This is a genomic window from Acidobacteriota bacterium (assembly GCA_016196035.1).
Taxonomy (GTDB): domain Bacteria; phylum Acidobacteriota; class Blastocatellia; order RBC074; family RBC074; genus JACPYM01.
The window spans coordinates 1-57,671 of record JACPYM010000007.1 but is presented as its reverse complement, the minus strand read 5'-3'; the positions used below and the strand labels follow the sequence as shown (position 1 = coordinate 57,671).

The 57,671-nt window shown below is 58.3% G+C and carries 40 protein-coding genes, 1 tRNA gene and 2 pseudogenes; 9 read left to right on the top strand and 34 right to left on the bottom strand.

The features are described 5' to 3' along the window. Nucleotides 1-52 precede the first annotated feature (52 nt). The 4 genes from HY011_02790 to HY011_02775 form a co-directional block, all read right to left on the bottom strand. Nucleotides 53-424, bottom strand: coding sequence for a hypothetical protein (locus HY011_02790; GenBank protein MBI3421842.1), 372 nt, complete (start codon nucleotides 422-424; stop codon nucleotides 53-55). A 123-nt stretch (nucleotides 425-547) separates the two neighbouring features. Continuing rightward, nucleotides 548-2,557 (bottom strand): transketolase, encoded by a 2,010-nt coding sequence (gene tkt / locus HY011_02785; GenBank protein ID MBI3421841.1) that lies wholly within the window; start codon nucleotides 2,555-2,557, stop codon nucleotides 548-550. Nucleotides 2,558-2,796: 239 nt separating this feature from the next. Continuing rightward, a complete protein-coding gene (locus HY011_02780) occupies nucleotides 2,797-4,080 on the bottom strand; it encodes a hypothetical protein (protein MBI3421840.1) in 1,284 nt (427 codons plus the stop codon). Further along, the gene (locus tag HY011_02775; GenBank protein MBI3421839.1) at nucleotides 4,059-5,963 is read right to left on the bottom strand and encodes a hypothetical protein; all 1,905 of its coding nucleotides are present in this window, start codon (nucleotides 5,961-5,963) and stop codon (nucleotides 4,059-4,061) included. Before HY011_02775 ends, HY011_02780 begins: the two co-directional genes overlap by 22 nt. Nucleotides 5,964-6,486: 523 nt before the next feature. Here HY011_02775 and HY011_02770 point away from each other — a divergent pair. Both HY011_02770 and yjjX read left to right on the top strand, forming a co-directional pair. Further along, nucleotides 6,487-7,563 (top strand): formylglycine-generating enzyme family protein, encoded by a 1,077-nt coding sequence (locus HY011_02770; protein MBI3421838.1) that lies wholly within the window; start codon nucleotides 6,487-6,489, stop codon nucleotides 7,561-7,563. A 102-nt stretch (nucleotides 7,564-7,665) separates the two neighbouring features. Next, complete coding sequence (yjjX, locus tag HY011_02765) at nucleotides 7,666-8,217, top strand: inosine/xanthosine triphosphatase (GenBank protein ID MBI3421837.1); 552 nt, start codon at nucleotides 7,666-7,668, stop codon at nucleotides 8,215-8,217. On the opposite strand, the gene HY011_02760 is transcribed toward yjjX, so the two are convergent. The 4 genes from HY011_02760 to ftcD all read right to left on the bottom strand — a co-directional run bounded on the left by HY011_02760 (nucleotide 8,206) and on the right by ftcD (nucleotide 13,474). Continuing rightward, nucleotides 8,206-8,616: a response regulator gene (locus HY011_02760; protein MBI3421836.1), complete on the bottom strand. Its 411-nt coding sequence runs from the start codon at nucleotides 8,614-8,616 to the stop codon at nucleotides 8,206-8,208. The genes yjjX and HY011_02760 overlap by 12 nt on opposite strands. A gap of 495 nt (nucleotides 8,617-9,111) precedes the next feature. After that, nucleotides 9,112-10,869 carry a gamma-glutamyltransferase gene (ggt, locus tag HY011_02755; protein ID MBI3421835.1) on the bottom strand — a complete coding sequence of 586 codons (1,758 nt, stop codon included), beginning with the start codon at nucleotides 10,867-10,869 and terminating at the stop codon, nucleotides 9,112-9,114. Nucleotides 10,870-11,007: 138 nt separating this feature from the next. Continuing rightward, a complete protein-coding gene (locus tag HY011_02750) occupies nucleotides 11,008-11,778 on the bottom strand; it encodes a hypothetical protein (protein MBI3421834.1) in 771 nt (256 codons plus the stop codon). Between the two features lie 49 nt (nucleotides 11,779-11,827). Further along, the gene (gene ftcD / locus HY011_02745; protein ID MBI3421833.1) at nucleotides 11,828-13,474 is read right to left on the bottom strand and encodes a glutamate formimidoyltransferase; all 1,647 of its coding nucleotides are present in this window, start codon (nucleotides 13,472-13,474) and stop codon (nucleotides 11,828-11,830) included. Between the two features lie 358 nt (nucleotides 13,475-13,832). Here ftcD and HY011_02740 point away from each other — a divergent pair, with 358 nt between their 5' ends. Further along, nucleotides 13,833-14,750 carry a TIM barrel protein gene (locus HY011_02740; GenBank protein ID MBI3421832.1) on the top strand — a complete coding sequence of 306 codons (918 nt, stop codon included), beginning with the start codon at nucleotides 13,833-13,835 and terminating at the stop codon, nucleotides 14,748-14,750. 35 nt (nucleotides 14,751-14,785) lie between these two features. Here HY011_02740 and HY011_02735 read toward each other — a convergent pair whose 3' ends face one another. The 13 genes and pseudogenes from HY011_02735 to HY011_02675 all read right to left on the bottom strand — a co-directional run bounded on the left by HY011_02735 (nucleotide 14,786) and on the right by HY011_02675 (nucleotide 31,572). Further along, nucleotides 14,786-15,361 carry a Uma2 family endonuclease gene (locus HY011_02735; GenBank protein ID MBI3421831.1) on the bottom strand — a complete coding sequence of 192 codons (576 nt, stop codon included), beginning with the start codon at nucleotides 15,359-15,361 and terminating at the stop codon, nucleotides 14,786-14,788. 25 nt (nucleotides 15,362-15,386) lie between these two features. After that, nucleotides 15,387-16,352 (bottom strand): hypothetical protein, encoded by a 966-nt coding sequence (locus HY011_02730; GenBank protein ID MBI3421830.1) that lies wholly within the window; start codon nucleotides 16,350-16,352, stop codon nucleotides 15,387-15,389. A 3-nt stretch (nucleotides 16,353-16,355) separates the two neighbouring features. Further along, entirely contained in the window at nucleotides 16,356-20,060 is a 3,705-nt protein-coding gene (metH, locus tag HY011_02725) for a methionine synthase (protein MBI3421829.1), read from the bottom strand. Between the two features lie 415 nt (nucleotides 20,061-20,475). Further along, a pseudogene (locus HY011_02720) lies at nucleotides 20,476-20,793 on the bottom strand (transposase). A gap of 230 nt (nucleotides 20,794-21,023) precedes the next feature. Beyond that, nucleotides 21,024-21,096, bottom strand: a tRNA-Ile gene (locus HY011_02715). 63 nt (nucleotides 21,097-21,159) lie between these two features. Next, a complete protein-coding gene (locus HY011_02710) occupies nucleotides 21,160-21,480 on the bottom strand; it encodes a DUF1992 domain-containing protein (GenBank protein MBI3421828.1) in 321 nt (106 codons plus the stop codon). A gap of 105 nt (nucleotides 21,481-21,585) precedes the next feature. After that, complete coding sequence (locus HY011_02705; protein MBI3421827.1) at nucleotides 21,586-23,007, bottom strand: amino acid permease; 1,422 nt, start codon at nucleotides 23,005-23,007, stop codon at nucleotides 21,586-21,588. A 278-nt stretch (nucleotides 23,008-23,285) separates the two neighbouring features. Beyond that, on the bottom strand, nucleotides 23,286-24,455 hold the full coding sequence (locus tag HY011_02700; protein ID MBI3421826.1) for a VWA domain-containing protein: 1,170 nt from the start codon (nucleotides 24,453-24,455) through the stop codon (nucleotides 23,286-23,288). A 203-nt stretch (nucleotides 24,456-24,658) separates the two neighbouring features. Continuing rightward, a complete protein-coding gene (locus tag HY011_02695) occupies nucleotides 24,659-26,962 on the bottom strand; it encodes a hypothetical protein (protein ID MBI3421825.1) in 2,304 nt (767 codons plus the stop codon). Between the two features lie 54 nt (nucleotides 26,963-27,016). Continuing rightward, the gene (locus HY011_02690) at nucleotides 27,017-27,415 is read right to left on the bottom strand and encodes a GxxExxY protein (protein MBI3421824.1); all 399 of its coding nucleotides are present in this window, start codon (nucleotides 27,413-27,415) and stop codon (nucleotides 27,017-27,019) included. Between the two features lie 74 nt (nucleotides 27,416-27,489). Next, nucleotides 27,490-28,569 carry an AAA family ATPase gene (locus tag HY011_02685; protein ID MBI3421823.1) on the bottom strand — a complete coding sequence of 360 codons (1,080 nt, stop codon included), beginning with the start codon at nucleotides 28,567-28,569 and terminating at the stop codon, nucleotides 27,490-27,492. Further along, nucleotides 28,566-30,059, bottom strand: coding sequence for a hypothetical protein (locus HY011_02680; GenBank protein MBI3421822.1), 1,494 nt, complete (start codon nucleotides 30,057-30,059; stop codon nucleotides 28,566-28,568). Before HY011_02680 ends, HY011_02685 begins: the two co-directional genes overlap by 4 nt. Before the next feature lie 169 nt (nucleotides 30,060-30,228). Continuing rightward, entirely contained in the window at nucleotides 30,229-31,572 is a 1,344-nt protein-coding gene (locus tag HY011_02675; GenBank protein MBI3421821.1) for an SWIM zinc finger family protein, read from the bottom strand. Between the two features lie 330 nt (nucleotides 31,573-31,902). Here HY011_02675 and ychF point away from each other — a divergent pair, with 330 nt between their 5' ends. Continuing rightward, nucleotides 31,903-33,003 (top strand): redox-regulated ATPase YchF, encoded by a 1,101-nt coding sequence (gene ychF, locus HY011_02670; GenBank protein ID MBI3421820.1) that lies wholly within the window; start codon nucleotides 31,903-31,905, stop codon nucleotides 33,001-33,003. 29 nt (nucleotides 33,004-33,032) lie between these two features. Here ychF and HY011_02665 read toward each other — a convergent pair whose 3' ends face one another. After that, nucleotides 33,033-34,760: a hypothetical protein gene (locus HY011_02665; protein MBI3421819.1), complete on the bottom strand. Its 1,728-nt coding sequence runs from the start codon at nucleotides 34,758-34,760 to the stop codon at nucleotides 33,033-33,035. 128 nt (nucleotides 34,761-34,888) lie between these two features. Further along, nucleotides 34,889-35,773: a pantoate--beta-alanine ligase gene (locus tag HY011_02660; GenBank protein ID MBI3421818.1), complete on the bottom strand. Its 885-nt coding sequence runs from the start codon at nucleotides 35,771-35,773 to the stop codon at nucleotides 34,889-34,891. A 277-nt stretch (nucleotides 35,774-36,050) separates the two neighbouring features. Here HY011_02660 and HY011_02655 point away from each other — a divergent pair, with 277 nt between their 5' ends. From HY011_02655 to HY011_02645, 3 genes are all read left to right on the top strand, one after another. After that, nucleotides 36,051-36,656 (top strand): hypothetical protein, encoded by a 606-nt coding sequence (locus tag HY011_02655; protein MBI3421817.1) that lies wholly within the window; start codon nucleotides 36,051-36,053, stop codon nucleotides 36,654-36,656. Nucleotides 36,657-36,723: 67 nt separating this feature from the next. Further along, complete coding sequence (locus HY011_02650; protein MBI3421816.1) at nucleotides 36,724-37,359, top strand: hypothetical protein; 636 nt, start codon at nucleotides 36,724-36,726, stop codon at nucleotides 37,357-37,359. Between the two features lie 18 nt (nucleotides 37,360-37,377). Then, on the top strand, nucleotides 37,378-38,316 hold the full coding sequence (locus HY011_02645) for a hypothetical protein (GenBank protein MBI3421815.1): 939 nt from the start codon (nucleotides 37,378-37,380) through the stop codon (nucleotides 38,314-38,316). A 127-nt stretch (nucleotides 38,317-38,443) separates the two neighbouring features. Here the strand turns inward: HY011_02645 and HY011_02640 are convergent, their stop codons facing one another. The 7 genes from HY011_02640 to HY011_02610 all read right to left on the bottom strand — a co-directional run bounded on the left by HY011_02640 (nucleotide 38,444) and on the right by HY011_02610 (nucleotide 50,704). After that, nucleotides 38,444-41,794: a caspase family protein gene (locus HY011_02640; protein ID MBI3421814.1), complete on the bottom strand. Its 3,351-nt coding sequence runs from the start codon at nucleotides 41,792-41,794 to the stop codon at nucleotides 38,444-38,446. A gap of 18 nt (nucleotides 41,795-41,812) precedes the next feature. After that, nucleotides 41,813-43,684, bottom strand: coding sequence for a caspase family protein (locus HY011_02635; protein ID MBI3421813.1), 1,872 nt, complete (start codon nucleotides 43,682-43,684; stop codon nucleotides 41,813-41,815). Nucleotides 43,685-43,862: 178 nt separating this feature from the next. Next, on the bottom strand, nucleotides 43,863-45,773 hold the full coding sequence (locus HY011_02630; protein MBI3421812.1) for a M48 family metalloprotease: 1,911 nt from the start codon (nucleotides 45,771-45,773) through the stop codon (nucleotides 43,863-43,865). Nucleotides 45,774-45,868: 95 nt separating this feature from the next. After that, nucleotides 45,869-47,512 carry a caspase family protein gene (locus HY011_02625; GenBank protein ID MBI3421811.1) on the bottom strand — a complete coding sequence of 548 codons (1,644 nt, stop codon included), beginning with the start codon at nucleotides 47,510-47,512 and terminating at the stop codon, nucleotides 45,869-45,871. A 125-nt stretch (nucleotides 47,513-47,637) separates the two neighbouring features. After that, the gene (locus tag HY011_02620) at nucleotides 47,638-48,321 is read right to left on the bottom strand and encodes a DUF4384 domain-containing protein (protein ID MBI3421810.1); all 684 of its coding nucleotides are present in this window, start codon (nucleotides 48,319-48,321) and stop codon (nucleotides 47,638-47,640) included. 130 nt (nucleotides 48,322-48,451) lie between these two features. Next, entirely contained in the window at nucleotides 48,452-50,104 is a 1,653-nt protein-coding gene (locus HY011_02615) for a serine/threonine protein kinase (GenBank protein MBI3421809.1), read from the bottom strand. Between the two features lie 30 nt (nucleotides 50,105-50,134). Continuing rightward, the gene (locus HY011_02610; protein MBI3421808.1) at nucleotides 50,135-50,704 is read right to left on the bottom strand and encodes a sigma-70 family RNA polymerase sigma factor; all 570 of its coding nucleotides are present in this window, start codon (nucleotides 50,702-50,704) and stop codon (nucleotides 50,135-50,137) included. A 476-nt stretch (nucleotides 50,705-51,180) separates the two neighbouring features. Between HY011_02610 and HY011_02605 the strand changes: the two genes are divergently transcribed. After that, a complete protein-coding gene (locus tag HY011_02605) occupies nucleotides 51,181-53,190 on the top strand; it encodes a SurA N-terminal domain-containing protein (protein MBI3421807.1) in 2,010 nt (669 codons plus the stop codon). Nucleotides 53,191-53,351: 161 nt separating this feature from the next. On the opposite strand, the pseudogene HY011_02600 reads toward HY011_02605, so the two are convergent. Then, nucleotides 53,352-53,423: pseudogene (locus tag HY011_02600) on the bottom strand (SEC-C domain-containing protein). 1,359 nt (nucleotides 53,424-54,782) lie between these two features. Here HY011_02600 and HY011_02595 point away from each other — a divergent pair. Then, nucleotides 54,783-56,204, top strand: a complete 1,422-nt coding sequence (locus HY011_02595) for a SpoVR family protein (GenBank protein ID MBI3421806.1) — start codon at nucleotides 54,783-54,785, stop codon at nucleotides 56,202-56,204. Nucleotides 56,205-56,300: 96 nt separating this feature from the next. On the opposite strand, the gene plsY is transcribed toward HY011_02595, so the two are convergent. The 3 genes from plsY to HY011_02580 are packed head-to-tail and all read right to left on the bottom strand — an operon-like array spanning nucleotide 56,301 to nucleotide 57,523. Beyond that, a complete protein-coding gene (gene plsY / locus HY011_02590; protein ID MBI3421805.1) occupies nucleotides 56,301-56,930 on the bottom strand; it encodes a glycerol-3-phosphate 1-O-acyltransferase PlsY in 630 nt (209 codons plus the stop codon). Nucleotides 56,931-56,947: 17 nt separating this feature from the next. Then, nucleotides 56,948-57,100, bottom strand: a complete 153-nt coding sequence (locus HY011_02585) for a hypothetical protein (protein MBI3421804.1) — start codon at nucleotides 57,098-57,100, stop codon at nucleotides 56,948-56,950. A gap of 30 nt (nucleotides 57,101-57,130) precedes the next feature. Further along, nucleotides 57,131-57,523 carry a HaeII family restriction endonuclease gene (locus HY011_02580; GenBank protein MBI3421803.1) on the bottom strand — a complete coding sequence of 131 codons (393 nt, stop codon included), beginning with the start codon at nucleotides 57,521-57,523 and terminating at the stop codon, nucleotides 57,131-57,133. Nucleotides 57,524-57,671: the final 148 nt, after the last annotated feature.

Below are 57,671 nucleotides of genomic sequence, written 5' to 3'. Positions count from 1 at the left end.
CACCGCCCGTTGCTTGGCAGGCTTCGTCTCGACCGCCGCGTCAGCCTGCCGCTCAAGCGGCGCGGCGTTCTAACATTTCAACCTTGGCGGTCAAAGTCACCACGTCTTTTTCGATCAGCGCGCGCTGTGTGTTCTGCCGCTGCAATTCTTCAAGCTGGTGCTGCACTGTTTCGAATCGTGCGAGCATTTCGTTGCGCAGGCCATCAATCTTCGCCACTAGCTTTTCGTCGCGCTCGCTCATGCGCTTCTCAAGCTGGCCGGCGTTCTCGTTCATCCGCTTCTCGAACTGCTCGATCAGCCGCGTGGTGTTGCGCTCTGTTTGGTCAATGAGCCGGTTCATATAGCCCGCCGTGATACCCCAAACGGCCACGATCAGGGTGACGATGACGCCAGCGGCGGTGAGCAAGACTTGTGTCTTGGTCATTGGTTGGTTCCCTTTGCCTGCGTTTGCTGCCCTTGGGCCTGTTGATTGAAACGCCCGCATCATAGCCCCAAACAGAAACGGTGCACAGTCCGGTAAAATTGCCGCACGGTGCATCGCTGAAAACTACTTTCCAAGCAGCCCTTTCACCTTCGCCACGACATTCCCCGCCGTAAACCCAAACTTCTCCATCAATACTTGAACTGGAGCAGACGCGCCAAACCGATCCATCCCAATCACCACGCCGCCAGAACCAACATAGCGCTCCCAGCCGAATGAAACGCCTGTTTCAATCGCCACACGCGCGGTCACGGTGGGCGGCAGCACTTCGTCGCGATAGGCCTGTGGCTGGGCATCAAACAATTCCCAACTGGGCAGGCTGACGACGCGCGCGCCGATACCTGCTTGGGCCAAAGCATCTTGGGCTTCAACCGCCACGGCGACTTCGGAGCCGGTGCCGATGAGGATGACGTCCAGCTTGCCGGTGGGCGAATCGCTCATCACATACGCGCCTTTGGTCAGTCCTTCTGCTGAAGCGTATTTCGTGCGGTCGAAGGTCGGCAGCTTTTGCCGCGTTAGGGCCAGCGCTGTCGGGCTGTGTCGTTGCGCAATTGCTACGCGCCAGGCGACAGCGGTTTCGTTGGCGTCGGCGGGACGGATCAGCGTCAGCCCGGGCACGGCGCGCATGCCAGCCAGTTGTTCGATGGGTTGATGTGTGGGGCCGTCTTCGCCCAGGCCGATACTGTCGTGGGTGTAAACGTAAATCGTGCCCAGGCCCATCATCGCGGCTAAGCGCACAGGGGGGCGCATGTAATCGTAAAAGATCATGAACGTGCCGCCGAAAGGAATCAGCGGATGCGTCCGCGCGATGCCATTCATCACCGAACCCATCGCGTGTTCGCGCACGCCGAAATGGAAGTTGCGGCCGTGCGGGCTGCTGGCTTGAAACGATTCCGAACCATCAATCCAGGTGTTATTGGAGGGACGCAAATCCGCCGAGCCGCCAATCAACATCGGCAGTTTCGCGGCGAAAGCGTTGAGTGCTTTGCCGGACGCCTCGCGCGTCGCCATCGGTTTGTCGGCGGGAAAGACGGGCAGGGCGTCCTGCCACCCGGCGGGCAATTCGCCGCTCAGCCAGGTATTTAACTCGGCGGCCAGTTCGGGGTGTGCTTGGGCGTAAGCATCGAATTTCGCTTGCCAGTCGTTCTCGAATTGCGCGCCGCGCGTGACGCATTGGCGGAAATTGTTGAGGGCTTCTTCCGGCACAAAGAACGGCTCTTCGGAAGGCCAACCGAGGTTCTGTTTGGTCAGCTTGATTTCGTCCGCGCCCAGCGGTTCGCCGTGGGCTTTGGAGGTGCCTGCTTTGTTGGGCGAGCCGAACCCAATCACCGATTTGACGCAGATGATCGAAGGGCGCGCGTCGGCTTGCGCAGCTTTGATGGCGGCTTCGAGCGCGGTCACGTCGTTGGCGTCGGTCACGGTTTGCACGTGCCAGCCGTAAGCTTCAAAGCGTTTGGCGCGGTCTTCGGTAAAGGCCAGATTCGTGCTGCCGTCAATCGAAATATGATTGTCGTCGTAAAGGTAAATCAGACGGCCCAGTTTCAAATGGCCAGCTAAAGACGCGGCTTCGGATGAGACACCTTCCATCAGATCGCCGTCCGAAACGATGGCGTAAATGTGATAGTCAAATAGCTCGTGCCCGTCGCGGTTGAAATATGCGGCCAGATAATTCGCGCCAATCGCCATGCCCACACCATTGGCAAAGCCCTGTCCCAGTGGGCCGGTCGTCGTTTCAATCGCGGTGGAAAGTTCGACTTCGGGATGGCCGGGCGTCAGGCTGCCCCATTGGCGAAACTGCTTCAACTGATCGAGCGGGTAATCTCCATAGCCGGTCAGATACAACAAGCTATAGAGCAGCATCGAGCCGTGCCCGGCCGAAAGCACGAAGCGGTCGCGGTTGGCCCAGCGCGGATTTTTCGGGTTGTGGCGCAACAGCCGCGTCCACACGACATAGGCCGCGGGCGCCATGCCCATCGGCATGCCGGGGTGGCCGGAGTTGGCTTTTTGGACGCCATCCATCGCCAGTGTGCGGATGGTATTGATCGAAAGTTGGTCGAGCGTGGTTTGTTCAGACATCTGGTAATCCTCTCCCCTTGCAAAGTTAAATTGTAGGTGTGGAATGAGCCATTACAGTACCGCACGAACGGCGTTGCGGTCATCTGATTTTTTGCGTGGCAGGAAAGGCGAAATCTTTGGAGTGCGTGTGGCACAGGCCGCCGCTTTGGTATTCCTTCGGTCAGCAAATGCTTGAAGGAATACCAAAGCGGCGGCCTGTGCCACACGCACTCCAAAGACGCTGCGCGTCAAGAGCGGCTTTATTTGAACGCCACCGTCACCGTGTTGATGGCGCGTCCATCCACCGTGCCGGTCAGGTTGAGCGTGCCGGCCCCGCGCAAACTGCGCGGCAAATCCATGTTGATTTGATCCAGCCCGACCAGATCGCCTTGCGCGCCCGCGAATTGCACGGGCACATCGGTGTTGCCGAGTTTGAATTGCACGGCGTTCAAACTCGCCCGCCCCCGAATGCCGGTGCCAAACAACACCAGCGTCAATCGGTCGGTGTCGTTCACAAAATCAAGCGGACGCGGCACAAAACGATTGGTCGCTGGATCGCGGTCGGCGATGACCTCGAAAACCTGCGAGTTGTCGGCGCGCGTGCGCAACAACACGGCTGCCGGTACACCCGCGCCATTGGCGTTCGCGGTGAAGAGGCCCGGCGCCGTCGTGGCGATGGTGATGCGGCTGTCGGCGTAAAGCAGCCCATCCACTTCAACCAGCACCAGCGCCGCGCCCGTCACTGTGCCTGGCGGAATCAGGAAATTGATCTGGCCCGACGAGACGAAAAAGAGCGGGGCGAGGCGTTGCGTGCCCGCCGCATCCTGCACGACCACGCGCGTGGTCGAGAGCGTGGTCGGCAAGTTCGTGGTTGCGGCAGAGAGCGTCTCACGCGCCAAGCCCGCGCCAAAGAGCGAAGCAATGCTTTGCGGCGCAAACGCAGCCGTAAAGCTCGCCGCTGAAATCGCCGCCGCGCGCCCCAGTTGGCGAATGCTCACCGTCTGGCCGCCCACGGTCACACGGGCCTCGCGCGCTGCCGTAGCGTTGTTCGGTTGCGGTTGAAGGGTGTAGGTGATGGCCGAACGTCCGGCACCGCTGGTCGGGCCATTGAACGTAATCCACGAGTCGCTGACCGTGGCCGTCCAGGCGCAAACGCTCGAATTGCCATTTAATGGTGTCGCGGCGTTGAGGATGAAGCCGCTGGCCACCGCGCCGCTGTTGGTCAACGTGCTGAACGAAGCGAAGGTTTGCGTGGCGACGCTCGTGGTGAAGGCACAGGTCGTCACGAAGAAGTTTTGCGCATTCGACGTGCCGCCGCCCGGCGCGGGATTCACCACCGTGATCGCCAATTGCCCCGCAGCGGCCAAATCGGCTTGCGTCAGCACGGTCGAGAGTTGCGTGCTGTTGATCAAATTGGTCGTGCGTTCATTGCCGCCGACACGAATACGCGATTGCGCGTTGAAACTCGTGCCGATGACATTGAGTGTCACATTGTTCGCGCCCACCGGGCTGCCCGGCGGGTCTAGTCGCGTAATCGCTGGCAAGGGCTGATTGGCCCCGACGACCAAATCCAGCGCCAGGCTTTGACCACCAGCGGGAAGCCGCCGCCCAGCGCCGTCAGCGTGAAAGCCGCGCTGCCCGGCGTTACCGCCGCCGGACTGATCGCCGCCAATGTCGGCGCGGGCGTGTTAAACGGCTCGCTCACATACGCCCGCAAGGCGAAATTGACGGGCGCGGAGACCGGCGCACTTTGCGTCGTCAACGCTTGAAAGCTGGTGCCGTTGTTGGTCGAGATGAACGAGCGCCCTTGCTGCCGTCCGTTCACATCCGCCGCAATCGGGATAATGGCGCTGGTGGTTTGCACGCCGACATACAGGTCGCCGCTGTTGATCGCCGGGCCGTTGGTCAAGACCAGATCGTAGATGCGATTGTTTGGCAAGGTCGGCAAATTGATCGTGCGATCCAACAGCAAAGATGGACTGGCGGGCGGCTGGCCCGTGCGATTGGGATCGGCGAACACGATGATGCGCAATGGCTGGCCCGTCTGCACGCCGCTGGGCGCGGCGGGGATCGGCACACGCACCGATTCCAGTTTGGCGGGGTAACGTTGCGGCGTGAAGCGGTTGACGACCAGCGCATTGCTGCGGTCTTGGCTCTCTTCAACGGAGAAATCAGAGACGGACATCTGTTCAAAGACCTGCAAGTTGCTGCTGAGTTGGTAGCCGAAATAGTTGATCGCGATCAAATCGGCAGCCGTCAGGTCGAGGCGTTCGCCGCGCGCGCCGGTCGGATCCATGATGCCGACATAATTGCCGGTCTGCTCAAAATCCTTCCAGTGACTGCCCTGGTTGCCGTCGCCGTTGGTGGCGTTTGGAGTACCTGTCGCCAGTGCGAACTCGTCTCCGCCCGCAAAGAATGTTTGTTCGCCGCCCGCCAGCATCACGCGTTGCCGCGCGCTCAGCGAATTGAGCACCAAGCCGCCCGGACGGAAACGGAAGAAATCCCAGGGCGTCGGCAACAGCGGCACGGGCGGATTCGCGGTCAGCACCAATTCTTTGGTGCCCATAAACGTGATGAAGCCCAGCGCGTGACCGATCTCGTGGACGGCGGTCGAATCGAAATCGAACTTATCGAAATCAATGCCGTCGCTCGGATCAAAATCGAAAGCAAAGTTTGAATTAAACCCGATGGAGGGCGGGTTGCCGGGTTCATTGGGCAAATCAGGCGTCGCATTCAAAATGCCCAGTGCCCGCAAATTGGCGGATGAACCGCTGCCGCCGGTCGCTGGCCCTAAATCCGTGGGCAAGGTCGTAGCGGGCAAGGCGTTGTAAACCGCTGTCTGTTGCCCGCTGGCCGAAACATCAAGCAAGGACTCGCGCAACCCAGCATAGGCGTCCGTGGAGGCGTTAGACAGGGTTTGCGTGCCTGTTTGGCCAAGAATCCGCGGGTCGGGATAAGGCGTACCGAAGAAGGTCGTGCCGAAATCCACATCCAGAATGATCGTGATCGGCGTGCGGATGATGGCTTCCCACTTGGCCGCCGCGCGTTGGAAGGCGGCTTTGGCTTGCGGAAAGCCGTCCAATTGCGTGGTTCCGCGCAGCGTGATTTTCAAACCGGTCTGCTGGGTGAGGCGCGGGCTGTTGTCGCCCAACTCCCGCAATTCGCCGCGTGGTTGGTTGAAGCCCATTTCCAGTTCTTCGCGCGCCGTCAGCGGACGGCACTCTTTGCCGTCGGGCGTGACCACGATCACGAAATTGCCCGTCGGGCTGTCGCCATTTTCTAAAGCAGAAGGTTGAGCGCGTTGTTGCAACCCTGCGCGCAACGCGCGTTTTTGGGTTTGGGCCTGCGGCGGCGCAAAAGGAAGCGCCACCAGCAAACCCGTCACGATTAGGAAGCTAAGCAGAAATTTGCGATGCCGATGCTGCATGAATTGACCTCCGAAAGCAGATTGCAAGATGTGATTACTGGCAAAGAATTCTGTTGGAATGCGCTGGAATTAAAGGGGCGCGCAACAGATTGCATGTGTAGATGAACAACTCAGGATTGGCTTCAGCGAGCACTGTCAATCAACGGGGATTGGTTGGAGCAAGGATGTTTGGGGGCGACGGCGGCATCTTGGCCGAAGGCGCAGTTGATTGCAAGCGCGGGGACTCGGCCCAACTCACGCGTTGAATTCTTCCCAGGGTCTATTCATTCTCGCGCCAGGCAGGCGGCCAGACTGTCCGACAAGCTGCCAGCTTGTCGCGGGCGTGGCAGTATACCCAGTGGTTCGCCAGCCGAGACTTCGACAAGCTGGCAGCTTGTCGAACACTTTCCGAGAATGAATAGACCCTGGAATTCTTTCTGCAACAGTAGCCGCGCGCGCCGCGCGATGCTAGATTACCGCCACCCAAGTTAGCCACGCGTATTGCTCAAACATCGCCACAGATTTTTTGTTAAGGAGTCGAGTTATGTCATCCACGATAACCATCACTCGCGCCTTACTGGTGCTGACAACGTCTGCGGGATTGCTGCTCATTGCGGTTTTCTCGGCCTGCACCACAAGGCCACAAACCAAAACACCCCGTTCTCCTAAAGCGGCAACTCTGCCAATAGCGCCAGCACTGGTTAATGTCGCGGGCACACCCATCAAAGCGGTACACTTTGAATTTGCTACTGCCAAAGTGGATGCCAGCGGCGCCGTCACCAAAGTGCCCGGCCAAAAAGCCGCTGGGTTTGCTGAAGACCTGGGCGACAACACGCGGCTGGAGATGATCGAAATCCCGGCGGGCGAATTCCAAATGGGTTCGAGCGAAACCGAAATCCAGGCCGCCTTTACCGAGTCAAAAACCTTCAGCCCCAACGCCAAGCTCGAATGGTTCAACGGCGAGATGCCCAAACACAAAGTCATCTTGCCCGCCTTTTTCATGGGCAAGCTTGAAGTCACCCAGGCGCAATGGCGCGCCGTCGCCAAATTGCCCCAGGTCAAAATCGAATTAAAAGCCGACCCGGCTAATTTCAAAGGCGACGACCTGCCCGTCGAAAACATCATCTGGGAAGAAGCGCTCGAATTTTGCGACCGCCTGACCAAACTGACCGGGCGTACTTACCGCTTGCCCAGCGAAGCCGAATGGGAATACGCCGCGCGGGGCGGCACGACTTCGCCCTTTGCCTTTGGCGAAACCATCACGCCTGAGATCGTCAATTACGATGGGCGTTATCCTTACGGCGCGGCGGCCAAGGGCCTCTTCCGCGAAAAGACGACCGCCTCCGGCAGCCTCGGCGTAGCCAATCCGTTCGGGCTTTACGACATGCACGGCAATCTGTGGGAATGGTGCCAGGATTACAAACACCCTAACTACAATGGCGCACCCACGGACGGCAGCGCTTGGATTGCGGATGGTGACGCCAAGCTACGCTCGTTGCGCGGTGGTTCGTGGAATTATTACGGGCGCAATTGCCGCTCCGGCTTCCGCTACTTCCTGCCGCCCGATATTCGCAGTCTGCTGGTGGGCTTTCGCGTCGTGGTGGCGGCCAAAGCGAAGTAACTTCATCAGGAAAGTTTTTGCCGCCGATGAACGCGGACAAACGCCGATCAATCCTTTTTCAAGCTGCGTTTGTCTGCGTTCATCGGTGGCGTGTTTCTTCTTATGCCTTTTGTTTTTGCGGTCGGTTCAACCAATCCGGTAAAAATTCAATGCGTCGCGGCGGCCATCGCGCAGTTCTGGCCTGACGTGGTGGCACGCGGCGTGGCAACCGATTCGGGCGTCAGCCAGCAACCGGTTGCGGATGATGAGATGTGCACGGGCGCGCGCAATCGTGCGCGCCAGGCGTTACAGCAAATTGCCGAAGCGGATTACGGCGTCGGCATCGAAGGCGGCGTGTGCGACACCGCCGAGGGGATGTGGGCCTATGCCTGGGTCGTGATCGTGGCGCGCGACGGGAGTATGGGCACAGGGCAGACGGGTCGTTTTATGTTGCCGGCGGGTGTCGCGCAACTGGTGCGCGCGGGGTTGGAGTTGGGCGAAGCGGATGACCGTTTTTTTGGGCGGGAAAACTCCAAACAAAAAGAAGGCGCGATTGGCCTGCTTTCAAGTGGGAAATTGGATCGGCTGCAACTCTATCAACAGGGCGTCACGTTCGCGCTGTTGCGTTTCGTCAATCCGGAATTTTATGAACGTAATGTGGCTTCAGATGATTGACACAAACTCGCGCGGCGCGGTTTCAAGCAACGCATGAACCGCCGAGAGCAGCGTTTGCCGGTCTTGTTTGGCTTTATCAAAAAAGCGATTGATGCCCGAACTCATGCGTTCGGGCAAATGATACTCCTGCAAATTCGCGCTCAGGGCCAGGATGGGCGCCTGGCTCAATTGCCCGCGCTGACAACGAATCAGCCGCGCCAACTCGACGCCGTCCAGCACCGGCATCTGCAAATCGGTGATGATCAAATCCGGGCAACTGGCGAGCGCCGCCGCATAGCCCTCTTCGCCATCGCGCGCCGTGCGCACGTCAAAGCCTTCGCGCCGCAACAATGCGGCCAGCGTCAGGCGCATGGTTTCATCATCTTCAACGACCAAAATCTTTTTCGGCAAATTCAACATCGCATCTCTCCCACCGAAATGCGCACGGGTGTGTGCACAGTTGAAATAAAGCGTTCAACCTGTTTCCGATGCCAGCTTTGGGGATTAAGCCGCCGCTAGCAGAGCAATGTGTATGCCAGCAACACACAGCGTTTGGTGGTTGGTGATTCAGCCCATCAAACGCGCGGGATTTCGCTGAGGGCGTTTGACTTAAATTTCAGGCTGACCCGAAAAGCGGCACCGATCACAGTCAAGGTAACTGCAATCTTTCAGTGCAATGCGGTTTGAAACTGTTCTGTCACCAGCCAATTTCCAAGCTATCAAACCAAGCTGAAGATTGACCGGGTGATGACGAAAAAGAGATTTCGGCACATGGGACAGTACCGCGCGCGTCAGCAAGCGGCCATTCGCGCCAAGTGCCGCCTGCTGACGCGCGGTACTGTCCCATTGTTGCGTGCTTCGATTTAGACAGAAAAATCTGTGACAGAAAGATAGGGCACTTGTTTACGGCTTGCCTTAATACCCGACGGAATGTCCATCCAAACGCGGATCGCTGCCGCCCAGCCGCACACCGGTTTTGTCTTCGATCATCACGCCTTCGGCATCGCCCATATAACGCGGACGTTCCACGAATTTGTGCCCCTTGGCTTCCAGCGCTTTGAGCACATCGGGCGCAATGCCATACGGTTCATACGTGATCGTGTCAGGCATCCATTGATGATGGATGCGCGGCCATTCGATGGCCTGTTGAATGTTCATGCCGTGGTCAATCACGTTGAGGATGACTTGCAGCACAGTGTTGATGATCGTGGGGCCGCCGGGGCTGCCGACCGCGAACCAGAATTGGCCGTCCTTCAACACGATGCTCGGCGTCATCGAAGAGAGCGGACGTTTGCGCGCGGCGACGGCGTTATTCTCGCCCTGAATCAAATTGTAGGCGTTGGGCGAACCCGGCTTCGGCGCAAAATCGTCCATCTCGTTGTTGAGCAGGAAGCCCGCGCCCTCGACCGTGATCTTGTTGCCGTAGCTTTCATTCAAAGTCGTCGTGCAGGCGACCACGTTGCCATCCTTGTCCACCACGGTGTAATGCGTCGTCTCTTCGGATTCATAGCCCGCCGGTTCGCCGTGCTTGATCTCTTCCGAGGTCGAAGCCTGTTCCATCCGAATCGTGTCGGCCAGTTTGTCGGCGTAAGCGCGCGAGGTCAGTCCGGCAATCGGTACTTTGACGAAATCGGGATCGCCCAGGAATTCGGCGCGGTCAGCAAAGGCACGGCGCATCGCCTCGGTCATCAAGTGCAAGCTTTGCGACGAACCCGCGCCCATCGCCTTCAGATCGTAGCGTTCCAGAATGTTCAACATCTCGACCAGCGCCACACCGCCCGAAGACGGCGGCGGCATCGTGTAAATTTCGTGGCCGCGATATTTGGTCTTGAGCGGCGTGCGTTCGATAGCCTTGTAGTTTTTCAAATCCTGCACGGTCATCCAGGGCTTTGCGTAACCATGCTCCTGCGCCGCTTTGCGCATGGTGGCTTCGATCAGCCGGGCCGTCCTGCCGGTGTAAAACTCCTGTGGCCCGAGTTTGATCAGGCGGCCCAAAGTCGCGGCCAATTCCGGTTGCCGGAAAATCTCCCCCGTCTCGTAAGGTTTGCCGTTGCGCAGGAAAACGCGCTTGCTTTCCGGGTAGCGTTCCAGTTCTTTCTGGCTGCCTTTCAAACTGCGCTCGAATTGATACCAGACGGGAAAACCATTTTGCGCCAGGGTGAAGGCAGGTTGCGCGACATCAGCCCATTTCAGCTTGCCATATTTGCTCAACGCATAGGCCATCCCGGCCACTGACCCCGGCACGCCCGCCGCTTTGTGGCCGTAGGTCGAAGAGCCTTTGATGTAATCACCCTTGGCATCGAGATAAACGTTGCGATGCGCCACGGCTGGCCCCATCTCGCGGTAATCAATCGCGGTCGTCTTGCCATCGGCCAGCTTGATCATCATGAATCCGCCGCCGCCGATATTGCCCGCCGAAGGCCACACCACAGCCAACGCCAACCCGACCGCCACCGCCGCATCAATCGCATTGCCGCCGCGTTTGAGAATATCCACGCCAACTTTCGAGGCAATCTCACTGACCGAAGCAACCATACCGCTCTTGCCCCGAACCGGTGGACGTGCCGAAGAGGCGGTCGTCGTCGGGGCGGGCACAACGGACGAAGGCGCCGCCGTGCAGGAAATCAGCAGCGCGAGTGACAGGAATAAGGTGACGATTTTTCTGGTGAACATAACTTACAACCTCAGATTTACGTAAGAACTTGGCCGCCGATGAACGCAGCCAAACGCAGATAAACAAAAAGCGCCAACCGCCTTGATCCGCGTTTTTCAGCGTCCATCTGCGGCCAGCTTTTGGCAGCTAAACTTATGCTATTCGGGCCGCACCACGACCTTGCCTTTGAACTTCTCTTCGACGCGGTCATAACGAATCTCGTACTGGTTGAGCGTGCCGCCGCGCCCGCGATAATCCAACTCGTATTTCCAAACACCGGCGGTCACAGGCTTCTGCTGAAACAGATGATCTACCCAGGGGCTATTCTCAGTCGAGCGTTCCCCCGGTTCTTCGACAAATAACGCAACCGGATATTGCAGCACTTTGTCCTGCCGTTCGCTGTATCCAATCAGCGTGGTTTGCAGTTCCATGCAATTCAGCGCGTCAAACAAGGCAAATTCCAAAGCCCGGCCATCGCCGTTGTAATCCTTGAGCGACATGATGACCGGCTTCCCTTCCTCGCCCTCGCGCGCCTGGGGCACCCGATAGTAACTGCCCTTATGAATTTTGTAAGGGAGGTCGAAGCCGTCCTCGTCAAAAAGGTATTGCTGTTTGAGTTCCAGCGTATTGATCAGCTTCAGCGTGCGCGTGTTCACCAGCGAGATGCGGGTCGGCCCGCTGTAATAATGGCCGCGCGTTTCATCGGGGCAGGTGTAAACGTCATCACCCGCTTCACGCGGATTGTCGGTGGGATTGAGCATCCACAGCAACAGCGCGCGGTCGGCGTGTTTGTCCGATTTCAGCGGAGCTGTTTCGAGCAGATGCGCCCCGGCGGGCAAGCCATAACTTTCCGCCGTCGGTTTGGCCGCCTGCCCCGTCAGCAAAACCAGACCAATCAAAAACACCAAGGCTTTCATACTGCTTTGCACTACTACTCCTTAAAACGCATTTCGTGTTGAACCATGGACGTTGCCTGATTCAACGTGGATACATCTGAAAAAACTGCGCCTCGATCCCATCCGCCACCTCCTGCCCGCGCACCAGCAAATCGTCCAATTCGAGCCGCCGCAGCCGCGTGAACTCTTCGTCGCTGAGCGCGCCCAGATTGCTGAGCACTTGATAAGACGTGCTGCGCAACGCCGTCAACGCCAGTTGCGCGCCCGTCGTCAAATCGGCGAAAGCAATCGGATTGCCGACCTCGGCCAATTCATCCAGCAGTTCCAAGGTATCGAACGAACTTTCGGCCACACGCATACGCAACCCGATCAAACCGCGCGTCGCCTGTTCAATCGCACTGATACGGGCCAAACGCTCGGCTTCGGTAATACGCGGCAATTGCATGGCTTCGACCATACGTTCCTGACTGTCTGCGTCTTCGGCGACGGCCACGCGCAGGTCGGCGCTGAGCTGTTCCAGTTGAGCCAGGATTTCACGCGTTTCGTGCTCGACTTCCTCGTATTTCTTTTTGCCCAGCGTCAGGTTGCAAACCATTGCGCCAAGCGCCGCCGCCAACGCGCCGGCATACGCCGTGACGCTGCCGCCGCCCGGCGCCAGTGTGCCCGCCGCGACATCATCACAAAACGTTCCCAACCATTCCGCATCGGCGCTTTCATCAAAAAACTCAGCCGCCACGCTCGTTAATGCTACGGGTTGCGCTTCGACCGGCGGCGGCATCAGATGCAACGTGCCTGGACGCGCCGATACACGGCTAGCGCGTTCGTCCAGCGCCTCTTGCAGCCGCTTTTCCAGAATCAGCCCTTCACGAAAGTTTTCGATGCGTAGATAAAAATCAGCGCAAGCATTGAGCGCGGCTTGCGGCACCAGCCCGACGATCTCGCTGCCGACGACCGGCACGCCGTAGCGTTCGGCCTCGCGCCGCACCAATTCAAAGACGCGAAAGAGCGGCGAGGCTTCGTAATTGACCAGGTTCAGCGAGACCTGCACCTGATTGCGATCTTTCAAATCAATCCCCAGCGCCTTAACGAATTGCAGCCCGCCACCGCTGCCCCGCACGGCCTGTGCGATCTTGCGGGCGATGTTCAAATCCGCCGTGCCCAGATTCACGTTGTAGGCGATCAGCGGCGCGCGTGCACCCACCGCCGTCGCCCCCGCCGTCGGATGAATCACCGGCTCGCCGTAATCAGGTTCGCGTTCGGGGTCAGTTGCGATGTCTTCACGCAATCCCTCAAATTCGCCGCGCCGCACATCCGCCAGATTGACGCGGCTGGACTGGCTCGCCGCGCGTTCGTAAAGATAAACAGGGATGTGCAGTTCGCGCGCCAGCCGCTCGCCCGCCTGATGCGCCAACTCGATGCAATCTTCCATCGTCACGTTTTGCAGCGGCACAAACGGCAACACGTCCAATGCTCCAATACGCGGGTGTTCGCCCAAGTGGTGATTCAGATCAATCAATTCGACCGCCACTGCCGCCGCTCGCACCGCCGCCTCAACCACCGCTTCTGGCTCACCGGCGAAGGTGATGACCGAGCGATGATGATTGGCGTCCAGCTCATGCGCGAGCAGGACTACGTCAGGCACGGCAGCGATGGCGGCGACCAATTGTTCAACCTTCGCCGCATCGCGGCCTTCGCTGAAATTGGGCACGCATTCAACGATTCGATTCATGGAGTTGCAGCAGGGCGTTGAAATTTGACTACGCTTTGATTCCAAGAGCAGCGGGATTCTAAAACAGATTGCGCGGCGAAGGAATCACAGGCAGCCTTACCAGCTTGGTTTTTACTTCAGTGTAGGTAAAAGCTGCGGAGCGGAACGGTACCGCGCGCGTCAGCAAGCGGTGCGTCAAGTGAGACCGAAGTGGCAGTAGCTTCGTCTCCGCTTGCTGACGCGCGCGGTACCGTTCCGGCGCGGCGCAGCCGGCCCTACACCCAAATGAAAACCGTTCAAGATTTGAAATTTGCGCGGCGCGATAGCACAATCCCCGCGCATTTCATCCACACAACCTTAACATCCGGAGACTGACACCATGCTCAAGCGCAGATCGTTTTTGCAACTGGGCGCAAGCGCCGCCGTCTTGCCCGCCCTGAATTTGAAAGCCGCTCTGAACCCGCCGTTCATCAACTCAGCTTTTTCCCAACAACCCAAACCCAAGCTCAACCGGCTAAAACTGTCGGTCACCTGGGGCATGATGAATCGGCTGCCCATCCCCGATGGATTGGCGAAGCTCAAGGATTTGGGCTACGACGCTTACGAAATGTTCAACTGGCGCGACCCAAAGGTGCTGGACACTTTTCTGACCGAAGCGCCCAAGTACCCCAACCTGGCCTGCGCCACACTCATCAGCAACAAAGGCGTGACCGCGCAGGATTGCGGCTTGGTCAACCCAAAAGAGCGCGATCAGTTTCTGAAAGAGATGGAAACAGCGATTGAGGTGGCCAAGAAATTCAACTGCAAACGCCTCGTCACGCTCACCGGCAACGAGGTCCCCGGCATGTCCCGCGATGCCATGTTTGACAGCGCCGTCGCCGGCCTGAAAGCCATCGCCCCCACGCTGGAAAAAAACGGCATCACGGCGGTCATCGAAGTGCTCAACACTTACGTTGATCACCGCGGCTATTATCTTTATTACGTGCGCGACGGAGCCAAGCTGATTGACGCGGTCGGCAGCCCGAACGTCAAAATCCTCTTCGACATCTACCACGTGCAGATTATGGAAGGAAACCTGATCCCGCTGATCCGCCAAAACATCCAACGCATTGACCACTTCCACATCGGCGACCACCCGGGCCGCCACCAACCCGGCACTGGCGAAATCAATTACCGCAACGTGTTCAAAGCAATTCACGATCTCGGCTATGAAGGCTATGCCGCGCTCGAATACGGGCCGACGATTCCGTTGTATTTGGACTTAATCAATCAGCGGAACCTGACGATCTTTGAATAGGTGTGACGGGGCAGGCCTTACTGGCCTGCCCTGCTTTAGGCAAAGGTGACGCGCTGATAGATTTCGTTGAGCGGCAACGAAAAATCGAGCGCTTCCAGTTCCAACACAGCGTCTAGCCCGTGATGTTCGGAGCGCAACCATTTGCCGCCTTCCTGCTGCACGTACTGGATCACGTGTGGCCGATCTTGGGCGATTAACAGGTATTCGCGGAAGCTTTCGATGGATTGATAGGCGGTGAACTTTTTGCCAAGGTCGTAAGCTTCGGTTGAATCCGAAAGAACTTCCACGATCAAAACTGGATTGAGCAGCATTGGCTGCCCCTGCAATTTTTCAATCACCGGTTCACCACAAACCACTGTTGCGTCAGGATAGCGGTACGGTAAGGCCAATGGCACTTTCAAGCGCATATCGCTGGATAACACACGGCAAGCTGTGCCTTCCAGTTTATTACCAAGCGAGCGAATTACATTGGCTGAAATTGTGTTGTGCTCAAGCGATCCCCCGGCCATCGCAAACACTTCGCCATCAAAGAACTCGTACTTTTCCTCTGAGTTCTTATCCAATTCCAAATACTGTTCCAAGGTGTAAAGCTTCTTTGGTAAGGCACTCATTGTTCAACTCCTCGTTGCGATTGCTTTAGCGATGTTTAGCAAAAAACAGATACACCGGATCATCCTTCAGCCGCAGCCTAAACCTCTGTTCAATGGTGGCGCAATTGTCCCACGGGCAATGTTCCCGAAAGCCTTGCCAAGCCCGTTCTTCCTCACCAGCGAACAACAACAACAGCGTCCGTTCAAAGACCAGACCTAACAAATCCGCATTGAGAAACTTCGACGGCCTTTCTGCCGCAATACGCTGCTCAAGCCTGGGCAACCCGGACAGCGCGTAAGCCTGGAAGCGCGGGTTGGCCGGCTCGTACTTGCCAGTTCGCGGATTGTAGGCAAAGACAATTTGGATGAAAGGCGAATTTGCGTTGGTAAACCAAGCAGGTGTTTGCGTGTCGGCAAGATCGCCAAACTGAAAAAACCAAAACTGCTGGTAACGTTGAATCAGTTCAGGCATACCATCGGCATCAAGGTCTTTCACAACAATATCCGTCCCGACTTCATACCAAGCATTGTCAAAGATAACGCGGAGTGGGGTGAGTTGAACTATCCACGACCGTTCCCAACGATGAGACGATTGCTCAACAATCAGGTGTTTAGGCTGTCCTTTGAAAAGTGGAAAGAAACCGAACTGCGTCTCATTCACAGTCGGATGATTAACAGCGTCGAACTTCAGCGCCTGTTTCCCATGCCGTGCCAGCGTTGCGTAGGAAAGTTCTACTGACTTGGTCATTCCTTCAGCTCGAAACTGTTTTGTGCGCCTGGACACAACATACGCCCCATACTTTAAGCGTCTAGGCTCAATAGCGCTTTCAAACAAAGGTAAGGCTGAATCATCAGCCCGCGTTTGAGTACCACCAGCTACTGGCGTCGGCGTTGAGGCAATTGCAGTTGCTTTTCGCGAACCAGCCATTTCGGAACTTGGTTGAGAATTACAACTAGCCCAACCAACATTCAGGAACACAACGTAAATCAGTAAACAGTTTCGTATCAACATAGGCTATGGCTCATAGTTCAAATACGGTGCTAACCACCGCTCCACCTCCCGCACCTCCATTCCCTTCCGCCCCGCATACTCTTCCACTTGATCGCGCTCGATCTTGCCCAGCGCGAAATACTTCGCTTCGGCATTCCCAAAATACAGACCGCTGACCGAACTCGCCGGCAGCATCGCAAAGCTTTCAGTCAACGCGATGCCCGCGTTCTTTTCGGCCTGCAACAACTCGAACAGCGCGCGCTTTTCGGTGTGATCGGGCTGCGCCGGATAGCCGGGCGCGGGGCGTATGCCGCGATACTTCTCTTTGATGAGTTCCTCCACCGTCAGCTTTTCGCCTGCACCAAAGCCCCAATCGGCGCGCGCGCGCTGATGCAACAACTCGGCAAAGGCTTCGGCCAAACGATCCGCCAGCGCCTTCGTCATAATCGAATGGTAATCGTCGTGGTCGCGCTCGAATTGCGCGCAAAGTTCATCCACGCCGCCGCCCGTGGTCACGGCAAACGCGCCGAGCGAATCCAGCCGGCCCGACGCTTTCGGTGCGATGAAATCGCTGAGCGCCTGATTGAATTGGCCACTGCGTTTTCCGGTCTGTTGCCGCAAGGTGTGGAAGGTCGCAATGACGGAAGAACGCGCGGCATCAGCATAAAGCTCAATGTCATCGCCCACTGCGTTCGCGGGCCAGAAACCGTAAACGCCGCGTGCCCGTAACAGCTTTCCGTCCACGATCTTTTGCAACAATGCCTGCGCATCGGCAAAGAGCTTGCGCGCCTGTTCGCCGACGACCGCATCGTCAAGGATGCGCGGATAGACACCAGCCAATTCCCAGGCGTGGAAGAACGGCGACCAGTCAATGAACGGCGCCAGTTCGGCGAGCGGAAAATCAGTCAGCACGCGCAAACCGGTGAAAGCAGGTTGGGCCAGATCGCTGGTCGCCCAATCAATCGGCGTGCGATTGGCGCGCGCTTGTTCCAGCGTCAGCATCACACGCTGTTCGCGGCTGGCCTCGTGTCTTTCGCGATCCTGGTTCTGTTGGCTCTGATTTTTCAACGCAAACGCGCCCCGCGTTTCGGGATTGATCAGTTGCCCGACCACCGGCACCGCGCGGGAAGCGTCTAGCACGTGGACGACCGGCGGTTCGTAATGGTGCGCAATCTTCACCGCCGTGTGCACGCGCGAAGTCGTCGCCCCGCCGATCAGCAGCGGCACGGTGAAACCTTCGCGTTGCATCTCGCGCGCGACGTGCTGCATTTCATCCAGCGAAGGCGTGATCAAACCGCTCAGCCCAATCACATCCACGTTGCGTTCACGGGCCGCTTTCAGAATCTTATCGCACGAGACCATCACGCCCAGGTCAATCACTTCGTAGTTGTTGCAAGCCAGCACGACGCCGACGATGTTTTTGCCGATGTCGTGCACGTCGCCTTTCACCGTCGCCAGCAAAATCTTGCCTTGCGCACGCGACTCCGCCGTCTTCTCGGCTTCCATAAATGGCTCCAACCAGGCGACGGCCTTTTTCATCACGCGGGCTGATTTGACGACTTGCGGCAGGAACATTTTGCCCGCGCCAAACAGGTCGCCGACGACGTTCATGCCATCCATCAACGGGCCTTCGATCACGGTCAGCGGCCGCCCGTATTTCTGCCGCGCCTCTTCGGCATCGGCCTCTACGAAATCGGTAATGCCCTTGACCAGCGCGTGTTTCAGCCGCTCCTCGACTGAACCGGAACGCCATTCGTCAGCGACGATTTCGACTTTGCCGCGTTGCTTGACCGATTCAGCAAAGGCGATCAGGCGTTCGGTCGCGTCGGCACGGCGATTCAGCAACACGTCTTCGACCAGTTCCAACAGGTCTTTGGGAATCTCGTCGTAAACCGCCAACTGCCCCGCGTTGACGATGCCCATGTCCAGCCCGGCCCTAATGGCGTGATAGAGGAAAGCCGAATGCATCGCCTCGCGCACGGCGTTGTTGCCACGGAACGAAAACGAGATGTTGCTGACGCCGCCGCTCACCCGCGCGTGTGGCAGGTTCTGCTTGATCCAGCGCGTCGCGTTGATGAAATCCACCGCATAATTGGCGTGCTCTTCCATCCCCGTCCCAACCGTCAGGATGTTCGGATCGAAGATGATGTCCTGCGGCGGGAAGCCGACTTTGTCAACCAGTAGACGATAAGCCCGTTGACAGATTTCAGTGCGCCGCTCGTAGTTATCGGCCTGGCCTTTTTCATCAAACGCCATCACGATCACCGCCGCGCCATAACGTCGCACCAACTGCGCCTGTTCGATGAACTTGTCCTCGCCCTCTTTCAACGAGATCGAATTGACGACCGCCTTGCCCTGCAAGCAACGCAAGCCCGCTTCGATCACCGACCACTTGGACGAGTCAACGACAACGGGCACGCGCGCGATGTCCGGCTCGCTGGCGATCAAGTTCAAAAACCTGACCATCGCCGCTTCGCTGTCGAGCATGCCCTCGTCCATGTTCACGTCAATCAACTGCGCGCCGTTCTCGACTTGCTGGCGCGCGACGCTCAGCGCCTCGTCGTAATCGCCGTTCAGAATCAGTTTGGAGAAACGCGGCGAGCCGGTCACGTTCGTGCGTTCGCCGATGTTGACGAAATTCGTATCGGGCCGCACGTTCAACGCTTCCAAGCCGCTCAACGACAGATATGTCTTCGGCTCCGCCGGCACGCGCGGTTTGAAGCCCTTGACCGCCTGGGCAAGCGCGCGGATGTGATCGGGCGTCGTGCCGCAACAGCCGCCCACCAGATTCAAAAAGCCGCTCGCCGCCCATTCGGCCAACTGCGGTGCCAGCGTCTCCGGTGTTTCAGGAAAGCCCGTCGGCAGCAGCGGATTCGGCAAGCCCGCGTTCGGATAGGCGCTGACATAAATCGGCGCGAGGCTCGACAATTCCTCAATGTAAGGCCGCATCTCTTTCGGCCCGAGCGCACAATTGATGCCGATGCTCAGCAGCGGCGCGTGCGCCGTCGCATGGAAATACGCCTCGACCGTCTGCCCACTCAGCGTGCGCCCGCTCAAATCCGTAATCGTGAACGACAGCATCAGCGGCGGCAGTTCCTCTTTCGGCTGGCCCAGTTCGGCGTAAAGTTTCTGAATCGCAAACAGCGCCGCTTTGGAATTGAGCGAATCAAACACCGTCTCGACGATCAGAATGTCCGCGCCGCCATCCAACTGGCCCTTCGCCGCTTCGTAATAACTCTCGGCCACCTGTTCGTAGGTCACCGCGCGATAGGCCGGATTGTTCACATCCGGCGACAGCGAAGCCGTCTTATTCGTCGGCCCCAACGCGCCCGCGACAAAAGCCACACGGTCGGGATGCTCAGCCAGAAACTTGTCCACCGCCCGCCGCGCCACCTGCGCCGAAGCGACGTTCATCTCATACGCCAGATGCGCCATGCCGTAATCGTGCAAGGTCACGCTCTGCGAATTGAAGGTATTGGTCTCAATGATCTCCGCGCCCGCTTCCAGATACTGGCGATGAATGGCCTCGATCAAATGCGGCTGCGTGATCGAGAGCAGATCGTTGTTGCCCTTCAGATCGCTCGGCCAGTCTTTGAAGCGTTCGCCGCGATAGGCGGCTTCGTCAAGTTGGTAGCGTTGGATCATCGTGCCCATCGCGCCGTCAATGATGACGATACGCCGGGAAAGAAGAGATTGAAGTTTGGAAAGTATGTTGGAGGTATTGCTCATTATTATTCGTTGTGATCGTTTCGCGCAGGAAGACCTAACAACCATCTGAGTTCTGATATAGCTCTTTCGATTGGTTCTCTTTAGGGCTTCCTAGTATTTCTTCGGCCATTCATTTCATGTATTGACTTCAATTTCAGGGAAGTTTCTGCCTCCTGAGATGACGTTGTCCAAATCTTAGTTGAAATTCTGCCAGAGTCACAGGCCCGGACAGCGGACAAACAGACTCTATTGTAGTTGAAATTCTCTGCGCTCAGCACTTCGGTGAGCGCTCTTTGAAGATGGGGTAGACGCTGGTAATTGTCCACCGTTCTCATTCGTTGTTCGGCTTCCAACGGTCCAAGCACACCCCGGCGGGGGCGCTGGTCAGAGCTTGTCCGGCGTTTGACTTTGCGCGTTGCCGAGCCGAGCTGCGAGTTCAAGCTCTCAATGCAGTTGGTCTGCGTGAGAATTCGGTCAGCGCCAGCCGATGCAAGGTCAGAGTTTCGGGTAAGCCTTCGCGCAAGGAGTTGGCGGCTGTTTTGTTGCGCCGTTCGATTTCTTGCGCCAAGTCTTCCGGTTCCTGCTGCGCCTGCTCGTAGCCGGTCATCGCGTAGGCGTTTTGAAGCTGATGCTTGAGCCGCGCGTGATCTTCTTTCGGCAAGTATGACCGCACGTTTCCCCGCTTATGCCAGTGGCAACGTTGACCAGCGCCTGCACGCCGAAGACCTCGTGGACAGCTTTGCGTAAGCCCTTCGAACCGTCAACGACACCTCGCAGCCCTTGGTTAAAGGAAAAGCCACGCTCGATTAATTTGCTGAACAAGTCGGCGCAACGCTTGGAATTCTCATTCGCCGTTTGAACAAAGCCCAGCGGGACGTAGCAACTCAGAAAACAATGGCGGCTTTGGTAGCACTCGCACACTACTCGCACACAAAAGCAATACGGGCAGTCAATTGACTGCCCGTAACTGTTTGATTCTAAGGATGGCCCCTGTAGGATTCGAACCTACAACCAAAGGATTATGAGTCCTCTGCTCTAACCGTTGAGCTAAGGGGCCCCGCCAAATGAGCGCGCATCTTAGTGGACGGGTCTGATAGCGTCAAGAACTGCTCACCGCACATTAACGTCGCCACTGGTGGCTGTCATACAGCAATTTCAGCTTGAGCGTTTTGGCCTCGATTTCGCGGCGCAACGCATCCTGACGCGGCGGATCAGTGGGTTGATCGTGTTCGGCTTGTAAAGCTTCGATCTCGCGCTGCAATTCGACTTCGAGGGGCACGAACCCGGCGCTCTTCAACATCGCATAACCTAGCCGCAACTCTTCCGGCGTATTGAAATAAGCGGCGAGATCAAGCGGGCGGCCCCGACCCGGCAGGTTATCGAATTCGCCCTTGGCCAGCGCTTCACGAATTTTGTTTTCGACCAGTTGTGCGTATGACATTGCTATAGACTTCAAGAAGGTAAAACACGAAAGCAACTGTGTTGAGAGTCAAGCAGCTTTTTGCTTGACTCTCAACACAGTTGCTTCGTGGCTCTCAAAACGACATCAACGATGCCGGTTCGCCCGCCAATACAACACGCCGCCCAACAACAATAACCCAATCACGCTCCCCAATGCTTTTCCGTTGAAATCCCACCAACTGACGCCACCGGGTGGAATCATCGTCAACACCATCGCAAACAACGTCACGCCCAAGCCGCAAATGCCCAGCGCATATACGCCCAATAACCCGCCCGGCGCGGCCATCACCCCCTCGGTCACGCCTTCGCGGCGGCGATGCATGATGAAAACGATGAACAGATAAAGATACGGGATGAAATAGATCAGCACTTGCGCGCTGAGCAAGATCAGGTAAACCTGCCCCACGTTCGGCTTTTTCTTCCCAGCCACAAAAATCAGCATCAAGATAGTGCCCAGCAGCGCTTCGACCAGAATCGCCACATAGGGCGTGCGCCAGCGCGGATGAATGCGGCTAAAGGCGGGCGGAAAGTAGCGATCCAACCCAATCGCAAACGCCACGCGCGCAGGCCCCGTCAGCCACGCGCCGACGCCGCCGATGTTGCCGATGGTGTAAAGCACCGCGCACACGGGTGCGACCCAAAAGAGCGCTGGGCTAATGCGCGCCATGCCGACCTGAATGGTTTGCAGAAAACCCGCCACCAGATTGACCTCGCCGCGCGGAATCAGCCACAGTACCGCGCCCGTGCCCACTAGATACATCACGCCGATCAACGGCGCGGCAATATAAATCGAAAGCGGCAGGTTGCGTTTCGGATTCTCGACCTCATCGCCCATCGTCGCCGACAGTTCCAAGCCGGCGTAAGCGAACGCAATCGAAATCCATAGATTCAACGAATCGTAATCGGCCTTCTTCGGTAACAGGTCGGCGGGCGCAATCGGATTGGCGCTGGGGTGTGTGAAATAGGCGATGAGTCCAACCAGAATCACCAGCGCACCGGGGATGTAGGTGCCGAGGCCCCCCGCGTTCTGTAACCACTTGCCTGTGCCGACACCAACGATGTTCAGCAAAACGGCCAGCCACAGACAAACCAGTGTCGTCACCGTCACAAAGGTCAAATCGTCTTTCAGTCCCGTATCGCCTTTGCCAATGGCATAGGTCGCAATCACCGCCGCCGACATCAGCAGGTTCGGGTAATAGAGCACGTTGTTGATCCAGTAACACCAGCCGCAAAGAAAACCATGCTTTTCGCCCAGCGCGCGTTTCGTCCAGTCGTACACACCGCCCGAACTGGGAAAGCGCGATGACAGTTCGATCACGGCCAGCCCTTGCGGGATGAAGAAGAACAGCGCGGCCACTACCCACAGCGTCAATGTCACCGGCCCGGCGGCAGCCGACGTGCCCAGATGGCGCAAGCCCAAGACGGCGACCAGATTCATCAAAACCAGATCGCGCAGCGTGAGTGAGCGGACGAGGGCAGGTTGCGGCGTCGAATTCGCTTGGCTCATAAGCTTGTCCTATGTATCTCGTGTTGTTAGTGGATGTGATTCGGATTCAACTGCTTGATTCACTTAGATCGGTTTTCATTTGCGTGTACGGTAGGCGCGCCGCGCCGGGACAGTACCGCGCGCGTGAGCAAGCGGCGCTTCGGCGTTGCGTCAGTCAGTCGTGCTTGACGCGCCGCTTGCTCACGCGCGCGGTACTGTCCCGCTGCGCGGCTTTTTGCCATACACCGAAGTGAAAACCGATCTAACTTGCAGTGCCAACACGAGCGGCGAATTAGCATTTAGGCCCGCGCCGTCACGATTTCGCGCGCCGCCGCCCATTTCGCCACATCCTGCCGATTGATTGCCGCCGCCATCAAATCGGGAAAGAGATCGGGCGTACATGCAAACGACGTGATGCCCAATTCGGCAAAGGCTGCCGCCACGGCGTGATCATAACTGGGCGCGCCATCGTCATTCAGCGCCAGCAACGCGATGCATTGCACGCCCGCACTCACCAATGCTGCCGCACGTTTCAGCATTTCCTGCCGGTGGCCGCCCTCATAAAGGTCGCTGATCAAAATCAAAATCGTCTCGCTCGGCGCGCGCACAAGGCCCTGGCAATAACCCAACGCGCGATTGATGTCCGTGCCGCCGCCGAGTTGCGTGCCGAACAGGACTTCGACCGGATCGCTCAGCATCTCGGTCAAATCAACGACGGCGGTGTCAAAGACCACCAGCTTCGTACTGACTGCGGGCAGCGAAGCCAGCACCGCCGCAAAGATGCTCGCATACACCACCGAGGTCGCCATCGAACCGCTTTGGTCTACGCACAGGATAATCTCGCGCAACGACGAGCGTTTGCGTCCGTAACCAATGCGTGTCTCAGGGATGATCGTTTGATATCCGGGTTGAAAATGTTTGAGGTTGGCGCGAATGGTGCGCGGCCAATCAATTTCGTTATGGCGCGGACGCCGGTTGCGCGCAGCGCGATTCAAGCTGCCCAACACAGCCTGGCGTGTTGGATTCGCGAGCTTGCGTTGCAACTCTTCAACCACGCGGCGCACAACCAGCCGCGCGGTCTCTTTGGTTTTGGCAGGCATGATGTGACTAAGTGAAACCAATTCGGCGACCAGATGCACATCGGGTTCGATGGCTTCGAGCATTTCGGGTTGCAGCAGCATTTGTTTCAGGCCCAAGCGCTCAAACGCATCCTGTTGCATCACGCGCACGACGGAGGATGGGAAATAGGCGCGAATGTCGCCCAGCCAGCGCGCCACGTTGGGGGCCGAACTGCCCAGACCGCCGCTGCGTTGTTGCGGGTTTTGCCCTTGGCCGTTGCGATTGGCATCGTACAGCGCACGCAATGCGCCATCCATTGCCAGATCGGCTTTGCTCAAATCGCAGCCGGTGCCGTCGCTTTCTTCGCTGCCTAGAATCAAACGCCAGCGGCGTAATCGTTCGTCGTGCATTGCTTCAGCTCTATAAATCGAACCAACCGAGTTTGGGGCTTTGTTTGAAACGCGCCCCGTGGCACTCAGGCGTTTAGAGTTCCGCCTTCAGGCGGTGGCGTGCCGCAGACGCGGAATTTCGGCGCTGCGCGCCGCCACCGCCTGAAGGCGGAACTCTAAACGCTTGCGCCTATAGTTTTCAGTAAAACCCGAGTGTGCCGATGTCAGTGGCTTGCATTCGGCCCGATCTGCAAGCCCAACAATCGTGCCGCCAACGGCAACACCGCCGCCGCCGTCATCTCGTCAAAATCTGCCGCCCCGCCCAAGGACATGGCCGCGCCTGACGGGCCACGCGCTACTCGCTCGCCCATCTGCCGCCGTTCGGGCGCGGTGAAGTTGGCAAAGGTGCGACGCAACAGCGGCAACAACGCGATGAATTGCTCTTCGGGTAGTGCCGTCAGCCAAGCGTCCAGCACCTGCCATAACACTTCGTCGTGCAGCAATAGCAAGCCGCTGCCGTGCAAAAAGCCTTCGACCCAAGCGCCCGCTTGCGTAGGTTCATTCGCCGACGACAACGCCAGGCTCAAGCGCCGCGCGGCTTCACCTGCATCCAATGCCTGCGCATCCAGCAGCAAGCGGCAGGCGCGCCCGGCCAGCATCGCAGCTTGGCCGTGCAAGCCGTGTTGTTCGGCCAAACGCAACAGCGTCTGCTGCCATTGCGCTGTGTGTGCCTCTTGTTGCAACAACTGAATCGCCGCATTGACCTTGTCGAACCGCGCGAACATCGCCTGCGCCGCTTCGTCATTGAGCGAAGCGCACGCGCCCGGCAAGCCGATGCAAATGCGCGCGACCAAGCCATCAGTCACTGTGCTGAGCAAGGCCGCATCGGTCTGGCGCACGTCGCTGTAGCGCTGCACGTTGGCGAGCGGCGGCAGCGCATCCATCAACAAGCCTACATCGCTGGCGAGCGCGGCTTCGGTTTGCAAGCGCGCCATCAGATGCGCAACGGCGTCGGGCAAAGCGCTGAGCAGCACCTGTTGCAACAACCCCGTCAATGCGGGTAAGTCAGATTTATCGGCCTTGTCGCGCGCCTTGCTGCTGGCGGCGGTTTGAAGCGTGCTGCCCCAGACGCCCGCTTCGATCAATTGCACGACGAATTCAGGTTGCCAGCGCACGCGCCACAGTTCGTGAAAGGTGCCGCTCTTGCCGGACACGCCTTGCACCGCGCCCCACGGCACGCCGAGCAGATTCAACCGGTGCAGCAAGCGGCTGCGTTCCAGGTCGGTCTCTTTACGCAAATCCAGATCAAGCGTTTTCTCGTTGGCCTCAGCTTTCAGGCGCAATCGTTTCTGCTCGCGTTGCAAATCCTGTTGCAAGGGCACGAGCGGCGTTTCGTCGGGCACGCGGCCCAGCGTCTCGCCGACGATCAGCTTTTCGTGAATCAGCCGCAGCGGCAGGTTGTCGCCGAAACAGAACACGCTTTGCACGGCTTCATTCAATTCCGGCAAACCGGTCAACGGACGCCCGCGCAGCGCCGCCAGCGTCTCGGCCAGGCGCACCGCTTCGATCACGTGCGCCGAAGAAACGTCCAGCCCTTCGTCGCGCAACAGTCGCGCCACCCGCGCCAGCCAGCGTGTAGCGACGCCCTCTTGCGTCAGCCACAAATGCTGATACCAGCCGGGCGCTTCGATGCCCGCGCCGTAACCGCTTTGATAACTCAACCGCCCGTGCGTCCACGGCGTCCATGTGGCTTGCACTTTCACTTTGGGCAAGCCCTTGAGCAACGCCGCATCTGGCTTGGCGGTTTGTGCGATGACTTCGTCCGTCAGCATTGGCGCGTGCCAAGCCCCGCACACAACGGCAATGCGCGCCAAGCCTTCTTTCCGTGCGCCGCGAATGGTCTGGCGCATCCATGCTTCCCGAAGAGCTTCGCGCGACGCTTCTCTGTTTAACTCACTCTGTTCGGCTTCCGCTTCTTCACCAGACTCAGCGTTAGCCAATTTCGCGTCCGACACTTCTCGCTCAGCTTCCGCCCGCAACGCCGCCATCGCTTCCAACAGCGCCGCGAACAGGTCTGCGCCATCGCGCCGCTGTTCGACGACGTATTCCCACCAGCGCTCGCTGTCGTCGTAGCCCGCCGCTTGCGCCAGCACACCGATGGGATCAGATTGAATTGGAGATTTGAGATTTGAGATTGAGGATTGCTCAGTCAGTGCCAGCCAGTGCGTTTGCGGCAAATCCATGAACCGCGTGGGAATCTGTTTAGACAAACCAAACTGCAAGGCCTGCCATTCGGGCGAGAATATGGCGAAAGGATAAAACACGGCGCGTTGCGGCTGCTCGGCCTGATAAACCAATAACGCGACGGGCGGCTCCATTTGTTCGTGCGTGAGCAAGGGCAGCGCAGCTTCGGCATCGGGCGGGCCTTCGATCAGGAGGCAATCGGGCTGCAATTCTGCCAACGCCCGCAACAAGCTGCGGGCAGAGCCGGGGCCGTGATGTCGTATGCCGAAGATGTATAAGCTCATAGTCGGTTAAGAGAGATTACGGAACAGACGGAAATAACGGAACAGACGGAAGTCTCAACGGTGGTCTTTGATGTTTGGCACGCGAACTTGTTCGAGCAAGGGGTAGTGTCCGAAGTTGAAGAGCAAGCCGAGTTGAAAGCCGGTGGCTTTGCAATAGTTGAGCACTTGCGCGCGATGCTCGCTGGTGAGCTTGGTCACGGCCTTGAGTTCGACAATAACTTTGCTGTAACAGACCAAATCGGGCTGATAAGTTTGTTTGAGCGATTGCCCTTCATAGACCAAAGTCAGCGTAGGCTTAGCGACAAACGGAATTCCACGCTTTCTCAATTCCAGTTCTATACATTCCTGATAAACCGCTTCCAGAAATCCGTTCCCTAGCACCGCATAAACCTGCATCGCTGCTCCCTTGATGGCATAACTCTCTGCCTCATAAATTAGCTTTTCAGCCTTCATCGCAACGTCTTTTCCCAAAAATTTCCGTCTGTTCCGTTATTTCCGTCTGTTCCGTAATCTCAAAAAGTCACCGATTACAAAACCTCCCGGCACGCCCGATACAAATCCTTCCACCCTTCCCGCTCTTTCACCACCGTTTCCAAATACTCCTGCCAGACGACGCGGTCCTGCACCGGGTCTTGCACGACGGCGCCGGTCAGGCCCGCCGCGACATCGTGCGCGCGCATTTGGCCGTCGCCGAAATGCGCCGCCAGCGAAAGGCCGTGATTGACGACCGAAATTGCTTCGGCGGTGCTGAGCGTGGCGCTGGGGGCTTTGAGTTTGGTTTTGCCGTCCAGCGTCTTGCCGTCGCGCAGTTCACGGAAGACCGTCACGACACGGCGAATCTCGGCGAGGGCGGGGGCTTCGGCGGGCAGTTCCAGCGCGCGGCCCATGCTGGCGACGCGGCGGTCTACGATCTCGACTTCTGCGTCGAGCGTTTCAGGCACGGGCAAAATCACCGTGTTGAAGCGGCGTTTGAGCGCGCTCGACAATTCGTTGACGCCACGGTCGCGGTTGTTGGCGGTGGCGATCACGTTGAAGCCTTTGACCGCCTGTTCTTCGGTATTGAGTTCGGGGATCGGCAGTGTCTTTTCGGAAAGGATCGTAATCAGGGTGTCTTGCACATCGGCGGGGATGCGCGTGAGTTCTTCGACGCGCACGAGTTTGCCGGTTTGCATCGCGCGCATCACAGGGCTGGGCACCAGCGCGTCGCGCGAAGGCCCTTTGGCCAACAGGCTGGCGTAATTCCAACCGTAGCGCATCGCCTCTTCGCTCGTCCCGGCCGTGCCTTGCACCAGCAGCGCCGAATCGCCCGCAATCGCGGCGGCCAGATGTTCGCTCACCCACGACTTGGCCGTGCCCGGCACGCCCAGCAACAGCAACGCGCGTTCGGTCGCCAGCGTCGCGATGGCAATCTCGATCAGCCGCGCCTGCCCAATGTATTTCGGCGCAATCTCAAAGCCGTTGTCCAGCTTGCCGCCGAGCAAGTAAAGCGAGACAGCCCACGGCGACAGGTTCCAATTGGGCGGACGCGGGCGCGTGTCGTGTTGGGCAAGCTCGGCCAGTTCTTCGGCGTATTGTTGTTCGGCGTGTTGGCGTAACAGTTCGCTCATGGTTGTAACTCCTGAAGCATGTTGTGACGGAATTGCAGCAGGTTGAGCAGCAATTCCACTTGTGAGATGGCGGCAAGTTGTTCAAATTCCGCGCGGGCCGCAGCCAGCGTGGTCGGATGCAAACGGCAACCCAGCCGCAAGATTTCGCGCCACCACCAGGCGTTCCAGCCGGCGGCATAAAACGCGCTGTGCCGGGCGAACAATTCGATCAACGCGCGGCTGAACGCTGCGCTCCAATGCGGTTGAATGCAGTTGATGGCGCAGCGCAGGATGACAAAATCCTTCCAGGCTTTGTTCTCGCTCAACAGTTCCAACGCCAGCCGCTCTTGGCGCTCGCGTGACAGCAATTCAAACAGCGTATCCGGCGCGCCTTGTTTGATGGCGGCGGGCAGAAAGCGTTCCAACCAGGCGGCGTTGCGCGTGTGCATGGCGGCCTGCTGCCAACTGCTCAGCAACAGGGTTTGATATTCGTGCTTGTGCGTGGCCTGCAGCAACTCATCCACGGTCGCGCCCGCCGCGGCTTCCCAACGCTCCGGCGGCACGGCGCTGATGATTTGCTGTAACCACCAGGCAGGCTCGCTGAAGGGGCGGCTGACATTGCTTTTGCTCACGCCATCGCGGCGCAGCGCTTCGTCGCGTTCCGTCGGCACGCGCACCTCAATCGTCAGCTTGCCGCGCCCGCTATGGTTAAAGGTCACGTACTGTTGTGCCCGCTCCCACATGCGCGCGACAAAGGCCGATTCGGGCAAGGCCGCCAACAGCGCGGCTGCCGCCTGGCGCGCAATCGTCCATTCGCGGTCAAGCGCTTTTTCCAGCAAGGCTTCGTCGGCCTCGCTCAAGCCCCGCTTCAACAGCGGCAAAAACTCGCTCGCCTCTTTGGCCGAATCCTGCTCCCAGGTTTGCAACAACAGTGCGCGCGCCTGGGCCGGGTCGTCACGCCGCACGCGCTGCAACAGGGCCTTGCGCTCTTGCAGCGTGCCCATTTCCCAGCGGCTCAAATCGCCGCTGGCGCCCAATGCGTATGCCCACTCTGTGTTTTGCTGTGCCAGCCACAAGCCACGCGCGCCGCTGACGGCAGGCAAGTGTTCGGATAACGCTTCCCTGCTCTTGCCGTAATCGAGCAGCGCGGGCAACAACTCTTCCGGCACGCGCTGTCCGGTTTGCGCCAACACGCCCAGAAACTCCGGGAAGAGGTCGGCGCACTCGCCTTGCAACAACAACCGCAACCGCGCCGCCACGCGCGCATTGCAACGCAGCAACGTTTCGGCAAGCGCAGCTTCCGGCAAGGCTTCGCCATGTTTCGCCGGTAAGCGGCCAGCGCGTTCGTGCAAAGCTGTCAGCGCCGCCGCCTGCAACAACGCGCCTTCGCGGTCGGTTGAATCAAGTTGCGCAAAGAGTGTTTGCAACGCCGCATCCACCGTCCCGGCATTGAATGCCTGGCGTTCGGTGCCGATGACAGCAGTCGTGACGATGTCTGTCCAAATGCTCATCAATTTGTCTCGCTTCCTGAAGCACGAGCACCGCGCAACGGAACAGTACCGCGACAGTGATGGAGCGGCAGTCGCGTACTCAACTATTGTTCCGGCAGGTATTTTCCCTTCAGGCTCCGCTCCATCACTGTCGCGGTACTGTTCCGGCGCTGCGCGCCGTGATTCACACTCAAGCACTCAGCCGCACAAAACGTTCGCCAGCCACAGCCAACGGCCACAAAAACTCGCCATCCCATTCGGCCATCAGATTGATCGGCTGTCCGCCACTCAATGCCAGCAATTCCCAACCCGCAGGATAGCGCGGCGCCAGCGGCCACGCGCGGCTTTCGTCATCCAACACAAACCAACGTTCCCGGCGCACAAACGGCGTCACGCCCGCCAGCACCAGCGGAAACAATTCCAGCCAGGGTTGGCGCGCCAATGCGACGGCATACGCGGCGCGCGCCACGGCGGAAGCAACGGCCTGCAACGGGAACCCCGCGCCGGGCAAAGGCACGGGGTGATGTTCGTCTTTGAGCAGCGCGCGCAACGGATACGCGCCCGGATAAAACACCAATTCGGCACTGAGCAGCGCGCCAACCGGCAAGGCCAGTTCAAACGTTTGTTTCGGCGCGGCGAATTGCAAGACCAGCGCGGCGCGTCCGCTCTGCTGGCCTAAGAGCCAGGTGCGTTGCACGCGCAAACGGTCTTCCTCTTCGACACGCTGCCCGGCAATAAACCAGAGATCGTGCATGCCATCCTGTTGCAACAGCATTTCCTGATTAACCGTCCAGCCGATGGTTGCGCGTATATCGGCTTGTGTTTCGGATGGCAAGCTGTCCAGCCGTTGGTAGCCTTCGCGCAACAGATGCAGCTTCGCCAGCCGTTCCAGCAACCGTGCCTGCCAACTTCCATCCGCGTTGGCGCCGCTGGCAATCACGCCGGGCAGTTCGCGAATCAGACGGGCGACACCGGGCGCTTGGGCATCCACCATGCGGGCGGCGGCGCGTTCCCAAAAACTAATCGGTTGGATTTGGGCGGCGGCTAAACCATTGCGCACCAGATCACGCAGCCAGAGGTCGAGTTCGCGCAGGCCAGCGGCGACTTTCTGCGCGTGGGCGGCGACGCGTTTGGCTTGGGCGTGGGGGTCGGGCGCTTTTTCTTCCGCCTGTTGCGCAGCTTGTTTTTCGGCTTTCTGTTCGGCGCGTTGGGCGCGAGAGGCGAGCCATTCGCTGACCCAGGCGGGCGGTTCCGCCGCAGTGAAGGCTTGGGGTTGGGCGGCGTAGACCAGCAACAAACCGAGGCCGTGTTTGCAAGGGAATTTGCGGCTGGGGCACGAACAGCGAAAGGCCGGTTCGGACAGCTCAATCTGCGTGTGGTACGGGTCTTTGCCGCTGCCCTGGCACAGGCCCCAGACGGCGTGTGCGTGCGCGCCGCAGCCTGACCATTTGTGCGGCACGGCCAACGCCTGCCCAGCCTTGGCCGAAGCCGCATCGGGCGCGAGCGCGAGAATCTGTGCTGTCGTCCAAGCCATGCCGTTCTCTCTCACCAATTGAAATCAACCGCGCGGTGGCGCTGGGGCGGGTGGATTATGCCCCAACTTTGCCGTGCGCGGGAAGAATGCGGTACAGGGAGCGAGGGTCACTATATATTCAAGCGTCGCAGTGATCAGGCCGCCACCGCTTTCCGTGCCTCATCGCAGGCTACGCCGTAGAATTCTAAATCGCGCGGGCCTCTGACTCAGCGCCACTCATTTTCAGGTTAATGAAGCGCCAGACTGACAAAGTAAGCGGCTGGACAAGGCGCGGGCGCATCCACTACAGTGCCGCTTACTTCGCATCAGCCCGTTTAGGAACCATCACTTATGTTACGCGCAGGCATCGTCGGATTGCCCAACGTCGGCAAATCTACCCTTTTTAACGCACTCACCTCGGCCCAGGCCGAGGCGCAAAACTTCCCCTTCTGCACCATTGATCCGAACATCGGCATTGTCGAAGTGCCCGACGAACGGCTGCAAAAGCTGGCCGAATTGGTCAAGCCGCAACGCACCGTGCCCGCGGCGGTCGAGTTCGTAGACATCGCGGGTCTGGTCAAAGGCGCTTCGACCGGGGAAGGCTTGGGCAACAAGTTCCTGGCGAACATCCGCGAGACCGATGCCGTCGTCCACGTCGTGCGCTGTTTTGAAGACCCCGACGTGATTCACGTGATGGGCGCGGTTGACCCTGTGCGTGACCGCGAAGTGATTGAACTGGAACTTGCGTTGGCCGATCTCGCCACCGTCGAACGAGGCCTCGACCGCGCCAAAAAGGTCGCCAAGTCGGGCGACAAAGAGGCGCTGGCGCAGATTCCCGTGTTGGAAAAAGCCTTGCAGTTTCTGGGCGATGGCACGGCGCTTTGGAAAGCCGGGCTGGATGCGGACGAAATGGCGGTGCTAAAACCGCTGACGCTGCTGACGACCAAACCGACGCTGTATGCCGCCAACGTCAGCGATGACGAACTGACGGGCGAAGAAGGGCCGCACCTCAAAGCCTTGCGTGCGGCGGTCAAGGAAAGCGGCGAGCACGCCGAGATCGTCCCCTTCTCCGCCAAGATCGAAGCCGAACTGAGCGAGTTGTCACCGGAAGAGCGCAAGGAATTCCTGGCCTCGCTCGGCATCGAATCCGCCGGTCTGGATCGTTTGATTCGCGCGGCTTATTCGCTGTTAGGATTGCAAACCTACTTCACCGCAGGCGAAAAGGAAGTGCGCGCCTGGACGATTCACCAGGGCGACACCGCGCCCAAAGCCGCCGCCGTCATCCACAGCGATTTCGAGAAGGGCTTCATCCGCGCCGAAACGGTCGCCTATGACGACTTCATCAAATGTGAAGGCTGGAAGGGTGCGAAAGAAAAAGGCCAGATGCGCTCGGAAGGCAAAGAGTATGTGGTGAAGGACGGCGATGTACTGCTGTTCCGGTTCAATGTTTGAGGAATGACTGGAATGGTGTTCGGCCCAGTTCACTGTCTGATAAGCCGGGCCACAAAAATAGGCACTACATCTGGGGCCTTACCGGGGGTGCGGTAACACATCCAAATTGCCTTTGGGTTTTCATAAACGATCTCACCCAAACTAAATCCCGCTGGCAGGAAACGCGCAATAAGCTCCAGTGACTGCTCGCGGCTAACAGTTTGCGGCCACGTGCCCAATAAAAACACCGCGCGCCCTGCCGGTAAATCCGCCACATCCATCAACACCGGGCGCGGGGCATAGGCGGCGGTAAATCTACCCGCCGGTCTGAACAAGACGGCATCGCGCGGTAACAATTTATCTAATTGCCGATAATCAGCCAGCAATCCGATACTGTTTTCAAAGAAAGCAGCCCGCGCTTGTTGTCCCAGCAAAATCGGAACAAATTGTTTGGCGTAATAGGCCTTTACCAGCAACCACGGCAACAGGAAAACAGCCGCGATGACAATTGCCAGCGGTCTTGCGCCAGCAGCCCAGGTTTGCACCCGTGGCGCAACAACAATCACCCACCAACACATGAGGCCGGCGGGTAACGCGCCTAGAAAGCGTAAATCAAACGGCAATAACCACACTAAAAGTACCAACTGAATTGCCAGCAACAGCGCGCCGAACATGCGCGTGGGCAGGGGGATTTTTGGCGTCAGCAAAGCCCCCAGCATTCCCAGCCACAAGAGTGGCGGGTAATTGATTAAGGCATACCCAACGACTTCCCGAATTGGCAGCCGATTAACCTCACGGGTGCGCGTCAACTCTGCTTGAATCTGTCGCGGCTCATAGACGGAGTGTGAAAACCATTGGCTTAAAACTGGGCCGAATGGCGAACCGGATTGCCGCCAGGTCCACAACAGCAGCGGCAAACTCAACACTATCCAAGGTAAACAAAGCCACAGCCAAACTTCCCAACGGGTTCGCCCAGGGATTTGGCGGCTTAGCCAAACACCCAGCCAGACAAGCAAAACACCAAGGACGGGCCACAAGGAAAGTTTGGTCGAAGCCGCGCCCAGACAGAGGATCGAAACCAGGCTGATGAACTGCCTCTCACCCAAAGCCGCCAGCAATTCCCGTCGTTGGAAAGCCGCCATTAAGGCTGCGGTCATGGCCAAGTCCCCTAAAGCGTGTCCACCAGCCGTCACGTGCCAGACAATCGAATACATGCCAACCAGCAAAGCGGCTGTCCAGATTGAGCTTTGTAGGTGAGAGACTGCGGCCTTCCGCAATACCAGCCAGACAAACCATGCCCAAACTCCGCTTAGCGCCCAGCTCACAACATTCATGGCATCCGGATAATGCAGCGCGTATAAAGGAGCGCTGGCAAGTTGATAAGTCATTTGCGGCAGAATTGCACCTTGCCACGGTTGCCGATAAAACCTTAGCCCTTCGTCCAAAACCAAACGGCTGGGCAAAACGAGGTGATAGTAAACTTCATCTATCTTCGTTGCGGGCGGCAAGGCAGCCAGCAAATTCAAGCATAAGGCAGCGCCACAAATTCCCAGCCCCAAGCCTTCCCCACGGCTAATCTCGCCGACGCGCAGTTTGGGCAATTGCGTTCGCTCATGCCAGACGGCAACTCCGCCGCAAAGTGCTAAAAGCCCCCACAAGCCACCTAAAACATTGCCCGTGGCCAGCCCTGCCATACCTGCAAGTTGAACCAGTAAACTGAAGGCTTCTAGCCCCAATACCAAACCCGCGACTTGGCGCCACGGTGCGGGCAAATGCATTTGGCAGAGTTGCAACAGCAACCTTCCCCAGCCATAAAAGCCCAGAGCCGTGATTGACCCGATCAGGAAAATCAGGAGTGGTGAATAGAAGGGAATGGCTAAGTAGGCTGTCATCAGCGGCGCAGACGTTATCCCAGCTTAATTCCCACCTTCGGTTTGAACTTCTCGTCGTGCAGGATAACGTTATCAATCAGCCGGGTCTTGCCGAAATATACCGCCAGTGAAAGCAGGGTCGCGCGGCCCGTCATATCGTCCAGGGGCGCAAGCTGATCGGTGTCGGTCGCCGCGATGTAATCGAGGCGCGCCAGCGGTTCGGTTTCAATCTCCTTACGCATAACTTTCATCAGCTTGGCGGCTTGGCGTTCGCCGTTGGTAAAGAGCGCCTCGGCTTTTTGCAAGGCGCGGGGCAGCACGGTGGCGGCTTTCCGTTCGGCGGGCGAGAGGAAATCGAAGTGCGAGGAAAGGGCCACCCCATCGGCATCGCGGATGGTGGGGGAAACGATGATCTCGGTTGACATGTGCAAATCGCGCATCATCTTTTTGGCGATCACGGTTTGCTGGGCGTCTTTCTGCCCCATGAACACAAAGCGCGGTTGCATCAGATTGCAATAAATCATCAGCACTGTCGCCGCGCCGCGAAAGTGATCGGGCCGCGTCGCGCTCTCGAGTTCCTCATCGCGGACTTTCACTTCGACCCAGGTGGCAAAGCCGGGCGGAAACATTTCCTCGGCATTCGGGGCAAAGACATACTCCACATCCAGCGGCAGCAGCAGATCGGCATCGTGCGCCAGATCGCGCGGATAATCTTCAAACTCCTGCTGCGTTTTGAACTGGTGCGGGTTGACGAAGATGGTCACGATGACGGCATCGGTCAGGCGTTTGGCCTCGCGCACCATATGCAGATGGCCTTCGTGCAGGGCGCCCATCGTGGGCACCAAACCAATCGTCTTCCCTTCGGCAGCCAACCGGGCAGCCAATGAATGCAAGCGCGCGGCACGAGTCACGATTTCCATAAGCGGCTCAGCGGTAGTTGATGGTTCAGATGAATCTTGCTTGGCCGCGATGGATTATATGCTCGCCCCACGGCATTGCAACCAAACTCAAGCCAAGTCTTGCCACTGAGTCGCCCGCAAATATTTTTTTCAGCGCCTGGGCCATCCGCCGCCAAAGCCGCGCTCTAGGGGGTGAAGACGGCAACGCGCCGTCTGAACGGAGGCGCGGCCATTCGGGCAATACCCCTTGGCCGCCCTCCTCGCCCCCAAACTCCGCAAACACGAAGGAGCTTTTGCAATGCAAGTTCACACCATCACTCGTCCACGGTTGAGCGGCTGGCTGGCCGCGCTATTGTTCACGTTGCTGACGCTGGCGAGCGTGCCTGCCCAGGCGCAACAATGCAGCGCCAACTTCGATTTCACCGACCCAGGCTCGCCGCGCTATCTTTCCACGCGCGGCAGTTTGCCGAACCTCGCGCTGCCGGGTTATGCGACCGGCAACGTTTACGGCTACATCCGCAACGGCCACCCGACGCGTCTTTACGTGCGCTTCGATCCCGACGTCAACGGCCCCAACAACCTGCGCCTCTTCCAACTCGACTTCAATTCGAGTTACGACTTCCCTACCCCAACCTACCGCTGCAGCGCCACCAGCACAGGCATCAAGCTCAGCTTCACTGGCGTGCCCGACGCGCACGAGTATTTCTACGGTGAATACACCTACTCCACCGGCCTCGCCAACGTGGACGTGTACCTGGATCGCAACGGCCCGGGCCGCGTCGTCGTCTACTACACGCACAAGAACTTCAGCCGCGCCGACACCACGCCGCCGCGCCCGACCAACGGCTACATCGTCAACGCTGTGCCGCAAGCGCCCGCGCGCCTCAACTACACGCAACGATAGCGCCTTCCGGGTGTGACAAGCCGCCCGGCTTGTCACACCTCACCTTCAATCAACAAAAGGAGTTTTTATGCCACGAATCAAATCATTGCTCGCGCTCTGTCTGCTAAGCCTCGCGCTCGCCGGCAGCACCTTCGCCCAACAACCCGCATCATCCGCCGCGCCATCCGCCGCGCCATCCGCCGCGCCATCCGCCGCGCCATCCGCCGCGCCATCCATTGCGCCTTCGCCCGAAGCGCAATTGCTGCGCGCCCTGCTCGATGAAGTCCGTCAACTGCGCCAGGTCATGCAACGCGCCACGCTCAATAATCACCGCGCCCAACTGTTGACCGGCCAACTGGCGCGCCAGCAAGCCCGCGTCGAAAGCCTCACCGAAGAGGTCGAACAACTCCGCGCCGCCCAGCAACAGAGCTACGACGCACGCCGCGATCAGGAAGAGTTGCAGGAACTCGAAGCCGCCTTCCAACGCGAATCCAACCCGGCGGCGCGCGAACAACTACGCCAAAGCTACCTGGGTCTGCAACGTGCGCTCACGCGCCAGCAGGAGGACGCGCGCCAGGAAGCCGAACGCCAGCGCCAGCGCCAGCAACAACTCGAAATCACCCTACGCGCCGAACAAGCCCGGCTCGTCGAGTTGCAGGAACAACTCGACGCCGTCGCCCGCGAGTTCGACAAACCCTCCACCGAACCCAAAAAGACCCGCTAACCACAAGGAGAAACCACTATGCAACGCATCATCAAAATGTCCCTGTTCATCGCCTTGCTGCTCACGCCGCTCAGCGCCTCCGCCGCTTACACCGGCACGCAGGCCATCGGCTTCGCCAACTGGACGTCCGCCGACGTCACCAAACTGGCGAATGATTACGCGCAAACCGGCGGCGACCTCGAACTAAGCTTCCTGCCTTACGAATTCAATGCCGGCAACCCATTCGGCAACGCCACCGCGTTCACGCAATCCGCGCTGCCGCGTTTGAATGGCCGCCTGAAGCTGACGGCCTATCTCTGGTTCCACAATGCGGCCTTCGATTGGGCGGCCTTCCGACGCGGCAACGAAGCGTCCAGCTTCCGCGCGCGCTACCTGCAACGCGTCGCCGCCTTTGACGCCTGGGCCAAAGGCCTGGAGCAATGGGCCGCCGCGCGCGGTCTGGGCAACCGCTTCGACATCGTGCTTTGCCCCTATCTCGAAGACAACTGCACGAACCTGACCGATTACCAGAACCTGCTGACGGCCATCCGCGCGCAACAACAACACGACGCTTACAGCTCACCTATGCGCCGCAGCCCTGGCGGCACAGTCTTCCGCGTCACCGGCCTGGCGTTGGAAATGCACGGGCGTTACGACAGCGTGCGCGGCCAATTGCAAAGCGGCGACGTGTTTTCCAACGACGGCAACTTCGTCTGGCTGGACGCCGCGACGGTGCCCGGTTCGCGCGAGACGTCAACTTCGTTTTCGAGCTACGGCACACCCACGTCTTGCGGCGAATTCATCGGCAAGCAGCGCACGGCGCTGGCGACGGGCGTCTCGGTGCTTTACTGGCGGCCCGGTTGGAATGGCTTGCCCGGCGCGGCCAATCCGGCTGACCGGCATAACCTGACGCCGCTGACCGGGGCGAATGGAACGTTGGAGAATTATGCGCTGTTGAAAGTGCTGCGGAGCCGGTAGGCGGTTGAAGAGAACGCGGGCGCGAGCGGCTTAGCTGGCTCGCGCCCGCGCTTTTTTGAATCAGGGTCACGAAATGGTATCGCTTTCTTCTCAACTACTCGGGGCGCAAGTCCGTAACGAAGCAGCGTCACGGTTTCCTACGCACAAAGACGAAATCGCCGCTCTCGTGCCCGGAATTGCGCAGTGGATTGTATTCCGGCGTCTGCGCGGACTTGCCCGCCACCGGCTCGCGCACAAACTGGAAGAACAGCTCATCGGCAGTGAAGACCGATGGCTCTAGCTGTTCCAACCCGCGCAGCAACGCACTCGCAAAGATCGAATGCCGGCCGCCACCGCCATCCAACACAGGCTCGTTGCCGCCACTCGCCATCAACGTGCGCGATGTGCCTTCAGCCATCTTCCGCAAATACCTGTCGTGTTCCAGCGGCGTAGTCAGTTTGCTGACCGTGTTGCGCGCCAAGGTGCCGGAGTAACAACTGTCCGAAACCACCAGCACATGTTTCGCCCGCATTCCCTTGATGCTCGTCGTCACGTCATCGGCGCTGATCCAATTGGAGACATCGCCATCGCGCGCATCCACTGGCAGCCAGTAAGCCTTGTCCACATCCGTGTCGAAATAACCGTGCCCGGCGTAATAGATCAACAAGTCGGCGTTCACATCGAGCTGGCGGCGGTATTCGCTCAACGCCAGCACTATCTGCTCACGTTTGGCGTCTTTGAGCAGCGTCGTTGCATAGCCGAAGTTTTCGCGCAACACGCGCTCCACTTGTTCGGCATCGGCAATTGCGGTTTTGAGTGCCGCCAGATGTTGATACTTGTTATTGCCGATCACCAGCGCATAGGTTTTGCGCACCGCCCAGGTGGGCACGGGGTCAGGCTTTGGTTGCGGCACGGACGGTTTCGCTTCGGCTACAGGCGGCTCTTCGCGGCGGATAGTGAAGCTCTCTTCAGCCTTGTTGCCATAAATATCCGTGGCGATCACTTTGATCGGGTTGTTGCCGAGCTTGAGCAAGATTTCTGCCGAAAAGTTGCCTTGCTCATCCAGCGTTGCCGCAAGACCGCGCACCGTGACTTCACTGATGCCGGATTCATCTGTCACTTGCCCGGCCACCCTGAGCTTGCTGTCAGACTTTTTCGTGCCGACGCCGCGCGTGATGTCAGGCGCAGTGATGCGGATGAGGGGCGGCTTAGTGTCTTTTACTTCAACATTGGGTTTAGGTACGACCGGAGTAGCTTGCGATTGTGGCGGCGCTTGAGTTTGCAGTTGCATTCCTGTCTGGCTTGTTGGGTTGGTAGCTAGTAAATTTGTTTCTGCGGTAAAGCTCTTCAGCCGCAACGCAACCAAATCGGGCCGGTAATGCTGGGCTTTGTATTGCTCGTTATCAAGCGTCTGCTCTCCTCTGCGCCATTTCACATAACGCAAGGCATCATCAGAGCTATGAAAATAACCGTCATCGGTGTAGGCCAGCCAGTTATCCTCCGGCAAAGAGAGGATCGAACCCGGGTTCGACCAATTCCGTGTATCCCAAAGCTTGATCTCGCGGTCATCGCTGCCTGTAATCAGGAATCTACCATTTTGACTCAAGTGCAAGGCGCGAACCGGAGCGTTATACCCTTTGAGCGTATGTAACTGCTTGCCGCTTTGCGCTTCCCAAATTTTGACCGTCTTATCCCCACTGGCTGAGATAATCCATTTGCCATCGCGGCTCCAACGGACGGTTCCCACCCAACCACTGTGGCCTTTCAACGTGCGCAGGGGCCGGCCGCTCGCGGCTTCCCACAATTGAACCGTTTGATCATCGCTGCCGGAAGCGAGTTGTGTGCCGTCAGGACTCCACGCAAACGAATTGACGTTCTTCATGTGGCCAGTCAGCGTGCGTAAGGTTTGTCCTGTTTTGGTAGACCGCAAATGTATCGTCTTGTCGGAGTTCCCTATCGCACACAATTCACCATTTGGGCTGAACGCAATGGCAGTATATGGATCGACAAGATCAAACAATTTTTGCGCTCGCTTGCCGCTATCAGTATCCCAAAGACTGATAGCTTTGCTTTTCTCCTGCAAAGTAATCAGTTTTTGGTCTGAACTCAACCCGACCAGTCTCGCCCCGATTGTTTGCTCATCAAACGTACTCAACAATTCTCCAGTTTTGGTTTGATAAAGACGAACTGGTATATCCGCACCACTAACGATGAGATATTCGCCATCCTTGCTCCAACCAACTACGAAACTATTACTAGCTCCAATTGAAAATGTCCTTAGGGTGCTACCAGTGTCAACATCCCATAACCTGATTTTTCCTCCACGTTCGGCTGAAGCAACAATCTTGGCATCCTGGGTGGCTGATAATGAGAGAACCCACCTATCCCGCCCGGAGAAACTTTTTGTCAACCGCCAGTTTTGTGTCTCAAAGATTTGTAACGGTACCCGGGCCGACCAGGAACCTGAAGCGAGCTGCTTTCCATCGGGATTCCAAGCGACCGAAAGCACCTTGATAACTGGCGACAATCTGATGTTATTTAGTAGCTTTCCACTTTCAGTATCCCAAATACGAATCCGATCATCGTTATTCCCTGCGGCAATTCTCTTACCATCCGGACTCCAGGATACTGAATACACCCAATTGATTGCTCCTTCTTTGGTCGGGAATTCACGAGCCATTTTCTGAGTGTTGAAATCCCAAATAACAACTTTTTCATCGCGCCCTCCTGAAGCAATCCATTTGCCATCCGGACTCCACGCAACCGAGAGAACAGGTTCCTTATGCCCCTTCAAGGTATGAAGCAATTTGCCCGCCGCTAAATCCCATACTCTTACCATGTGATCTGAGCCACCCGAACCTAGAAATTTGCCGGAGGGATGCCAAGCTACCGCGTGGACATCATTAGTATGCCCGTTGAGCGTTTGCACAAGCTTCCCTTCAGGTAACTCCCAGATACGAATCGAGTCATCATCACTCCCCGAGGCCAAAAATTTGCCATCGGGGCTGATCGCAACTGAAGTTACTGCGCCGATGTGCCCTCTTAGAACCTGCAAAAGTTTCTGGCTGGCTACATCCCAAATCCGAATCGTCTTATCGTCGCTGGCCGAAACAATTAGCTTGCCCTCCGGGTGCCACGCGACCGACCGGATATCAGCCGTATGCCCATTGAAGCTGGTGGATAACTCGCCACTCTCGGTATCCCAGACTTGCACTACATTGCCCCTGCCGCCCGACACCAAAAACCTCCCGTCGGGACTCCAAGCGACGGAATTGATTGTCCCAGGGCTATCGCCATAACCCAACACTTCCGGTTTTGCCGCCGCTGGTGGGGTTGGAGTCTGAGACAAGACAGCGCTGGATAAGCTGGCAAATAAGACAAGCAGCACTGACAGTCGTATTGCCGCCGACTTTTTTGTTCGAGGGATGAAAGGCATGTTCGTCATTTGATCTTCTCTCTCAGATTGAGCAAGCAGAAAAACCATCGCTAGCAAAAGCAAAAATTGCGGCTCCTCAGTTTACGGACGCGTTGGTTTCTGACAAGGCGCGGTTGCAATCGCCAAATCACCATTCCCTCCCGGCAACGCTTGCGGATTCTGCGCCCCGCCCGTCGCGCCGCTCACCGTCTTTCGGATGTAATCGAAAAGCTCCCCCGCCGTAATCCGGCAATCGCCGTTCGCATCGGCTTTGCCTTGTTGCGCACCTTCCAGCAAGGCCCAGGTGAACACGCCGTGGCCGTTGCCCGCCGCATCGCGCCAGCGTGCGCCTTCCTGCGACTCTTCGTTCAGGCCGGAGGAACTGATGACCGTCCAGCCTTTCTTTTGAAAGAGCGCGCCTTCGTAAAAATTGAAGCCGGGTTGCGCGGCGGGCGATGTGGCGGGCGCGCCGACGCTGAGCGTGACCGTGGGCGGCTGGTTGGCGGGCGGCGCGGACTGCTTGTCCTTCTTCGTGCCGACGCCGCGTTTGTCCGGGCCACCCGGTTTCACCGGGGCAGCCGGGGGCGCTGCGCTGAGCGCTTGGCGATTGATGCCCGCGCTGTGGCAGGTGTCGAAAAAGGCGATGACGCGCGCGCGTTTGGTTTGCCGATCCAGGAATTCACCCAGCCAGCGCATCGAGAGCGCCGTGCCCGGCAGGTCGGCGACTTTGGTGTCGTGCAGCAGGAAGTAGAGTTTTTGCGGGTCGTACTTATCAGGCGCGCCGTGGCCGGCCAGGAACAGATAGATCAGATCGTTCTCGGTCGCGTTGGTCAGGAAGCGCGTGACTTCGGCTTTGACGGCCAATTGCGTTGCTTGCCGGTTCGTCAGGCAAACGATCTCTTCCTGTTTGAAACCGCCGCCCGCAGGCGTCTTCAGAAAATCGCGCAGGGCCTCGGCGTCCTTGTCGGCGAAGCTCAAATTCGACAGGCCGCCTTCGCTGTAGAGATATTGCGAAACGCCGATGATGACGGCGTAGCGGCGTCCGCCAAAGCCTTCGCGCTTGGCGACCGGCGCGCGCAGGATGGGGACGCTGCACAGGCGGCGATTGCCGACGCGGTCGGCGGCTTCGATCAACACGACGCGGGCCTGGGCCTCCACGGTGACGGTTTGATCGAAGGGCAACTTGATCGTCGCGGGGTCAACCGCCGGTTGGTTGGTTTTCTTGTCCTGCTTGGCTTGCTCTTTGGCGGCTTGCTCTTTGGCTTTCTGCTCGGTTTTGCTGAGTTGGGGCGGCGCGATCAATTGGCCGTTGACGGTGACGGAGGCCACGGCGCCGCTGTTGTCAGTGGCGTCGCCGCGCACGCGCACGCGCAGCGGCGCGTCCGTGCCGTGCAACGCGGCTTGCGGCTCGGCGAGGTTGATTTGCGGGGCCTGGTGGTCGCTGACGGGCGCGTGCGGGTCGGCTGGAGCCAAGGCCTCGCTACAACGAATCGTGGTGTCGGGCGCTTCGGGCGTGGCGGCGGCGTTCACTTTGCCGGGCAACAGCACGAAGGAGCAGCGATAGGTTTTGCCAGTGCGGTCTTCCTGCGCGAGGATTTCAATGCGGTTCTTGCCGTTCAGCAACTTGATCGTCGGTTGTAAGCGCAGGTCTATGTCCAGGAAGGTGCCATGCAAACCAGCACGTGGTTTGGCGACCGGGCCAAGCGAAACGTCATTCAATTTGGCGCTGATATGCCCATACGAAATGCGCTCGGCATAGGGCGTGACAACCCAGAGTTTGAGCCGCGTAATCAGGCGGTCGGTAGGGAAGGTGACATCCATCGCGGTGTGCAGACCGCTATTAATTTCCGGGATTTCCAGCGCGAACGGCTCGCGCGCATCCACAATTTGTTGGGCGATTTGCTGGGCGCTCGGCTGGGCGGCTGACCAACTCAACGCGCAGACAAGCAACAGGATGAGCAGACGACGACGCATAAGACCTCCGAGGGAAAGCGGGTTTGAAGCGGAACCCTGGGTACGCACCGCTTCCAGCGTGCGGTCTCGGTGGCGGACGGAATGATGCCGAAGGAAAACTCTCCGGCATTACGCGCTCCGATTTCAAGCCCGCACGCTGGAAGCGGTGCGTACCCAGGGTCAATTGCTACGGTTTGCGCTACGGTTTGCGTTTCACGTTGTTGGGCGCGGCAGACGCGGGTGGTGATGACGGTTGCGGTTGCGGAGCGGGCAAGGGCGCAGGTTCGCGCGCCGCCTGACCGCCCGCCGTCTTGATCGGATCGAGATTCTTGGTCGAGATGTTCATGGCCGGACGCGCGGCCCATTGATCGTCGCCCAGGTCTTTCAAGTAGGCGTAGATCACATCCATGTTGGGCGGCAATCCGCCGCCGTGCTCTTGCTGATAAACATCCACGTATTGCCGCAAATAGCCAATGATCTCGCGGTTCTGCGCCGGATTGCGATCGGCCATCAGCACCAGCGCGCGATGCATCCAGGGGCCGGCCAGCACGCCGCGTTTGTCGGTTTCGATGGCCTTGATGATCGAACTGAGCGCCTCGGCTTTCTCAGCTTTTGAACGCGCGGTCGCATGCAGCACCTTGCCGTAGTAGAAATGCGTGTAGGGATCGTTCGAGCGGATTTGCAGCGCCTCGCGGAGGTTGTCGAGCGCCATTTGGTACATGTCGAAATAAAACGCGCGGATGCCGTTGTCGCGTTTGAGATCGGCCATGACCGATTGGAACTCTTCACTGCTGCCGATGATTTCGCCCTTCTCCAGCTTCTCGCGCAGCACAGCGTTCAGGTTGTCCATCTGTTGTGTCGCACCCTTTTCGCGCTTCTCAGCGTCTTCAGCCGTGCCAAAGGTCTTGCCCGGTTCCAGCGGCGAAACGATGCCGCCATCCGCCGTGTCGCCGCGTCGCGCGCGCAAATTGGCCGCGCCGCGCATCAGGTTGGGTTTGACCGACCAGGAAACCATGGCGAAATTGGAAAAGGTCTTGCCTTCCAACACGCGGTCGGCCTGAGCCACGAAACCATCGGAAGTGCGCGGCTCGCGCGCATTGAACTGTTGCAAGCGCGCGTAAAGCTTCGGCACTTCGCGCGGGTCGTAATTGCGCTCGAACATCAGCTCCATGCCGTACTTGTCAGCTTCGTTTTCCTGGACGCGATCCCAGGCGAAGCTCTTGGTCGGCTTGACGAACTTCATCACCAGCGCGGTCAACTCGCTGGCGAAATAGCCGTATTGCATCCCGCGCAAAAACGAGCCGCTGGCCGCGCCGCCGAAGAGTGTTCCCAACCCGCCCGCTGCCAGGGAAGCATAGCCTTGAATCTTTTCCTGCTTGCGGTTGAAGTCCTCCATCTCGTTGGAGACGAGCGAATCCTGTAGCCAGTGCAGCTTCTCGATGTGCGCCACCTCGTGGCCCAAAATGTAGGCCAACTGCGCCTCGTTATCCACCAGCGCCAGATAGCCGGTCGTGATGTAGACCGTCCCGGTCGAGAGCGAGCGCGCATCGGGCACCGGATTGAGCACGACCTTGAAGATGTAACGTTGCGCCGAAGTGGCCGGCACCAGCGCTTGGCCGACGCGGTTGACGTAATCCTGGACGAACTCGTTGTCATAGAGCGTGTCTTCCAGTTTCAATTTGTCGCCGGTGAAGGTCGTCACGTCGTCATTGCTGTTGAAGGTGTTCATCTGGAAGCCGTAATCGCTGTGCTGCCGCCGCACCTCCTTGTAATCCTGATCCACGCGGTACTTGAAATCCGGGCTGTGGTCTTTCGACCCGGCGTCGTATTTCTTGCGCGCGTCGGCCAGCATCTTCTGGTATTCGCGTTCGGACTTCGCCTGGGCGCGCTCCTGGCGCTGCTCTTTGTCGCCAATGCCGAACATGTCGCCGACTTTGGTCTTGATGCCGCCGTCTTTTTTCTCTTTCTCTTTGGCCTTTTTGTCGGCTTGCTCCTGCTTGTCCGTCTGTGTCGGCGAAGCTTGGATTGGGGAAGCCTGGATGGGGGAAGCGAAAGCGCCTAACCCAAGCAGGCTGATCGCGAGCACTGCGTTGCGAATGATGGTGTTCATGGTCATGCCTCCTAAACAGAGCTGAATGAGATCAGCTTGGGTTGAATGTCTGCCAGCCGCGCGCGTGACGCGGTGACGTGCCGGTCGCCGGCGGTTCAAGGGCGTTTCAACGCCGCGCGCAAAACAGGTGGCTGTACAGTCCCGCCACCTTTGCCCGCGTGTGTTGCGCGTCTTGCCGGACGGGAGACAGCGGCCTTTTTCCCGTCCGGCTTTTTGATCGTTTCGATGACCAGACTGGCGGCTTGCCAATCGGTGTCATCAAGTGAAGTTGGGAGTGAAGCGGGTGAGGCAGATGCTTGGCCCGGCTTTTTGGTGCCGACGCCGCGCCGGTTGATGTAGCCGGTCAGCTTGTTGCTGCGCAGCCGGGCGAAGACTTCGTCCCAGGTCAGTTCCTCCTTGTCGCCTAGATTGAGCTTGCTGCTCGACAGCAGGGCGACCACGATGTCTTTGCCCAGCGGGGGTATTGCGTAAAAGTATTTCGAGCGCGGCAGACGCTGCGTGCCCTGCCGGACATAGTTGTCACGATCATCCGCGTTTTCAGCGGTCGGAAAAACGCAGGTGGCTTTGCCCTCCTGGCTAAAAACCACCAGATAAAGCCAGCCCGGCGCGCTGGTCGTCACCTCGTAGGAAATCTCGTCATCGAGTTGGTAGCGCCGTTTGCCCTCCAGGTTGCGCAGCGTGACTTTGAGTGTGGAGTCAGGGTTGGCAAAGGCGATGGCCGGGATGACGAACGGCATCGGCGCAAACAACGGCTCATCCAGCGAGAAGGGCGTCAACACCTCGAAGACCGGCGTCTGTTGGCGCTTGCCGCTGTTGTATGTCGCCATCCGCGTCGTGATTTGCGCGCGCAGTTCGTTAAAAGACAGCGCGCGTTCGCGCTGCGTTTCGGTGAACAGGTAAGAGAGCGCGCCACGGTCGCCGCCCGCCACCTTGACCGGATAGGCCAGTTGGCCGGCTTGCGCGGCGGAGATGACGGCGATGCGCGCGGTCGAATCGTCCAGTTTCTCTTTCACCAATTTCAGGTCGCGCTTGCGCAATTGCCGGCTGTTTATCTCATCGGCGAAGTCGCTCACGTCATAACCCGCCGGGCCGCCGCCAACCGCGCGTGACGACGTTTGCAGGCGGCTCAACTCGGCAGGCGCGGGCAAATAGCGCGGTTTGACGGCGGCGCTGGCGGGCGCATTGCCGGGCGCTCTGGAAATCGTGCCGGAGTGGCAGGAATCGAAAACGAGCACGGCCTGCCGGCCTTTCAACTCGCCGATCAATTCGCCGATCAGGTCATCGCGGATGATGTTGGCAAAGCTGTCCGCGCCTTGCAGCGCGACATCGTAGGGCGCGAGCACTTCGTCGAAACCGTCCGCTTCATCGCCGTTATCGTCGGGCACGCGCGAACCGTGGCCGGAGTAATGAAAAAAGATGTGATCGCCGGGTTGCGTTTCCGCAATCAGGCGGCGGCGGAATTCCGCGACGATGTTGGCGGCGGTGGCTTCCGCGCCGAGCAACAGTTTGATTTCGTCAGCGTGGAAGCCGTAATGCTTGATGAGCAATTCGCGCATCGCCAGCGCATCCTCTTCCGCGCCGGGCGTGGGCGGAACGTAGGCTTGGGCGTAGTGATTGATGCCAACCAGCAAGGCGTGGCTGTTGGGTTTACGGGTTTGCGCGCGGCTGCTGAGTTGCGGCAGTACCAGCCAGCCCAACACGAGCGTAACGAAGCAGACGCCGGCAGTCAGTTTTTTCATGGCGGGTTCTCCTTTGGGACAGCCTGGTGCGGTACCGGGAGCGGTAGCGATCGGGTTTCTTTGCAAGCGCACATCCCGCAGAAACCCGATCGCTACCGCTCCCGGTACCGCACCAGGCCAGGCCCTCACCGATGCTGCAAGTTGATCGAAACGTAAAGCGCGCGCCGCAAGCGTTGCTGGTTGCTCAGCACGTAAGCATCCGCGCCGACCCGCACGCGGTCGAAGTCGCGGCCTTCGGCGTCGCCAGCCATTTCGCGCGCGTTAAGATCGTCGAGCGCTTGTTGCGTATCGCTGGCAGCGGGCGCGGCGTCCCCTTTAGCTTTGGGCTTGGCGCTGGCGGGCGGACGTTTTTGCGCCGCGACCAGCTTGGGCGGCGCAACTGGCGCGGCGGAAAAGACGAAGGACAAGCGTTCAATGCCCGCCCGCTGATCGAAGCGCAGCCATTCGTCGGCGGGCGCCGGCACGGTGTAGCCAGAGACAATTTTGACCGGCCCGCTCACACCCGCCGCCGGAAAGAGGCGTTGCAGGCGGCCCGAAGTGCCCAGGTTGTAGATTTCGACGTAGGCCGGGAAATTGAGTTCGAAGTGTAGTTTGACCTTATCGCCAGCCTTAAACCCGGTGTCGAGCGGCACGAAGCCGGTTTGCCCGCCGCGCAATAGCTCAATGCTGATGCGGGCGCCGGGCCGGCCTTTCGTGCCGGTCTTGGCGTAGCTGCTGTAAAGATCGCGGGCCGCCGCTTCGTCTTGAGCGTAAGCCGCGCCAGCGCACAACGTGCCGAGCAGGAAAATAAGCGCGAACAGTTTTTTCATCACGAGCCTCCTTCTGGTCTGTCAAAGTTGTCTGCCTATTGCCGGAGTGACGATTCCGACGTGAGTGTTGCAACTAGATAAGCGCAAATTTTTCGGAAAAGGGACACAGCCCCGAAAATTTATTTTTCGCCTACTCAGGTTGCAGCGCTCTGACCACGCTGATCGTGCCCGGGCGCGCCAAATCTTCGGCCAGCGTGAGCGTCTCGCTCAGCGTGCGATGGCTGCGGCAAACCGTTTTGGTCAGATACGTGCCGGGCCGCACGGCGGCACTCTCGGCGTGGCCTGTGGCATCGGTGCGCAAGACGAGCGCGTTCTGCGTGGTGATCGGTTTCGGCTCACTGCTGACGCCCGCGTTGAAGAGCGCAAAGCTGCATTGGGGCAACGGGCGGCCTTGCGCATTCCGCACGGTCAGCCGCAGTTGCAAGCCGGGCGTATCAGGTGCGCCGGGCGGGGGCGGCAGGGTGGTCAGCGGCGTCGTAGTGCGCGCCGGCAACCTTTGCCAGAGCAGGTAAAGCCCCGCGCCCAACACAGCGGTCAGACTCAACGCCACCGCCAGCCACGCCCAACGGCGCGGGCGCGGCAACGGCGCGGGCGTGGGTGTGGGTGTGGATACGGACGTGGCAACGGATGCGGCAACGGGCACTGGCGCGCGCGCAGGCGGCACGGGCTGCGAATCAGTCAACGGCGCGGTCTCGCGCAACGCCTCGGTCAATTCGCGCGCAAAGGCGAGCGCCGATTGATAGCGGTCTTTTGGCGCGTTGGCGAGCGCCTTCAGCACGACGCGGTCGAGCGTGGGCGAAAAGCCCAGTTCGGGCCGCCGCGCGCTGGGCGGGGGCAACGGTTGATAGAAGCGTTTGGCAATCACCTCAGCTTGCGAATGGCCGGCGTAGGCGGGCTGCCCCGCCAGCATTTCGTAACACACCAGGCCAATCGAATAGACATCCGAGGCGGCGGTCAATTGCTCCGGCGGCGTGCCCTGCAACTGTTCGGGCGACATGTAACCGACCGTGCCGATGGCGCCGTCGGTTTGCGTCTGATTGGTCTGCCAGAGTTCGCGGCGATAGGCGATGCCGAAATCGAGCAGCTTGACGGCAAGCAGTTCAGCTTGCTGTTGAACAATGATGTTGTTCGGTTTGATGTCGCGGTGGATGACGCTGGCTTGATGCGCGGCGTGCAGGCCGGCGCAGCACTGGCGCATGATTTCGCCGATGGTCTCGCGTGGCGGCGTGCCTTGCGTTTGCAGCCAGTCGCGCAGGTTCTCGCCTTCGACGTATTCCATCACCAGATAAGGGCGGCCATCGCGCAGGCGGCCCGCGTCGTAAAGCGTCACCAGGTTGGCGTGTTTCAGGTCGGCCAGAATCTGCACTTCGCGGCGGAAGCGGCGGTAATCTTTGGCGTTCAAATCGGCGCGGATCAATTTGACGGCGGCCTGGCGGTCGAACATCCCATCGGCGCGGCGGGCCAGATAGACTTCGCCCATACCGCCGCGATCCAGGAACTGCGTGATGCGGTAAGCGCCGGCGGATTGGCCCAGCGCGGCGCGCGCATCAGTCGCGGGCGGGGTGTAAGACCAGGCCGGCGCTTCCAGAAAACCGTCGGTTTCGGCGACGGTCTGCGCGCTGAGCATCTGCTGCACGCAGCGCAAGAGCAGCGCGTCGCCCTGGCAAGCCGTTTGCAAATGGCTGGCACGCTGGGCCGCAGGCAAGGCGGCGCAGGTTTCGCACAATTCAAAGGCGCGCCGCCAGCGTTCACGGGTGATTTCATCGGTCGGGTCTTGCTGCATGGTTTGCTCTCCGGGGAGACGGGCGTGGCGTTACGCCGTGGGATAACCCTGTTGCAATTTTATGAAAGCCTTGGCCGTCGCCCAGTAGCGTTTGACCGTGCCCACGGAAAGGCCGGTCAACCGGGCGATCTCTTCGATTTGATAGCCGCCGAAATAGCGCAACACGACGATTTCGGCGCGACGCGGATCAATCTTTTCCAGGTCGTAAAGAATTTCGTTGACGCGCAGCAATTCCGGCCCGGCGGCGAACTGCAAGCCAGGCACATCATCAAGCGGCACGTTGACGGGATTGTGTCGGTAGGCGTGGCGCGCGTATTCGACCAGGATGCGCCGCATCTGTAACGCCGCCACTTTGAAGAAATGTTCGCGCCCTTCCCAGTGCACTTCTTTCATGTTGAAGAGACGCATATAGGCTTCCTGCACGAGGTCGGAGGTTTGATAGAGATGATCCGGGCGTTCGCGGCGCAGACGGTTGGCGGCGATACGTTTGAGTTGCGCGCGCACCAAGCCGGCCAGGCGGTCGTGCGCCAGAGCATCGCCCTGCTCAATGCGCCGCAGTAAGTCAGTGATCTCGCTCGTTGGCCCGTTTGCAGAGGACATGGCTCCCCAGTTGTTCTGATTCAAGCCGCCCTTGCGTGGTAAAAAAGGAATGCTTGAACTGTTTGTGGTATGCGTTGCTGATGCTGGCTCGCTTGCTGTATATGCGAGGCAGAGTGTTTTCGGTTGCGTGTGCGCATCCACCCAGCCATCCGGCCGCTTCACCCCGGTGCGCGGGCAGCATCCTAATCAAAGCTTTCAGCCATGTGCAAACCCACGCGTGGCGGCGCAGTGCAGATTTTTGCCGCAACTCTGGCCTCGGCTGTTTCGTAAGGCCGCTTGTCATCCGCTCCCGTCACCCCTACACTGCCTTTGCATTGATAGTTCGCTGACAGTTCAATTTCGACGATTGCCCCGCGCGTGCAGACGCGCTTGAAGAGAATCCTTCGAGCCGGTATTATTCCGGCTTTCTTGCCGGGCTGCCAGTTGCCTCGTGAAGCGCAGCACCCGCATTCCAATCCCAATTCCGGAGTCTAAACATGCTTCGTTTTTTCGCTAAGTTTCAGCGCTCGCGCAATATCGTGCTGCTGCTCTTTTCCTTGTTGCTGCTGGTCGGTTTGGTGGTTTTCTATATTCCAAACACGAGTCTGACGGGGGGCCGCACCCCGACCGCCACCTCCGAAGATGATAATAAGGTCATCGCCAAAGTGGGTTCGCAGGAAATCACCCTCAAAGAGTTGCGCAACACCATGGCGGCTTACGGCGCGCAATATGGCGGGGGCCGCGGCCAACTGCCGCTCTCTACGCTCAAGGCCCTGGGGGTTGACAAGCAGGCGCTGGATGCTTTGATTGCCAGCCGTTTGTCGCTCGACATCGCCGCCAATCTCAAATTGGAAGGGACGGATCGTGAAGTCAGCGACCAGGTCGTCAAGTCCTTTACCAATAGCGAGACCAGCCTATTTATTGGCCCCGAAGAATACCGCCGCCGTTTGGCCTTGAACGGTTCGAGCGTCAATGAATACGAGAAATCGGTGCGCGACGGCATCACGGCCAACAAAGTGCGCAGCTACCTGATTTCAGGCGAACAGGTTTCTGACAAAGAGATTGAAGAGACCTACAAGAAAGACAACACCAAGGTCGAGGTCGCCTACGCCATTGTGGATCGCGACAAAGTCAAAGACACCTTCAAGCCTGCGGATGACGAATTGAAGTCTTATTACGAAACCCACAAGAACGATTTCAAGGCGGACGAACCGACGCGCAAGGTGGATTACATCTTCATCTCGACCGATGAGGTCGCCAAGACGATGAACATCACCGACGCCGATCTGAAAGAGGAATACAACAGCAACAAACAGTTTGAATATCGCGCCAGCATCATCCGCCGCGATGTCTTGGCGAGTTCAGACGAAGATACCGTCAAAACCAAAATTGACGAAATCACCAAGCGCGTCAAACCCGCCGCGAACACGAACGTCAAGCCCGAAGATTTTGCCGCGACTGCTAAAGCCGAATCGCAAGACACCAAAACCGCCAAGAACGGCGGCGACATCGGCTGGGTACGCAAAGATCCAAACCGCAGCAGCGCCTGGCAACAACGCATCTTCTCGTCCGGCCTCAAAGTCGGCGACATTGACGGCCCCTTCCGCGATGGTTCCAGTTGGTATCTGATGAAGGTAACCGAGCAACGCGAAGTTCCCTTTGAACAGATGAAGGCCACGCTGCGCGCCGGTGTCTCAAACCGCAAGGCCTACGGCGAAGCATCCAAGCTGGCCGACAAAGCCTACGAAAAGGCGACCGAGTACAAAGACTTGCGCAAAGCGGCGGACGAAATCGCCAAAGAGATGAAGACCACTACCGACAAGCTGCTCAAGTCCACGCCCTATTTCAAGAATGGCGACACCTTGCCCGGCATCGGCAGCAGCCCGCAATTTGAAGAAGCTGTCGGCACGCTCAAGAAAGGCGAAATCGGCGACAAGGTCGGCATCACGGGCGGCTTGGCTGTCCCGCAAGCCACAGACATTCTCGATAAAGGCACCGCGTTGAGCTTCGAGCAGGCGCGCAATCAGGTCGAGAACAAGCTGCGGCAGGAAAAAGAACCGAACCTCGCGCTGGCCAAAGCCCAGGAACTCATCACCAAAGCCAAAACGGCGGCGGAATTCCAAACCTTGGCCAAGGCTGCCGGATTGGAAGTCAAGACTGACACCAATTTCAACAACCTGACCTTCCCGGGCCAATCGGCGGGCGGTTTGCAGACCAGCCAACAGGCGCGCAATACGCTTTTCACCTTGAAGGAAGGCGAAATCGTCAAAGCGCCGATTAAATATGGCGCGGCTGGTTACATCGTTTTTGCGGCCACCAAGCGCACCGAGGCCGACCTTTCAAAGCTGGCCGCCTCACGCGAAGACATTCGCCAACGGCTGGTTAGTGAACGCCAGGGCTTGGCGTATGACGCATATATCAAGGCGGCGCGCAAACGCTATGAAGATGCCGGCAAGATCAAGATTTATCAGGATCGGATTGATAGCTTCATCGCGGCACAGCAATAACTGTTGAATGCGGAAGGCGGAATTTCGCAATTCACACTGCAAGCAACCTGAAACAGAAAAGGCCTGAAAGCTCGCCACAAGCTTTCAGGCCTTTTTCCATTTGCGCGAATACCTTTCACCCTGCGGCTAACCAGCTATCTTCCGCCTTACGCATTCCGCATTTACTCCGTGCCGTGACATTTCTTGAACTTCTTGCCTGAACCACACGGGCAAGGATCGTTGCGTCCGATCTTGCCAGGATTGAGCACGGTACCTTTCGCAGAGACTTCGTAACCGGGCGGCGCTTCAGGCTCATCGTCCAAACGCCACGGCTCCGGCGCGCTGGTAGGCGGCTTTGAACCAGGTTCCCAATATAGTTGTACGGGTTCGGCGGCTGCACGCTGCCAGCGTTCCTGCCGCTCGGCTTGCGCCTCCGATTCATAAAAATCCAGCAACTCGATTTCAAAATCATACTGGTGGTGATGATCCGGCTGATCCAGGGAAGCGACAAATTGGCTGACCGTGCCCAGCATCTTCCGATTGATGACATTGCGGTCATACGCCGCGCGCAACGCATACAGGCCGCGCTTGCGATCCAGATAAACCAGGCTATCCGCCGCCATCGTCAGGAACAGCACATCGTTTTCCTGCCGGTCAGTGTACCGCTTGCTCAAAAACGTAAAGAGCGGTTCGCGCAAATCAGCGTGCGCGTGCCCCAACCGGGCCAGCGCCGCCGCCGCCTTGTAACGCGCCTGCGCATAATCCTGATTGTCTTTGTAACCGTTTTGCTCGCGCTGGATGAAATCCATCAACGGTTGCGCAATCGGCTTGCCAAAAGCCGCCAACAAAGCGGGTAACGAACCCATCACCCATTCGCTATCGGCATAAAAGACATCCATCAGCTTATCCAGCACCAAGGGGATGTCTTCGGGTTTGCCGTGTAGCGCCAGGATCGTCCAGGCGTGATAGACGATCCAGTAAGCGCCGCCCTTGCCTTCATACCAGTAATCTTCGTTCTGCAAATACTGGCGCAGTGGCGGCAAAGCTTCGTCGCCGCGTTTGACCAATTCCTCAATGTGCGCGGCGGTGACGCGGTCTTCTTCTTTGAACAATAATTCCAGCAACTCCGCCGTCGGCAGGGCAGCGTAATCGAACATCGTCTAGCTCCAAGCAATGATAAAAAGTCCTGATTTAGCGGGCATCTTCGCATCGCCACTGGCAAATGTCGAGCAACGAAATTGTGCTATAGTCGGCACCGCTATAGGCATTACCAATGGTTTGAAACCATGCGGCAACGAAAGGTGCAACGAACATGTGATAGTGATGAAAAGTAAGGTGCTGCCGTTTTTGTCGCATAGCGACAGTTGAATTTAGCCGTGGTTTTCAAACCACGGTAAGCGATACAACAGTTCCGCGTCGCGTCAGCGACGCCTGAATTCAGGCGTCGCTGACGCGACGCGGATTTGACACTGACCTTTCCCGGCGTTGAAACGCCGTGCTAAACTCAGGTCGCCGCTACGCGGCTGCAAAACCGCTACATTCCTTTTTCATTACAAACAACAGTCTTCGTGCTCTTCGTTCCCTAGTGGTGAAACACAACTCTGTGAGGTGTTATGGACAGAGAAGTCAACGAACTCGAAAAAGCGCTCGCACAAATCTGGGACATCGCCGTCAACAAATTCGACCTTGATCCTTTCCCCACCAAATTCGAAATCGTCCCGGCCAGCGTGATGTACGAAGTCGGTTCGTATGCGCTGCCGGGTCGCTATTCGCACTGGTCTTTCGGCAAGGCGTATCACCGCATGAAGACGATGTACGATTTCGGCCTGTCGAAAATCTACGAAGTCGTCATCAACTCCAATCCGTCCTACGCCTTCCTGCTCGAAACCAATTCGCTGTTGCAAAACAAACTGGTCATCGCGCACGTGCTGGGCCACGTAGACTTTTTCAAGCACAACGCCTATTTCGCGCCGACCAATCGCCGCATGGTGGATGACGCCGCCTTGCACGCGCGCCGCATCAACGAGTACGAATTCAAATACGGCCGCAAAACCGTCGAAGACTTTCTCGACGCCGTGCTTTCCATCGAAGAGCACATTGACCCGGACTTTTACATCAAAAAGAACCGCCGCCAGCGCGATAAGGACGAAGAGAAAGAAGTGCAGACGCCCAATCATCCAGTCGGGGCTTACGACGATTTGCGCACCCGCGAAGAACGCGACGCCGCCGAACGCCAAGCCAAAGACGATGCGCTGAAAGAAAGCCAGCAACCCGAAAAAGATTTGATCTGGTACATCATGCAGCACTCGCCCAGTTTGCAGCCTTGGCAGCGCGACATCATGAGCATGATCCACGATGAGATGCTGTATTTCGTACCGCAAATGCAAACCAAGGTCATGAATGAAGGCTGGGCCTCGTATTGGCATTCCCGCATCATGCGCGAACTCGATCTGCCCACCGAAGAACATCTCGAATTCGCCGAGTTGCATGCCGGCGTCGTCTCGCCGCATCGTGGGCAGCTCAATCCCTATTATCTCGGCTACAAAATCTTTGAGGACATCGAACGCCGCTGGGACAATCCCACTGCCGAAGAACGTGAAAAGCTGGGCCGACAACTCGGTCAGGGCCGCGCCAAAATGTTCGAGGTGCGCGAACTCGACAACGATATTTCCTTCCTGCGCAATTACCTCACAGAAGAGTTGTGCGAAGAGTTGGATTTGTTTGTCTATGAATTGGTGGACGAAGAGGAATGGACAGTCACTGAGAAACGCTGGGAGCGCGTGCGCGATCAACTCGTGGCGAACATGACCAACTTCGGCTTCCCTTACATCGTCGTGACCGAGGGCGATTACCACCGCAACCGCGAGCTCTATCTGACCCATCAGTACGAAGGCTCAGAGTTAGACATCCGCTATGCGCGCAAGGTGCTGGAACACGTTTTCAAACTCTGGGGCCGCACCGTGCATCTGGAAACGCGGGTGGAAGACGAGCCGCGCGTGTTTCATTACGATGGCGAAGAGCATAGCGAGGATTAAATAATCGGTGCGGTACCGCGCGCATCAGCAAGCGGCGCGTCAAGTCAGTGCCATCTGCCGCCAAAGCACAACTTTCGCTTGCGCCCGCGCAAAAGCTCAGGAACGCGCCGCGCCGAATTTATTCTCTTTCCCAGCCAGCAAGCGCTGAATGTTCTCGGCGTGCTTGGCAATGATGATGGCCGCCGCCACGCACAGCGCAGTTAGTGTGGGCACAAAGTCCGGCACTGGCTGCCAAAACTGATGCTGCAACCACGCCCACAGCGGAATGGAAGCCGCTGCGCAAATTGACCCCAGCGACACATAGCGCGTCCGCCAAACGATCAACGCGAACACCACAAACGAAGCCAGCACCGCCCACGGCACAATCGCCAGAAACACCCCCAACCCCGTCGCCACGCCCTTGCCCGCTTTGAATTTCAACCAAACCGGGAAGCAATGCCCAATCACCGCCAACACTGCCGCGCCCGCGACAATCCATCCAGCTTGGGCATCACCGCCCAACCAGCGCGCTACCCACACGGCTATGAACCCTTTCAGCGCATCCAGCACGAGCGTCAGCACGCCCGCGCCTTTGCCCGCCTTGCGTGAGACGTTGGTCGCGCCGGTGCCGCCACTGCCAACTTCACGAATGTCGGAGCCGCTGCTGAATTTGACGATGAGATAGCCGCATGGAATCGAGCCGAGCAGGTAAGCCAGGATAAGAGCGGTGATGTTTTCGGAGTGCATTGTTTTGTCGCTTGCGCTCAGCCGGTAGCATCCAACCATCCCAGGTTGCGTCCGATCAAGAGTTCCGTCATCTCGGCATGATGGTTGTTTTTCATTGCTACGGCTTTCAACTCAAAGCCATTGGCTTGCGCCAACTCGCGGATTTGCGCGTCGTCATCGTAGGTCATCAAAAACACACAGGGCCGGAATCCAGTCGCCTGCTATGACCTTCTGCTATTAACCGTGCTTGAGTACTCTCTTCTAAACTCTTCGTAGATGATTCTTAAGACCTTTTCCCTGTCCTCAAGGTCTTCGAACTGACTCGCTAATTTCAGTATGTCGCTTTTGCTGATTGACTGGATTTTCATGTTGATGAGGTAATTTTTGATCTCTTTCGAGATGTCGTCTATCACCAGAATCACATTCCCATCGCTAAGTCTTTCGCTGTCAAAATTCAGCTTCAATTCCGCATAAATGTTGTCAGCGGTTGTCTGATTGTAGACCTTGAGCTTCTTTATCTGGTAAACAACGCCAAAATTCGTGGACAAGTCCACACCGCTGTCGTGAGCTGAAGTTCGAGTGTCGCGGTATATTTTGCAGGCGAATTTTTCCAAATGCACCTTGATCAATACTGTGAACAGAAATCAGGCAGCTAAAGCGCCGTAAGTCCTGAGTTCTGCGTAAGCCGGGTGATTTTTCCAGCAAGTTAGGTCGTAAGCGTACTTGGCAGAAATCTCTGCCATAAAGTGTTCATTGAAAGCG

Coding starts and splice junctions, on each gene's coding strand:
- HY011_02790 (MBI3421842.1), bottom strand. CDS start 424: ATGACCAAGACACAAGTCTTGCTCACCGCCGCTGGCGTCATCGTCACC.
- tkt (MBI3421841.1), bottom strand. CDS start 2,557: ATGTCTGAACAAACCACGCTCGACCAACTTTCGATCAATACCATCCGC.
- HY011_02775 (MBI3421839.1), bottom strand. CDS start 5,963: ATGCAGCATCGGCATCGCAAATTTCTGCTTAGCTTCCTAATCGTGACG.
- HY011_02770 (MBI3421838.1), top strand. CDS start 6,487: ATGTCATCCACGATAACCATCACTCGCGCCTTACTGGTGCTGACAACG.
- yjjX (MBI3421837.1), top strand. CDS start 7,666: ATGCCTTTTGTTTTTGCGGTCGGTTCAACCAATCCGGTAAAAATTCAA.
- HY011_02760 (MBI3421836.1), bottom strand. CDS start 8,616: ATGTTGAATTTGCCGAAAAAGATTTTGGTCGTTGAAGATGATGAAACC.
- ggt (MBI3421835.1), bottom strand. CDS start 10,869: ATGTTCACCAGAAAAATCGTCACCTTATTCCTGTCACTCGCGCTGCTG.
- ftcD (MBI3421833.1), bottom strand. CDS start 13,474: ATGAATCGAATCGTTGAATGCGTGCCCAATTTCAGCGAAGGCCGCGAT.
- HY011_02740 (MBI3421832.1), top strand. CDS start 13,833: ATGCTCAAGCGCAGATCGTTTTTGCAACTGGGCGCAAGCGCCGCCGTC.
- HY011_02735 (MBI3421831.1), bottom strand. CDS start 15,361: ATGAGTGCCTTACCAAAGAAGCTTTACACCTTGGAACAGTATTTGGAA.
- HY011_02730 (MBI3421830.1), bottom strand. CDS start 16,352: ATGTTGATACGAAACTGTTTACTGATTTACGTTGTGTTCCTGAATGTT.
- metH (MBI3421829.1), bottom strand. CDS start 20,060: ATGAGCAATACCTCCAACATACTTTCCAAACTTCAATCTCTTCTTTCC.
- HY011_02710 (MBI3421828.1), bottom strand. CDS start 21,480: ATGTCATACGCACAACTGGTCGAAAACAAAATTCGTGAAGCGCTGGCC.
- HY011_02705 (MBI3421827.1), bottom strand. CDS start 23,007: ATGAGCCAAGCGAATTCGACGCCGCAACCTGCCCTCGTCCGCTCACTC.
- HY011_02700 (MBI3421826.1), bottom strand. CDS start 24,455: ATGCACGACGAACGATTACGCCGCTGGCGTTTGATTCTAGGCAGCGAA.
- HY011_02695 (MBI3421825.1), bottom strand. CDS start 26,962: ATGAGCTTATACATCTTCGGCATACGACATCACGGCCCCGGCTCTGCC.
- HY011_02690 (MBI3421824.1), bottom strand. CDS start 27,415: ATGAAGGCTGAAAAGCTAATTTATGAGGCAGAGAGTTATGCCATCAAG.
- HY011_02685 (MBI3421823.1), bottom strand. CDS start 28,569: ATGAGCGAACTGTTACGCCAACACGCCGAACAACAATACGCCGAAGAA.
- HY011_02680 (MBI3421822.1), bottom strand. CDS start 30,059: ATGAGCATTTGGACAGACATCGTCACGACTGCTGTCATCGGCACCGAA.
- HY011_02675 (MBI3421821.1), bottom strand. CDS start 31,572: ATGGCTTGGACGACAGCACAGATTCTCGCGCTCGCGCCCGATGCGGCT.
- ychF (MBI3421820.1), top strand. CDS start 31,903: ATGTTACGCGCAGGCATCGTCGGATTGCCCAACGTCGGCAAATCTACC.
- HY011_02665 (MBI3421819.1), bottom strand. CDS start 34,760: ATGCATTTGCCCGCACCGTGGCGCCAAGTCGCGGGTTTGGTATTGGGG.
- HY011_02660 (MBI3421818.1), bottom strand. CDS start 35,773: ATGGAAATCGTGACTCGTGCCGCGCGCTTGCATTCATTGGCTGCCCGG.
- HY011_02655 (MBI3421817.1), top strand. CDS start 36,051: ATGCAAGTTCACACCATCACTCGTCCACGGTTGAGCGGCTGGCTGGCC.
- HY011_02650 (MBI3421816.1), top strand. CDS start 36,724: ATGCCACGAATCAAATCATTGCTCGCGCTCTGTCTGCTAAGCCTCGCG.
- HY011_02645 (MBI3421815.1), top strand. CDS start 37,378: ATGCAACGCATCATCAAAATGTCCCTGTTCATCGCCTTGCTGCTCACG.
- HY011_02635 (MBI3421813.1), bottom strand. CDS start 43,684: ATGCGTCGTCGTCTGCTCATCCTGTTGCTTGTCTGCGCGTTGAGTTGG.
- HY011_02630 (MBI3421812.1), bottom strand. CDS start 45,773: ATGAACACCATCATTCGCAACGCAGTGCTCGCGATCAGCCTGCTTGGG.
- HY011_02625 (MBI3421811.1), bottom strand. CDS start 47,512: ATGAAAAAACTGACTGCCGGCGTCTGCTTCGTTACGCTCGTGTTGGGC.
- HY011_02620 (MBI3421810.1), bottom strand. CDS start 48,321: ATGAAAAAACTGTTCGCGCTTATTTTCCTGCTCGGCACGTTGTGCGCT.
- HY011_02615 (MBI3421809.1), bottom strand. CDS start 50,104: ATGCAGCAAGACCCGACCGATGAAATCACCCGTGAACGCTGGCGGCGC.
- HY011_02610 (MBI3421808.1), bottom strand. CDS start 50,704: ATGTCCTCTGCAAACGGGCCAACGAGCGAGATCACTGACTTACTGCGG.
- HY011_02605 (MBI3421807.1), top strand. CDS start 51,181: ATGCTTCGTTTTTTCGCTAAGTTTCAGCGCTCGCGCAATATCGTGCTG.
- HY011_02595 (MBI3421806.1), top strand. CDS start 54,783: ATGGACAGAGAAGTCAACGAACTCGAAAAAGCGCTCGCACAAATCTGG.
- plsY (MBI3421805.1), bottom strand. CDS start 56,930: ATGCACTCCGAAAACATCACCGCTCTTATCCTGGCTTACCTGCTCGGC.